This is a genomic window from Pseudomonas sp. C2.3V (assembly GCF_058536325.1).
On record NZ_JBZUBN010000001.1, the window covers coordinates 3,925,196 to 3,982,014 of the forward strand.

Sequence of the window (56,819 nt, forward strand, 5' to 3'; positions counted from 1 at the left end):
TCATGAGTATGTCAAAAGAATCTTTCTCAACGCTCTTAATGAGTAATTGGGGCTGGTATTACAAAAATAACGGTGTTTATCTGGTAAACAGCAAATAATAAAAAACGCCACGGTTCTCACCGTGGCGTTTTCATTACCTCACTGGAGGATCAGTCCTCAAGCAGCTCGTTTGCAACTGCCAGCACGTTATCCAGCGTGAAGCCGAAATGCTCCATCAGTGCCGGCGCCGGAGCCGACTCACCATACGTTGTCATGCCGATCACACGACCATCCAGGCCAACGTACTTGTACCAGTAGTCCGCAATACCCGCTTCAATGGCAATACGGGCACCAACCTCAACCGGCAATACCGATTGACGATACTCGGCGCTCTGACGCTCGAATGCGCTGGTGCAAGGCATGGATACCACGCGGACCTTGCGCCCTTCCGCGGTGAGCTTGTCGTACGCTTGAACAGCCAGCGACACTTCCGAGCCGGTAGCGATAAAGATCAGCTCTGGCTCACCTTCACAGCTCTTCAGCACGTAGCCACCGTGGGCAATGGCCGCTTCGGTTTCATTGTCACGCAGGTGATGAGGCAGATTCTGTCGAGAGAAGATCAGCGCTGACGGGCCATCCTTACGCTCCAGGGCCGTCTTCCAGGATACCGCAGCCTCGACCGCATCGGCAGGACGCCAAGTGTCCAGGTTGGGCGTATAACGCAGAGATGCAATCTGCTCGACCGGCTGGTGCGTCGGGCCATCCTCGCCCAGACCGATGGAGTCATGGGTGAAGACATAGATGATGCGCTGCTTCATCAGTGCCGACATACGCACGGCATTACGAGCGTATTCCATGAACATCAGGAAGGTGCCGCCGTAAGGAATCAGGCCACCATGCAAGGCCACACCGTTCATGATGGCGCTCATGCCGAACTCGCGTACGCCGTAATACATGTAGTTGCCGGAGGCGTCTTCCTCGACAACCGGCTTGCAGCCCTTCCACATCGTCAGGTTGGAGCCGGCCAGGTCGGCCGAGCCGCCCAACAATTCAGGCAGTAGCGGGCCAAAGAAGTGCAGGCAGTTCTGGCTGGCTTTGCGGCTGGCGATGGTTTCGCCCTTGGCAGCCACCTCACGGATGAACGCCGACGCCTTTTCATCAAAGTCAGCTGGCAGCTCACCGGCCATACGGCGGGTAAACTCGGCGGCCAGTTCAGGATAAGCCTCAGCGTAAGCGTTGAATCGTTTGTTCCACTCGCTTTCCGCTTTAGAGCCTGCGTCCTTGGCGTCCCATTCGGCGTAGATATCCTGCGGGATTTCGAAGGCAGCGTGTTTCCAGCCCAGCGCTTCACGGGTGGCCGCTACTTCGGCGTCACCCAAGGCTGCGCCATGGGATTCTTCCTTGCCCTGCTTGTTGGGCGAACCAAAACCAATGATGGTCTTGCAGCAGATCAGGGTCGGCTGGTCGCTTTTGCGAGCCGTCTCCAGTGCCGTCTTGATTTCTTCCGGGTCGTGACCGTCGACGTTACGGATCACTTGCCAGCCATAGGCTTCGAAGCGCTTGGGCGTATCGTCGGTAAACCAGCCGTGGACTTCGCCATCAATGGATATGCCGTTGTCATCATAGAAGGCGATCAGCTTGGACAGGCGCAGCGTGCCAGCCAGTGAACAGACTTCGTGAGAAATGCCTTCCATCATGCAGCCATCACCCATGAAAACATAGGTGTAATGATCAACGATGTTATGGCCTTCGCGGTTGAACTGCGCCGCCATAACCTTTTCAGCCAAGGCGAAACCCACAGCGTTGGCGATGCCCTGCCCCAGCGGGCCGGTCGTGGTCTCGACACCGGCGGTATAGCCATACTCGGGATGGCCTGGCGTGCGGCTGTGAAGCTGACGGAAATTTTTCAGATCGTCGATGGAGAGGTCGTAACCGGTCAGGTGCAGCAGGGAATAGATCAGCATGGAGCCGTGACCATTGGACAGCACGAAGCGGTCGCGGTCGGCCCACTTTGGGTTCACCGGGTTGTGCTTGAGGTAATCGCGCCAGAGCACTTCGGCAATATCGGCCATCCCCATAGGGGCGCCGGGGTGGCCGCTGTTGGCTTTTTGTACGGCATCCATGCTGAGCGCGCGGATGGCGTTGGCACGGTCACGACGACTGGGCATCGCTGATCTCCTGAAAGGGGGTCAAACGTTTAAAGGAAGTTTTATTGTGCCTAGCCGGGCACGCAGGAGCAATCCGAACGGTCATATCCAGCTTGGCTTCAGCCACGTTAATGGTTCGTCATGGCCTCGATTGCGTGATGGCCTCCGCCACCAGCTCCAGAAACCAGCGCAATGCAACAGAGGTGTCACTGCGCTCATGCCAGTGCAGCGTGACCTTAAAACTAGGCACGTCGAAAGGCAGGTTACATATGCGCAACGGGTGCTCTGCTGCAAACAACGTGGCGATCTGTGAGGGAAGGATGACGAGCAGGTCCGTTTGAGGAATGATTTTTGGAAGTACGGAAAAATGAGGAATGCGCAATGCAATACGCCGCGAGATACCCAATCTCTCTATTACATCCTCTGCCATCCCATGACCAGAGGCTCGAGTTACCAGCACATGACTTTCTCTCTGGAATTGCTCAAGAGTCAATTCGCGCTTTATCCGTGAGTGTTTACGACTGAGCAAACAGACATAACGCTCATCGATCAGAGCCTGCCGAACGATACCTGTACTCGAGAGAGGCCGGCTGCAAATGGCTGCATCAACCTTGCCTATGCTCAACCACTCATTTACCTGATCAATTTCCAAGGGCACGACTTCAAGCTCCGCCTGAGGTGCCAGCCTGTTGAGTCGATGCAGGATCAAAGGCAGCAAGGCCATTTCACCCAAATCTGATAACGCGATACGGAAACACCGCGCCGTCTTATGCGGATCGAACTCTCGAATCCCTTCAACCGTTCCCTCGATACGACTCAAGGCGTCTTTGAACGTGGCATAAAGCGTTCGGGCGACAGAGGTTGGCTGCATCCCATCACGGTTACGAACAAATAACGGATCGTCAAACAATTCCCGCAGCCGCGCAAGGGCATAACTGACAGAGGGCTGTGTTACGAACAGCCGCTCAGCAGCGACCGTTACACTGCCGGAATCGTAAAGCGTCACAAACGTCCTGATCAGATTAAGATCAATCTGGCCCATATCTTTATAAACCAGCTTTATTTTTAGAAGAAAAACTATCGATTTGATCAATTTACTGTGAAGCGACAGAGTGCCAGCGACAAGAACACTTATAACAGGCTCGCTGATGAAAACCGTTCACTCCGCTTCATACGATATTTTGCGCCGCTATGGCTTGACTACCATTTTTGGCAATCCCGGCTCCAATGAACTGCCTTTTCTCAAAGATTTTCCCAAAGACTTTCGCTACATCCTGGGATTACATGAGGGAGCGGTAGTTGGTATGGCGGATGGCTTTGCACTAGCCAGCGGTAAGCCAGCGTTCGTCAACTTGCATGCTGCTGCCGGTACCGGCAATGGCATGGGTGCTCTCACCAACGCCTGGTATTCGCATAGTCCGCTTGTCTTAACGGCAGGACAGCAGGTTCGCTCGATGATTGGTGTTGAAGCAATGCTCGCCAATGTTGATGCGCCTCAGCTACCCAAGCCCTTGGTAAAGTGGAGCTATGAGCCAGCAACGGCTGAAGATGTACCTCGTGCGCTGAGTCAGGCCATTCATACCGCCAGCTTGCCGCCCAGAGCGCCGGTATATCTGTCTATTCCTTACGATGACTGGGCGAAAGAAGCGCCACCAGGTGTAGAACATTTGACTGCACGGGAGGTTGCCCACGCAGGTCTCCCCTCTTCTGCTCAATTGCGTGAGCTGATCGAACGCCTTTGCGCTGCGCGTAATCCCGTATTGGTACTGGGCCCTGATGTAGACGGTTATCAGGCCAATGAATCTGCCGTTGCCCTCGCTGAAAAGCTACGCATGACGACTTGGATAGCGCCCTCTGCATCGCGCTGTCCTTTTCCAACACGTCACCCTTGCTTTCGAGGCGTATTGCCTGCAGCCATTGCCGAGATCAGTCGATTGCTGGCTACACATGATCTGATCTTGGTCGTTGGTGCCCCCGTGTTTCGCTATCATCAGTATGCACCGGGCGATTACCTTCCTGCCGGCACGCAGCTTTTTCATATCACCTGCGATCCACAAGAAGCCGCCCGTGCGCCCATGGGAAATGCACTGGTCGGGGACATTGCCCTAACCCTGAAGGCTTTGACCGATGAGGTTGCCCCGAGCAGTCGCCCAATGCCCGAGCCACTGCAGCATCCGGAGCACTATACGGATGAGCCTCACCTGCTCCGCCCGGAAACCGTTTTCGATGTGATCAACGAGTGCGCGCCGAAAGACGCCATTTACGTGAAAGAGTCCACTTCCACGGTATCTGCCTTCTGGCAGCGCATCGAGATGAAACAGCCTGGAAGCTACTTTTTCCCCGCAGCCGGAGGGTTGGGTTTTGGCTTACCGGCAGCAGTGGGCGTTCAATTGGCGCAACCACAGCGCAGGGTTATTGGAATCATAGGTGACGGCTCAGCCAATTACGGAATTACCGCGCTGTGGACGGCGGCCCAGTATCGCATCCCTGTCATTTTCATCATTCTCAAGAACGGCACCTATGGAGCGCTTCGCTGGTTTGCCGGCGTGCTTAAGGTTGACGATGCTCCCGGCCTGGATGTGCCCGGCCTTGATTTCTGTGCCATTGCTCAGGGCTATGGTGTGAAAGCCATACATACCGACAACCGAGAGACCTTCCGGCGCGCATTAACGGAAGCACTGGCTGGCAACGAACCTGTACTGATCGAGGTACCTACCGTGACTATCGAGCCGTAACCGCGGGTATAGCTATCCGATCGGACACCTATACCCCTGCGCTGCGACACCCACAACAAAAACAAAAGAGGTGGATATGCAACAGACATCAGTTGCCGAAGTCATTGGCAAAGCACGCTTGAACCGCACACACTTTACGATTTTGTGCTGGGGCTGTTTCATCATGTTGTTTGATGGCTATGACATGGTGATTTATGGATCGGTAGTCCCGCGATTGATGCAGGAGTGGTCCTTAACGCCTGTACAAGCCGGTACGCTGGGCAGCTGTGCCCTGTTCGGCATGATGTTTGGTGGAATGCTGCTTGCCCCACTGGCCGATAGGCTGGGTCGGCGAAAGCTGATCATCTCCTGCACATTATTGGCCAGTGCTGCGGCCTTCATGACAGGCCATGCCACGACACCGTGGATGCTAGGCACCTGCCGTTTTGTCACTGGGCTTGCCTTGGGCGCGCTAGTACCTAGCTCGATCAACCTGATCAGTGAGTTTGCGCCTGCCTCACGGCGCAGTACGGCTGTTACCGTCATGTCAAGCTTTTATTCCGTGGGCGCAGTACTGTCAGCCTTGATTGCTATCGTCCTTATTCCCCGCTGGGGCTGGCAATCGGTGTTTTACGTGGCGGTCCTTCCTGTTCTGGCCATTCCATTGATGCTGCGTTATCTGCCGGAGTCCGTAGCGTTCCTGGCGCTTAAAAATCGTCGTGATGAACTGGACGGGCTACTGCGAAAACTCGATCCAACTTACCAGCCCGGGATGCCACTGAATCTGAATACTCCAACCGCAGCCCAGCAGCGTGCTCGGTTACCGCAATTATTCGAGGGGCGTCAGGCGCTATGCACGCTGCTGTTATGGGTAGGCTTCGCAATGTGCATGCTGATGAGCTATGGACTTAATACTTGGCTGCCCAAGCTGATGGTGGCTGCAGGGTACCCGCTGGGGTCAAGCCTATCTTTTCTGGTAACCCTGAATATAGGGGCCACGCTTGGTGCACTATTTGGCGGCTGGCTGGCCGACCGTTGGGGTGCACGTGGCACACTCTGCCTATTTTTTGCCCTGGCTGCGGTCTCTTTGGCTTTACTTGGTTTGAAACCCGGCCCCATCTTACTCAACGCGCTTCTTCTTGTTGCAGGCGCAACCACTATTGGTGGTCTAGCGGTCATTCACGCCTTCGCTGCTTTACTGTACCCCACCCATATTCGCTCGACGGGCGTCGGCTGGGCGGCGGGAGTTGGTCGTCTGGGAGCCATTGCCGGCCCGCTGTTAGGGGGCAGCCTGTTCGCCTTGAACCTACCATTCCAGCAGAATTTTCTGGCATTTGCATTGCCAGGACTAATAGGGGCTATAGCTATTGGCTGCATTCACGGTCAGTCCCACAACCCTTACTCTGCAAACAAGCAGGCTCGCCCTACCGTAAAAAAACTCGTTTGAACGAAAGGAAACCGGAATGACCGATTCTACACCGAATGCCTTTACCGACTTTCACCTGCAGCCCCTTGGTGGGCAATGGCGCAAGGGTCGCGCAGACAAAACGCTAATGGTCAGTGATCCGTTCAACGGCGAAACTCTAGTCAACATTCCCCAGGCGAACCGGGATGATCTTGACGAGGCCTATCAAAAAGCAGCACAGGCACAACAGGAATGGGCCGCCCAAGGACCTTCTGTACGCGCAGCCGTTCTGCTCAAGGTGGTCGAGATTTTCGATCGCCGCCGCGAAGAGATTATCGACTGGATCATTCGGGAATCCGGCAGCACTCGCTTGAAGGCTCAGATTGAGTGGAGCTCAGCACGCAGTATTACCCTGGAAGCGGCTTCATTCCCCAAACGTGTACACGGACGTATCGTCGAGTCTGACGTGCCAGGCAAGGAAAGCCGCGTTTATCGCTCGCCTATTGGCGTCATCGGTGTGATAAGCCCATGGAATTTTCCGCTCCATCTGACTCAACGCAGCCTGGCACCTGCATTGGCGCTAGGCAATGCCGTGGTGATCAAACCGGCCAGCGATACGCCGATCTGCGGAGGCCTGTTGCTGGCTCGTATTTTCGAGGAAGCCGGCCTTCCCTCTGGTGTCCTCAGTGTTGTTGTAGGGGCGGGTAGTGAGATTGGTGACGCTTTTGTTGAACATCCGATTCCAGGGCTCATCACCTTTACAGGCTCCACACCCGTTGGCCAGAACATTGCGCGTCTAGCGGGAGGAGGCAAGTATCTCAAACATGTTGCCTTAGAACTGGGCGGGAACAGCCCCTTCGTCGTTATGGCAGACGCAGACCTGAATCAGGCCGTTAATGCAGCAGTCATGGGTAAATTTTTACATCAAGGTCAGATCTGCATGGCGGTCAACCGCATTATCGTTGAGGAAGATGTCTATGATGACTTTGCTGCACGTTTTGTAGAGCGCGTCAGACAACTCAAGGTAGGCGACCCTTCGCGTGCAGAAACGGTCATTGGTCCGATTATCAACAAGCGCCAGTTGGAAGGGCTTCAACAGAAAGTCGAACAGGCCCGCCAGGAAGGTGCCAAAGTGCTGCTTGAGGGCCATGTCGATGGACAGCTCTTGTCACCTTATGTGTTTGGCGAAGTGACACGCGACATGGATATTGCACGCAACGAAATTTTCGGCCCGCTCGTTGGACTTCTACGTGCCCGAGACGAAGCCCATGCCCTTGAGTTGGCAAACGACAGCGAATTCGGCCTTTCCAGCGCCGTCTTCAGCGGCAATACAGATCGAGCTGTACGGTTTGCCAGGCAAATCAAGGCTGGCATGACGCATGTAAATGATATCTCCGTCAGTGATGAGACCAATGCGCCCTTTGGAGGTGAAAAGAACTCCGGGATTGGTCGGTTCAATGGCGATTGGGCGATTGACGAATTCACGACTGACCACTGGATCACCATCCAGCACGCCCCGCGTCACTATCCCTTCTGATCAGTAGGCCGGTCATGCCACCATGACCGGCCTCTTTCAATATCAAAACTTTTTGATGCTTCTCTTGCAGCTGGTCTCGGCGGCCACTAGACTGCGCACCCATGAACCATTTGCGCGTGCCTACATTTCGCCATGATGACTGCGACGAACTGGCCGCGCTGTGCAAGGCGGGCGGTGATCCGCTGCGCCTGAATGTGTTACGTGCCTTGGCAAACGATTCGTTTGGTGTACTGGAGCTGGCTCATATCTTCGATACTGGGCAATCCGGAATGAGCCATCATCTGAAGGTACTGTCACAGGCGCGACTGGTGGCAACACGCCGGGAAGGCAACGCGATCTTTTACCGTCGCGCCCTGCCCCGGCTGGACACCCTGGGTGGCGCGCTGCACGCAGCGCTGCTGGCAGAGGTGGACGGGTTGCAGTTGCCAGCTGAAGCGCAGGCACGTATTGAGGCTGTACATGCTCAGCGGGCCGAGGCCAGCCGGGATTTTTTCGCCAGGATGGCAGACAAGTTTCAGGCGCAGCAGGATTTGATTGCCGGATTGCCTCAGTATCAGGAGAGCCTTCTGGCCCTGATGGACACGATGGCGTTTTCGCCAGAGGCAACAGCGATCGAGATCGGGCCTGGAGATGGAGGGTTTCTGCCCGAACTGGCAAGACGCTTCACGTCGATCACGGCGATTGATAACAGCCCAGCCATGCTGGAGCTGGCGTGTCAGCGATGTGAGCGCGAGCAATTGAACAATGTATCACTGGTATTGGCCGATGCCTTGGACAATGCCTTGCTGAGCGCCGATTGCGTGGTCTTGAACATGGTGCTGCATCATTTTGCGGCACCCGCTGAAGCCATGAAATATCTGGCGGACTGGGTCCGTCCCGGTGGCAGTTTATTGATTACAGAGTTGTGCAGCCACGACCAGAGTTGGGCCCGGACGGCCTGCGGCGATCTCTGGCTCGGGTTCGATCAGGAGGAATTGGCCCGTTGGGCCGTTGCCGCAGGGCTTGTGCCAGGCGAAAGCCTCTATATAGGTTTACGCAATGGCTTCCAGATCCAGATCAGGCATTTCGCCCGTCCTGGTTCGTAGACGATGCATAGGGTGGGCAGCTTGTCTGTCCAATCCGCAAGAGTGACTGTTTTAGACATGGCCTTCGGGCCGCCTCACCCACCGGTATATAGGAACCGTTAGATGAGCGAATACTCCCTGTTTACCTCCGAGTCCGTGTCTGAAGGACATCCGGATAAAATCGCCGACCAGATCTCCGATGCGGTGCTCGACGCCATCATCGCAGAAGACAAACACGCCCGTGTAGCCTGCGAAACACTGGTCAAGACCGGTGTAGCCATCGTTGCCGGTGAAGTGACCACCTCCGCCTGGGTAGACCTTGAGCAGCTGGTTCGCGATGTCATCGTCGATATCGGTTACAACAGCTCCGACGTCGGTTTTGATGGCGCTACCTGCGGTATTGTCAACATTATCGGCAAGCAGTCCGTGGACATCGCCCAAGGCGTTGACCGCAGCAAGCCGGAAGACCAGGGTGCAGGTGATCAGGGCCTGATGTTCGGTTATGCCTGTAACGAAACCGACGTGCTGATGCCTGCTCCGATCCGCTTCTCCCACGCACTGGTCGAGCGCCAGGCCGAAGCTCGCAAGTCAGGCCTGCTACCTTGGCTGCGTCCGGATGCCAAGTCCCAGGTGACCTGCCGTTACGATGGCAACAAGGTTGTAGGTATCGACGCAATCGTCCTGTCTACCCAGCACAACCCCGAGGTCAAGCACACAGACCTGCAGGAAGCTGTGATGGAGCTGATCATCAAGCACGTCATACCGGCTGAACTGCTGCACAAGGACACCAAGTTCCACATCAACCCGACTGGCCAGTTCATCATTGGCGGCCCAGTGGGTGACTGTGGCCTGACCGGCCGCAAGATCATCGTGGACACCTACGGCGGCATGGCCCGTCATGGCGGCGGCGCGTTCTCCGGCAAGGACCCGTCCAAGGTTGACCGTTCCGCAGCATACGCGGGTCGTTATGTTGCCAAGAACATCGTGGCCGCCGGCCTGGCTGACCGCTGCGAGATTCAGGTGTCCTACGCCATTGGCGTGGCTCAACCGACGTCCATCTCGATCAACACCTTTGGCACTGGCAAGGTGAGCGACGAGAAGATCATTCAGCTGGTTCGCGAGCATTTCGACCTGCGTCCCTACGCAATCACCAAAATGCTTGATCTGCTGCACCCGATGTATCGTGCTACAGCGGCTTACGGCCACTTCGGCCGTACTCCCTATGAGATGACTGTGGGTGAAGATACGTTCACTGCATTCACCTGGGAGAAGACAGACAAGGCTGAAGCGCTGCGCGCGGCGGCTGGCCTGTAAGGCTACAACCGACAAGAGAAACCCCGCCTGGTGTGGGGTTTCTCTTGTGCCTATTCGAGGCCGGACATCATCTGGATTGCACGGCGTAGATCATCGTTCGTACAGTCAGAACAGGCACCTTTGGGCGGCATGGCGTTTACACCTTTGATGGCGTTGCGCAGCAGGCCATCCATTCCCCCTTTCTGGCTCGCCAGAACCTCCCAGCTGGCTTTGTCACCTATTTTGGGCGCTCCCAGGAGCCCACTGGCGTGGCAACTTCTGCAACTGCGGTCGATGACCTGAGCGGGATCTTTTCCGGCAGGCTTTTGCTCATGGCTTCCCTTACCGGACTCTGCAAGGCAGTCCTGTCCTTGAATACAAACCTTGCCCATCGGCGCCAGCCGCTTCTCCAGGGCGTCTCTGTCTACCTGTTCGGCCTGTGCAGAGAACGTCCAGATCAACAGCATAAAGGCATATACCAGGATGTCTCGGGCGTTCATACCAGGTTTTTTAAGCACTGCTAGAAGTTGGCCGGAGTCGTGGCGCTGATCAAACGCGCCGGCTCATCAAATGGATTACGGAAGCGATGCGGGCGGCTGCTTTCAAAATAATAACTATCGCCTGATTCAAGCAGGTAGGTTTCTCCACCAACCGTAAGCTCCAGACGGCCTTCGATCAGCAGTCCTGCTTCCTCCCCCTCATGAGCCAGCATATCCATGCCAGTGTCGGAGCCTGGCGGGTAGGTCTCGTCGAGAAAGGCAATGGCGCGGCTGGGATGTGCCTTACCGATCAACCGCATACTGACGGTATTGGCGCCACTGGAAATGTCGATCAGCTCGCTGGCCTTGTATACCACTTGAGTAGCGGACTCGTCCGCCAGATCCATGGAAAAGAACTCCACCAGGGACATGGGAATGCCGCTCAGGACTTTTTTCAACGAGCTGATGGAAGGACTGACACTGTTCTTCTCGATCATCGAGATGGTGCTGTTCGTCACACCGGCCCGCTTGGCGAGTTCGCGTTGTGAGAGACCTTTGAGTTTGCGAATGGTTTGTAGACGAGCACCGACGTCCAAGGGGGGTGTCCTCCTTCTCATGACAGACAGGCAGAGGTGAACGGCAGGCGCCGCAGAGCGCCGGGCGCGCCGTATCATGGCAACAGCGTTCAGTATTTACAACAGAACGATGGAAAATCCTGCGCAACCCGACGAGCGCGGTGGTTTAACGGTTATTCACCCATGTATTGGCGTGGAACCCGTTTCAGGTTGCAAAACAGCTGATAAGGGATCGAGCCACAGAGACCGGCCAGCTGACTGGCGGATACTTGCCTACCCCAAAGCTCTACCTGACTTCCCACCCCCGCTTGCGGCAGGTCCGTGAGATCAACCGTCAGCATGTCCATCGATACGCGACCGACAAGACGAGAGGCATGGCCATCAATCATGACAGGAGCGCCATCAGGCGCGTGCCGTGGATAACCATCCGCGTAGCCCATGGCGACTACACCAATACGGGAGGGCTGGCGGGTAACAAAGCGTGCGCCATACCCAACCGGCTCGCCAGGCGATAGCTCACGCACACTGATGATACGTGACTCCAGCGTCATGACCGGCTGTAGCTGGTCGGCCACAGGCTGTTCGGTTTCGAACGGCGTAGCGCCGTACAGCATGATGCCAGGGCGAACCCAATCACTGGGCACTTCCGGCCAGCCGAGCACAGCAGGCGAGTTCCGTAGACTGGTTGCGCCTTCTAGGCCGGCCGTAGCCCGCTGAAAGGTCTTGAGCTGACCGATGGTGGCTGAGCAATCCAGCTCATCGGCACGGGCGAAATGCGTCATTTTCACAACTTCGTCAACCTTGCCTGTCGCCTTGATCCGCTTATAGGCTGCTGCGTAATCCTCAGGAAAGAACCCTACCCGGTGCATGCCGGAGTCCAGCTTCAGCCAGACACGGATAAGCCCTGATAGAGCAGTACGTTCAAGCGCCTCGATTTGCCAGGGCGAATGGATGACGCACCACAGATTGTGGCGAGCGATCAATTCCAGCTCGCTGGCTTCGAAAAATCCTTCCAGCAGAAGTATCGGTGCCTTGATACCGGCTTCGCGCAGCTCCAGCGCTTCTTCGATACAGGCAACCGCGAAACCATCCGCCTCATTCATCAGTGCCTGCGCACATCGAACAGCACCATGTCCGTAGGCATCCGCCTTGACAACAGCCAGCGCCCTTGCCCCGTTACTGAGTTCACGAGCAAGCCGATAGTTCTGGCGTAAGGCGTTAAGGTCGATCAAGGCACGGGCGGGGCGCATGGTTATCTCTCAGAAAACAGGCGGGTAATGAAAAGACAGGACGTATAAAAAACCCGGCAGGCGCCGGGCTCTTTGGTTCTTTATTTACGGTAGCGCAGCCACCACACTCATTTCGACCAGAATTTCCGGTTCACAGAGTTTGGCTTCCACAGTTGCCCGGGCAGGCGCTACACCTTCAGGCAGCCATTCGTCCCAGACACTGTTCATGCCGGCAAAGTGGGCGTCGATATCTTTCAGATAAACCGTAACGGACAGAATATGGTGAGTGTCCGTACCGGCTTCCTTGAGTAGACGCTCGATGTTGGCCAGGGTCTCACGAGTCTGTTGTTCCACACCGGAGTTCAGGTCTTCACCGACCTGACCGGCCAGATAAACAGTACCGTTGTGAACAACGATTTCACTCATGCGGCGATTAGTGTGCAGGCGCTGGATGGCCATTCTTACGGGTCTCCTTGGAGTCGCTGTAGCGAGAAATATCAAGGCCTTCGGCGCTGATCTGTGGACGTTTCCTACCGATGACATCCGCCAGGAAACGTCCGGAGCCGCAGGCCATGGTCCAGCCCAGTGTACCGTGACCGGTGTTCAGAAACAGGTTGCGATAACGGGTAGCGCCTACGATCGGAGTACCATCCGGTGTGGTGGGCCGTAGTCCAGTCCAGAAAGTTGCCGCCTGCAGATCCCCTCCCTGCGGGTACAGGTCGTTTACGATCATCTCCAGGGTCTCGCGGCGGCGGGGGTTAAGCGAAAGGTCATAACCCGATATTTCCGCCATGCCACCTACACGGATACGGTTATCGAAACGCGTCAGCGCCACTTTGTAGGTTTCATCAAGAATCGTGGACGTAGGGGCCATATCGCCATTGGTGATCGGCACGGTAAGCGAATACCCCTTGAGCGGGTATACCGGTGCCTTGATGCCAATGGGTGCCAACAGCTGAGGTGAGTAGCTACCCAATGCCAGGACATAGTGATCGGCTGTTACCAGCTGACCGTCAATCCAGACGCCATTGAGACGATCTCCTACCGCTTCGAGCCGTTCGATCTTCTGACCAAAGCGGAATTCCACACCCAACTGACGCGCCAGCTCGGCGAGGCGATTGGTAAAGAGGAAGCAGTCACCTGTCTGGTCATTCGGCAACCGCAGCGCACCAGCCAGCTTGTCCTTGACATGGGCGAGCGCAGGCTCGGCGCGGGCGATACCGTCGCGATCCAGCAGCTCATAGGGTACGCCGGAACGTTCCAGCACAGCGATATCCTTGGCAGCGGCATCGACCTGCTGCTGCGTTCGGAATACCTGAGTCGTCCCTAACTGGCGTCCTTCGTAGGCAATACCCGTTTCGGCACGCAGCTCATCCAGACAGTCGCGACTGTACTCGGACAACCGCACCATGCGTTCCTTGTTGATCGCATAGCGCTCGGCCGTGCAGTTGCGCAGCATCTGAGCCATCCAGAGGTACTGATGAATATCGCCGGTCGGCCTGATCGCCAGAGGCGCATGCTGAGTCACCAGCCATTTGATGGCCTTGAGGGGCACGCCAGGAGCCGCCCACGGCGAGGCATAGCCAGGAGATACCTGACCTGCGTTGGCAAAGCTGGTTTCCAGCGCAGGGCCTTCCTGGCGGTCCACCACCACCACTTCAAAACCGGCCCGCGCCAGGTAATAGGCACTGACGGTACCGATTACACCACTGCCAAGCACCAGTACTCGCATAACTGTGTCTCCTCGCCGCGAAGAATCGCCTACGTTTCATAAAATCTGAGGCAGATATGAAAAGTATAAAAAGCCTTAAGCAGTGGTATTCACTAAATGAAAGGCTATATTTGGTGTAATTCTTCGGTTAAGACACTATTTTTGGAGACGCCCAGGTATGCGAACCCAGCACCAAGCGAGACGCGAGCTCGACAAGATCGATCGTAACATCCTGCGTATCCTGCAGGAGGACGGCCGCATCTCGTTCACCGAGCTGGGCGAGCGAGTCGGCCTGTCCACGACACCCTGCACGGAGCGGGTACGCCGGCTGGAGCGGGAAGGCGTGATACTGGGCTACTCGGCGCGCCTGAATCCGCAGCATCTCAAGGCCAGCCTGCTGGTCTTCGTCGAGATCAGTCTAGATTATAAATCGGGTGATATCTTTGAGGAGTTCCGCCGCTCCGTCCTGAAGCTGCCTCACGTTCTAGAGTGTCATCTGGTTTCCGGCGCATTCGACTATCTGGTCAAGGCGCGCATTTCAGAGATGGCCTCCTATCGTAAGCTTTTGGGCGACATCCTGCTCAAACTGCCCCATGTGCGGGAGTCGAAGAGCTATATCGTGATGGAAGAGGTCAAGGAGTCCCTGACGCTTCCCGTACCGGACTGAGCCAGGTCTGCACTTCCCTGGCTTGGCGCAGGCGCCTACAAACGTTTATTGTCCGACCTCAACGCTTCGCCAGGATTGTCTTTCATGGATGCAACGACCCATTCATCCACTGACCCACACGCACATGCTTCGTCTTACTACGCGGCAACGGTTAACCGAGCGCTGCAGTTCGCCCCGCTCAAGGGTGAGATTCGGGCAGATGTCTGCGTAGTAGGTGGCGGGCTCTCCGGGCTCAATACGGCTATTGAGCTAGCAGAACGTGGGTACTCGGTTGTACTGCTAGAGGCCCACCGGATCGGCTGGGGTGCTAGCGGGCGTAACGGCGGACAGCTGATCCGAGGCGTTGGCCATGATGTCGAGCAGTTTCGCCCAGTCGTTGGGGATGAGGGCGTACAGGCATTCAAGCAGATGGGGTTTGAAGCGGTAAACCTGGTACGCCAACGTATCGAGCGCTACGGCATCGAATGCGACCTTACCTGGGGTTACTGCGACCTGGCCCTGAAACCGCGTCACCTGGAAGATTTCCAGGCCGAACTGGAGGAGTTGCATCAACTAGGCTATCCCCATGCGGTTCAGCTCGTTGCACGCGACAGAATCCGCTCCGTAGTGGGTTCGGAGCGGTACCTGGGTGCGCTCATAGACTCCGGCTCCGGTCACCTGCACCCGTTGAACCTTGCCTTGGGCGAGGCCGCCGCCGCCCAGTCACTGGGGGTGCGTCTGTATGAGCAATCTGCGGTCACTCACATCGAGTATGGGTCGGAAGTATGCGTTCACACTGCGCGAGGTCAGGTGCGAGCCGAAACGCTGGTCCTCTGTTGCAACGCCTATCTCAAGGATCTGGAACCGGCCCTCTCCGGGAAGGTGCTTCCGGCAGGCAGCTACATCATTGCAACTGAGCCACTTCCCGAAGCGTTGGCCGAGGAAATCCTGCCCCATAATCGAGCCGCGTGCGATCAGCAGATTACTGTCGATTATTTTCGACTCTCACGTGATCGCCGATTGTTGTTCGGAGGCGCCTGCCACTATTCAGGCCGTGACCCGAAGGACATAGCAGGCTACATGCGCCCCAAAATGCTGAAGGTGTTTCCTCAACTCGATCGGGTCACCATCGATTTTCAGTGGGGCGGCATGATTGGAATCGGGGCCAACCGGCTTCCACAAATCGGCCGTCTCAAGGATCATCCCAACGTTTTTTATGCCCAAGCTTATGCCGGCCATGGGCTGAACGCCACGCACCTGGCAGGCCATTTGCTCGCGGAAGCCATTGCTGCCCAGTCGAAAGGGTTCGACCTGTTCAACAGCGTTCCTCACGCCACGTTTCCAGGAGGGCAACGCTTCCGCTCTCCTCTGCTTGCCTTGGGTATGCTCTGGTATCGCCTGAAAGATGCCTTCCACTAAAAAGCCGCGGCAGTTACCCGGCGCGGCTTTTTGAACACAAAGCGTTTACAGACCAGTGTTCAGGCTGGTTGCTTCGTCTGCGCCAATGTGGATGTTCATGCATTGAACCGCTGCGCCTGCAGCCCCTTTGCCTAGATTATCCAGACGAGCCACCAGGGTCAGACGCTCCTCATTTCCGAACACGAACAGGTCGGCGCGGTTGGTATCGTTGCAGCCCTGTACATCGAAGAATCCCTCGTCAAGATTGCCGGCATCCTCAACCGGCATGACGCGAATGAACTGCTCGCCCGCGTAATGCCTGGCGTATGCCGCCTGGATCGCCTCGGCATTGGCGCCTTGGGCCAGGTGCTTGACATGCAGAGGAATCGTCACGGCAAGCCCCTTCAGGAAACTGCCCACAATTGGACTGAATACGGGCGCCTCATCAATACGACTCTGCACCTGCATCTCAGGGAGGTGCTTATGCCCCTGGGTCATGCCGTATGGCCGTGGACTGGCCAGCTTGGGCTCATTCCCAGCCTCGTAATCGGCAATCATCTTCTTGCCACCACCGCTGTACCCCGTGAGGGAAAAAGCCGACAGTGGATAATCAGGCGGTAGAAGACCAGCCTCCACCAGAGGGCGAACCAGCAGGATAAATGCCGTGGCGTGGCAGCCGGGATTGGCAATGCGCTTGCTGGTACGGATTTTTTCACGCTGTCCAGCGGCCAGCTCAGGCAGGCCATAGGTCCAGCTGCTATCGGTACGAAACGCCGTGCTTGCATCGATGATGCAGGTGTTGGGGTTATCTACCAGCGCCACGGCTTCGCGAGACGCAGCATCGGGCAGACACAGAAAGGCTACATCCGCTGCGTTGAGGAAACGAGCACGCTCGGCTGGATCCTTACGCTTGTCATCGGCGATACGTAGCAGCTCGATGTCATCGCGGCCGGACAGATAATCGAGCAGACGCAACCCTGTGGTGCCTTCCTGCCCGTCAACGAATACTTTGAACGTCATGACTTGCCCTCATGCAAAACGCGCCGGCCAGGCGTTGTATGAAACGGACCTAACAGCCGCAATGGAACATGCATTGTAGCCAGACCCTACTGTTTGACGCAGCCCTATTGCCAAACAGTTATCGGCCTGATGATCGGATCAGCACGCTTCATTGCCCTGCCGGGTGAGCTTTTTACCGGTACAGCAGGCTGCGTCACGAGGCTGTACCTCCTTCATTTCAACATGTTGTGTCTGGAGAACACTGGTGGTTGAAGCCACAGTAAAATGCCGTCCTGAACCTGGATATTGCCATGCGAGATCTATCTGCGCTGCCTTCTCTCAGATCAATCCATTTGTCTGTTCATGGTTGTCATTGGCTGGCACGCTGTGCCCTGGGTGTATTACGCGCCGTCTACTGTATGCTGCAGAAATAGCAGCAGAACGCCAAAACGCGAAGACAGCTGGCTTTTTTGAACGACCGTGAACTAGCGGACATCGGTCTGACCAAAACTGAGCAACAATGCGAGCTGAACAAGCCGTTCTGGCGCTAGTCTTGTAAGGACGGTACATACCGCGCCTTATTGTTCAGGAGAGATTCATGACCCGTTTGCACCTGCTGGGCGCTGCTGCCCTGCTCAGCCTGTCTACTGCTGCGTCAGCATCCAGTTTCTTTGTGACCACCGACATGATCGTCGACGCCATTGATGCGACGTCCGACGCCACATCCGGTATCACCCATTCCATTCGTGACGACAAGATCGTCCTGGCTGCACGTGACGATGCCGCCAGTTTTGTGGCTACCGAAGGCGGCATTCGCGGCGTACGCCTGGAAGCGGCCCTGGATCGTATCCGTGCCCTGCAACCGCAGCTCGAGGCAAGCGACGCTCAGCTGGCCCAGGCCATTCTCACGTTGTAAGTCCATCGGAACGGCACCGCTGGTGTCAGCGGTGCCGTTCCGTTAGCCTTGGCCTGTAGTTTTTCTTGAAAGAGTTACCCTACCTGCCTATGCGCCTGCGTTATCTATTCATTCTAGGCATTGCCGTTACGACCACGCCCGCCTTCGCGTTCGATCCCACTACAGGATTTATTGTTCGCAGCCTCTATGTCACCAGCAAGGTGACGTCCGCTCCGTTCGATAACAAAGTAGTACGTGATGCACGTGACGATGCGGCATTATTTGTTGCCAGCGGCGGGGCTCAGCGTAGCGTTGAGCTTGAATCCGCCTTACGTTGGCTGCGTTCACATAATCCAACGCTGACCGCCAGCGATGAGGAACTGGCTGAGGCCATCCTCGCTCAATAAGCTGCTTTACCGTTCCGTTCAGGAGATTTTCCATGCGTCGTTCCTTATTTCTTGCAGCCGCGCTAGTTCTGGGTACGTCCAGCGCCGCGCACGCTCATACCGTTGTGGCGACCAGCAACATCATCGTGCGTGCGCTGGATCGCAGTATCGATTTCACTTCCGATACCACGACCTCCATCCGTGACATGAAAGTGGTGCAGGAAGCCCGTGGCGATGCGGCCAGCTTCGTTGCATCCGATGGAGACATCCGAGGCGCTCAATTGGAAGCGGCCTTCATGACCCTGCGTGAGCGTCTGCCGGAAGCACGCCAGGCCAGTGATACCGAACTTGCCCAGGCGATCCTTGCACTGTGAAACCTGCCCTTCGCCGAGCGCTCCTGGGAAAGCTCGGCCGCCTCGCCAGACCAAGCCTTCTCTGCACCGCGTTTATCGCCTGGCTAGGGGCCGGTAACGCTCACGCGACGCTGAGCCTGCATCTGGACGACCACTCATTGTCGCCAGAGCAGGCCCAGGCCACCCAGCAGTTACTCAACGAGGCACTAGGCAAGCTGCCTCCCCGCTTCAAGCAAGCATTGGATGAGGATATCTCCGTCCGTTGGAGCCAAGATCTTGAGCCGCAGGCATACGGTCGCGCAGACCGTCGTACCCTGCTGCTCAATGAGCGCCTGCTACCGGCATTGACTGACGGCAGCGATGCTCATATTCAAACCGGTCGCCCCCATGGCACCCAGCGAGAAGAAATGCTGGCGACCGTTCTGCATGAGCTTACTCATTTTTATGACCGGGAGCGGGCCTGGACTCCAGCTGAGCGCAAGGAAATAATCGCCTGTAGTACCTTGGCCTCCTCAACCAAGTCCGCTGACCTACCTATCCATTGCCAAGGTCAGGCCGGTCGCCGCTACACCTTGTCCGATGATCCCCGCCTGCTGGATCTGGCTGGCTGGCAGGTCAAGGTCAAAAAGCATGGCGCCCGCGAAACTCGCAACAATTTCATTGCACGCAGCCCCGATATCTACGAGGTGACCAACCCTCGTGAGTTCGTAGCAGTGAACATGGAGTACTTCCTGCTGGATCCCAGCTACGCTTGCCGTCGCCCGGCCCTGGCGCGCTATTTCACCGAGCACTTTGGTTGGTCTCCACCTCAACAAGAGACATGCTCCAGTAAACTGCCCTACCTGAACGCGGGCAGTGACTTTGGCAAGACCCCGCTAGGCTGGCTTGATCCTGAGCGCGTCTACGAGGTGGACTATCTGTTCGCCGAGGGTAACGAGCATGTCATGAGCCGCTGGGGACACAGCATGCTGCGCCTTGTCGTGTGCGCCCCCGGACGTCCGCGTGGCTCCGACTGTCGCCTGGACTTGCAGGAGCATCTTGTGCTGTCGTTCCGAGCCTTCGTCAACGATGTACAGATCTCCAATTGGGATGGCTTGACCGGTTCCTATCCTTCCCGGTTGTTCGTGCTTCCGCTGGCCCAGGTAGTCGAGGAATACACCAAGATCGAGCTGCGCGGCTTGCAATCCGTTCCGCTCAAACTCAGCCGTCAGGAAATCGCCGATCTCCTGGAGCGGACCGCTCAAACCCACTGGGGTTATGACGGGCATTATTACTTTGTCTCTAATAACTGTGCCGTCGAGACCTTCAAGCTCCTGCATGACAGCGTACCGCGTCTGCAACAGACTCCGCTCGACAGCATTACGCCAATCGGCCTGCTGGACGCCCTGCGGATAGAGAGCGTTGCCGATACCTCCGTATTGAACGATCAACGTGAAGCCTTGCGCCTGGGTTATCGATTCGACTCCTTCCGGGACCGCTTCCAATCCATGTTCACGGTTGCTCGTGATCGGCTTAACCTACCTCAGCAGAAAGTCGAAGACTGGCTTGAGCTGGAGCCACGGCAGCGCCGCGAATGGTTCGACCGAGCCGACCTGCGTGCCAGTGCCGCGTTGCTGTTATTGGAACAGGCGGCGCTCAGACGCGAGCTGCTCCGCGCCCAGAATGAGCTCAAGGATCGCTACCTGGGCCAGAATGGCGTTCAGGAGAAGGCTCGCTTCAGCAAGGCGGGCGATGCGCTGCAGCAACTGCTGGCCGATAGCGGCTACCTCAGCCGTCCGTCAGAGCTGCTGGGAGCAGGCGGCTACGGCCTTCCTCAGCCGGGCGAGTGGGAAAAGCTGACTGCCGAGAGTCAGCGTCGCCAAGCGCATCTGCTCAGCCTGCGCGAAACCCTCAATACGGAAGTGCGTTCTCTACTGGACAGCAAGATCCAAAACGGCCTTGATGACACCGAAGCCAACCTCAAGCAGTTGGGTGATCACCTGAGAGCCTTGCACAAGGCTTCGGGAGGACTGGAGCTACCTTGAAAAATAGGGGTTGGCTTTACCAGAGGACAACCCCTATCTCTTTTTACAGCGTATCGATTTTGAAGTTCGTACGCTCTGCTAACCGGCCTAAGCGCTTGTTATGGTCGAGCCCTTGAATGACCTCGGTAAGACGAACCCGCTCTTTGGGCTCAAGCGAGACGCTAAGGCCTTTGTTTTGAGCGGTCAGAAGCCCTATGTACGCATCACATCCCTCTCGGGCTTGACTACCTGCGTCCCGGAACTCCTTTTGACACGTTCGAACCTGCTCTTCCATTGACTTTTTAAAGGCCGCCTCACGATCAGCCTCCCAGTCGCTGGATTGAGGATCTGGAACAAAATTATAGCGCTTGGTCAACATGGCACTTCGCTTGAAGTAGCCACTGTCCTTGAGCTCCAGATTCAGATGGCTAAGCTCTACTCGGCTGGCCCCCTTGTCACTTAACAAGGTAAGCAGCGCGAACATCACGCTTGAGGGAGAGGATAAAAAACTGCCCTTATGAGGCGCATCAGAGAAAGCATCAACAAAGTCTTCTGCCTGATTCAAACCAAGCGACATCTTGACGCTCAACATGTCTGGCAGATCGGCCTCCAGATCAGCCACTGCTGTTTGAGACTCCCGTTGGTAATCCCAGTGCAGTCTTCCGTCAAAAGGCTTGAGTTCATGCAGACCACTGCCGCTCAATAACTCGGCGATACCTGAGCGATAGATAAATCCTGTCTGCCTTTCCTCATCAACGCGTGAAACAACCTCACTGAAACGTATATCTGCGCTACTACGATCGCGCTGATCATACAGGTTGCTAACCTCAAGCTCACCGATAGTCACTCCAGCGTCTGCAAGTTCAACATCGTGCAGTGTGTAAGAGCTACCTAACGGAGAGGCAGAAATAGAGCGCCAGCTGACTTGATCCTGCATATCGTGATCAAAGAGCCAGTTACGAATAACCTCTTCGCCACGTTTGGCATTGTGCGATTTCAAACCCACGATGCCTGCTACAACGATAGCCAAGGCAACCGGCACGGCTATCTTTACGTTACGCATCCCTGACATCACTCATCTCCCTGCTGGCGTCCCGGCCACGCTTTATTAACCGTCTCCTGTGCTTTTTCTGGAGACCACTCTGGGTCGTTCAACTTCAAGCGCATCAGCTTGACGGGATCACGTAGATCACTGCAGCCCTTGCTTTCACATGCCATGAGCGTACTACCCTCGACATGAGTTAAGGGCAGACCCTGCTTATCCTGTTTTTCACTGCTCAAGCTTTCCTTTCCGCGAAGCAGATACCATCCCTCTGCCACCGTTGCCTCAGCCGGTACGCTCAGCTCAGCCTCGTAGGGATAATCGATACGCCACAAACCGCCGGACTGCTTGTCCAGATGGGCAATCAGACTGACCTCCTGAGCATGACCCTGCATCATGGAGTAGTAGCCACCATGACCGGTAGGCTGGTAGGACACATCCCGTACCTGTCGGGCCAACAACGCCTTAGGCTGCTCTTTAGCCTGAATACGCAGCGCCCTGTAATCTGCCAGCTGCCGCTGAGCTTCGTAGCCGTCCTGCTCCAACCGACGCTGCGTCTCGCGTTTGCGCTCAGCATCGATTTCTGCCTGTTTACGCGCTTGGCGTTCTTCCCAACGGAACAGGTAGTTAGTTGAGTTATTAGGATCAAACTGCCAGAACTGGCCGCGGCTGTTATAACCGAGAGTGGTCTTATACAGCCAATAGTCCTTCTGGTTGTCACTCGAACTGTATATCAGGGACTCGTCTGTCGCTTTCTTCAGGTCACGTACTGCCAATAGGTCAAAGGAGCCGCCCTTGATACCTAATTGCTCGACTCGCTGGGTAATACGATCAATGACCGCCTGAATGCTATTCAGCTGCCTGAACAACTCCTGGTTTTCGGTAACAATCAAAACACTAGGACTCTGGGCGCTCCAGACGCCTAAATAACTGTGATACGGAATTTGCCAAAGCGCATACAGCTTGTTCTGAGCATCACTGTCCAAAAGATAGAGAGCCGCCTGGTTACTATCAAACCCTATGAATGGCAAATCCTCCACAGCACGATTAAACAGCAGGCCTTCATGGAAGATACCGCTAAATTCCTTCTGCTTTTTGCCATCGCTACGCACTAGAAACAGCTTGCCCTTCCCTTCCGCAAAACCACTGGAGGAACAGCCTACGCCATTCGACTGCGCGCTCAGGTACTGAGTCTCCACCTCCCCCTTGACCGGCAAGCGGAACACACAGCCTTGCTGATCACGAAACTCCATCAAAAAGTCGGCCTTTACCGTCCCCTCAGAAACCACTTCAGGGTGCCAACCGGATACCTCAAAGGTAGGCGCAGGTGCCGACGTGGCTTTCTGGGGAGCCGGCTCCGGTACAAGCTGCTCTGTCGGTTGCGGTTGCGGTTGCGGTTGCGGTTGCGGTTGCGGTTGCGGTTGCGGTTGCGGTTGCGGTTGCGGTTGCGGTTGCGGTTGCGGTTGCGGTTGCGGTTGCGGTTGCGGTTGGATAGTGGAAGGCTCGGCCACCGAGGAGTCAAGTGCTACGGGAGCCGTTTCGGCAGGGGTCGCTACCGGCATGACAACAACCCAAGCGTTGGCCTTGTCGGCGTTACCCTGAGAATACACTTTGCCCTGTCCGTCCAACGCTTGCCAGTGAACATGCGCTGCGTCTGCGCACTGATTGGCAATGAGCCCGCCCAATTTGGGCATCAAACGCTCAACACTACCGGTCTGTGGTGTAGTGCCATAGACAAAGCGCATTGAAAGATTAGGTGCACACCATGCTTGATTTGAAGCATGATCAATAAATACCTCAACGTTTTCCGCTTTGGAATAGGCAAGGCGATGACTATCAGCATTGGCAGCCAAGCTGGCAGCCAATGCTATCATCAGAAAAACACTGCGTTTCATGACTTATCCTTGTCAGATCAATTCCCAAGCGCCATCCGCGGCCTGACAGGCCTTAACGCTCTGTTGATCATTTCCTGACTTACTGGAAATCGAATAGTTAACGGTACGACATGTAGTCTGTGCCGTCAGTTTTTCTTCGATTGGCGCGGCATCCAGGTCGATGGCATCCAGATCAACGCCCTTCTGTTTTGCGCTCGCTACATCCAGGGTATCCAGATCGACTGCGGGTGCGGCAGGTGTTTTGGCCTGAGTCGTTGCAACCTGGTTTTTCTGAGCTTTCATGGGCTCAACCAGAGGCGCATAAACATAGCCTACGCTCACGCCCTTGCGCCCCACCATGATCCAGTTATTGTCAGTTCGTCCGATGGCAGTAAATGTTGTGCCCGTAGCCAGCCCCCCAACCTTATCGGCAGCCTGATTAGGCGCATTCCGAATATTAGCGGACTTGATAGCTTGGTAAGGCTTGTTAAGGAGCGCCATATTAGGCACTGCCTTAACGCTAGCCGTGCGCTTGATGGAGACTTGCCGTTCCTGTTTTTCAGTGCTTACCGGTACAATTTTGGCCTGAGCGCCACTGTGACTGGAGCTCCAGGTAGTTATCTGTCCATCCTGAGTGTTATCCAGAACGCTTTGGGTCTGTGCAGCCAGGGCCTCACGGTCACGCTGGTCAAGTTTGGAGCCGATCGACTTGCCCAAAGCGCCCCCAGCCAGAGCACCCGCAATCATGGCGGCTGTTCTACCGCTTCCACTGCCAACCTGGCTACCGACAAGCACACCTGCTGCCGCGCCGAGGACCGTACCTACGTTTTCCTGATTGAGCCATTCGTTTTGCGACATGTTGGCGCAACCCGCTCCTATGCCCATCGTACAGGCCAAGCCAATAGCCGAAAATTTCTTGAGAGGCTTTTTCATGCCGGACTCCTTGTCTTAATGAATTCCCTATACGCATGCTTGAATGCATACGACTGGCAAGGTTATACCAAGCACAGACTAGGCTGACGTTATAGAAGATTGCTATTTTGCCTTGATTTTAAGAGCTATACATCTATTAGCTTACAATCGGTCTGGTGGTTATAGACTGAGCATTGGGAAAAGAAAAATAAGAAGTTATTTACCTTTACTGCTTCGGGCACCCTCGTGACTACGATTCTTCTTGCTCTCTGGCCGCTGTTCGCCCTCATCGTGGCAGGGTACTGGATGCGCCAAAAAGGCTTTCCTGGCGAGGCCTTTTGGCCAGCTGCGGATCGACTCAATTACTTCATTCTTTTTCCATCGCTTCTGTTCAACAATCTCGCTACAGCACCACTTGATGACCCCGCTCTGGCACATCTGGCGCTGGCGGCCCTGACGGGGCTGGGTGCTTTATGGATTGCCCTGTTGCTTGCTAGACGTTTTTACCACTGGCCTGCCGAGCGGTTCGGCGTCATTGCCCAGGGCACCCTGCGCTTCAATACCTACCTGGGGCTAGCAACCGTAGGCAGTCTGTTGGGCAAATCGGGCCTGGGACAGGCTGCGTTACTGCTGGCCCTAATGGTACCCACCGTAAATGTCATGTCGGTTTGGGCACTGAAAGCCGAGCGCGGCGCTCGCTTGGGTGAGTTGTTATTACCCGTCCTACGCAATCCCCTTATTCTGGCCTGCGCAGCAGGCGCGTTGGTGAATCTGCTGGGATGGGGGCTGCCCTTTGGCACGGATCGGCTACTGGGGCTTCTGGCAGCAACCAGCTTGCCTCTAGGACTTTTCTGCGTAGGCGCCGCCCTGAAACTTCAACAGATCGCTGGCGAATGGCGAGCCATTGGCACCATGACACTGTTCCGCCTGCTGGCATGCCCTCTCCTGGCAGGGTTGATCGCTTACCTTCTAGGCCTGCCACCTCATGAGAGGCTTCTGCTCGTTCTGTTTTTCTCGCTGCCTACCGCACCGACCGCTTATGCACTGACCCGCCAGCTAGGCGGGGACAGTGCACTCATGGCAGGTGTCATCACATTGCAGACACTTGTGGCTGCGTTCACATTACCACTGGTGATTTCGCTGCTGGGGGGCAGCCTCCCGCAAGGTTCATGAAAGCTTGCCCGGTTAGGATCAATTATCCAAAGGGTTAATGGCCCACTTATGGCAATGCCATGACGTGCACCTGCGGTACTAACAAAAACAAAGGATTAACTCCATGATTCGCTTGTCCCCAGCAGTGGCCCCCGCCGCTCCATGCCTCTCCATACGCTACTCGTGAGCCCTGAATCACGCTTCGGTCGTTTCTTTACCTTTCACGCGTAACCGTTGGAGTTTCCCATGCTGACATTCCTTGGCTTCGCCATGGTCGTGACCTTCATGTTTCTGATCATGACCAAGCGGCTCACCCCTCTCATTGCGCTTACTATGGTCCCGATTCTCTTTGCCGTACTGGCATGGGCGTTGGGTAATCACTTTGCCAGCCTTGGGCATATCCAGCTCAATTCGCTCGGCCCCATGATGCTGGATGGATTGCGCACACTGGCGCCTACTGGCGTGATGCTGCTGTTCGCCATCCTCTACTTCGCTATCATGATTGATACCGGCCTGTTCGATCCGGCAGTTCGCTGGATTCTGAAACTGGTAAAGGGCGACCCGCTCAAGGTTGCCATCGGTACGGTCTTCCTGACCCTGGTGGTATCGCTCGACGGTGACGGTTCGACGACTTACATGATCTGCGTGGCAGCCATGTTCCCGCTGTACAAGCGTCTGGGAATGAATCCGCTGATCATGACGTGCCTGATGCTGCTGTCCAGTGGCGTCATGAACCTTACGCCTTGGGGTGGCCCGACGGCACGCGCAGCCAGTGCGCTGCACGTAGACCCAGCGGATGTTTTTGTCCCGATGATCCCTGCCATGCTGGCTAGTATTGTCTGGCTGTTTGTCCTGGCCTATCTCTATGGACGCCGTGAACGGGCACGCCTGGGCATTCTGGAAATCCATGAAAGCGAAGGTGCCAAGGTTACCGTTTCTCAGTGCGAAGAAGCCCGCCGTCCTCATCTGCGCTGGTTCAACGGTCTTCTGACCCTGGCCCTAATGGCAGCGCTAGTCAAAGGCATTCTGCCCATGCCAGTGCTATTCATGATTGCCTTCGGCATCGCCATGACTATCAACTACCGCAATATCGATCTGCAAAAACAGCGTGTTGCCGCTCATGCGGAAAATGTTCTTGCGGTAGTTTCACTGATTTTCGCCGCCGGGATCTTCACAGGCATCCTGTCAGGCACCGGCATGGTGGACGCTATGTCCAAAAGCCTTTTGGCCGTTATTCCGGAAGCGCTTGGCCCGTATATGGCCGTCATCACTGCGCTGGTAAGCATGCCGTTTACCTTTTTCATCTCCAACGATGCGTTCTACTTTGGCGTACTGCCCGTATTGGCCGAAGCAGCTGGTCACTACGGTATCGCTCCAGTGGAAATTGCTCGTGCGTCCATCGTAGGCCAACCGGTGCATCTCCTGAGCCCATTGGTACCTTCGACCTACCTGCTGGTGGGTTTGGCTAAAGTAGAGTTTGGCGATCATCAACGCTTTACTCTCAAGTGGGCAGTCGTGACATGTCTGGCTATGCTGGTAACAGCTTTGTTACTAGGTGTGTTTCCGCTGTTCAGTGGTACCTGAACTAACGAAATTTTCACATTTACCTGATTAGTTTTGTCGGTTTGTTTTCGGTACTCGTCGTACCGACGTTAATGAAGAGGAATTGGAATGGAGTGGCTGACAAGCCCGGAAATCTGGGTGGCTTTCTTTACCCTGACGGCCCTGGAAATCGTATTGGGTATCGACAACATCATCATGATCTCGATCCTGGTGAGCCGTATGCCCAAGGCGATGCAACCACGCACACGTTTCTTCGGCCTGGCACTGGCCATGGTGACACGGATCCTGCTGTTGCTCTCGATCACTTGGGTGATGCGCCTGACGGCCGATCTGTTCCATGTGTTTGGCCAAGGCATCTCCGGGCGCGACCTCATTCTGTTCTTTGGTGGCCTGTTCCTCCTGTACAAGAGCAGTACCGAGATCTATCACGGCCTGGAAGGTGAAGAGGAAGAAAGCGACGAGCCCAAGGGCAAGGGCGGCAGCTTTATCTCTACCATCGTCCAGATCGCGATCATCGACATCGTGTTCTCGCTGGACTCGGTCATTACGGCAGTGGGTATGGTGCAACATGTACCGGTGATGGTTGCAGCGATCATTGTTGCAGTACTGGTAATGATGCTGGCAGCAGGTGGTATCAGCAGCTTCATCGACAAGCACCCTAGCCTGAAGATGCTCGCACTGTCCTTCCTGATCGTAGTGGGTACCGTGCTGATCGCCGAGAGTTTTGAGATTCACGTACCCAAGGGCTATGTCTACTTCGCCATGGCGTTCTCGCTGGCAGTGGAAGCCATCAATATCCGCATGCGTACCGCAGCCGCCCGCAAGAAGGCCCAGCAAGGGCATCCTGTGAAATTGCGTAAGAATACGCCGTAAGCCCTACGGCAGTGAAAGCCCCGGTTTACCGGGGCTTTTTTATGGCTTCCTTTCACCAGGCATAAAAAAAGCCCACCCGCCTTTCAGCGAGTGGGCTTTTCAGTCGCGCGGTCGGGTTATTACACCTTGCTGCGCTCGTAACGCTTACGATCGTTTTCGTTGAGCAGCTTCTTGCGCAGACGAATCGACTTAGGGGTTACTTCAACCAACTCATCTTCAGCGATGAATTCCAGGGCCTGCTCAAGGGTGAACTTGATTGGCGGAACCAGGGCGATAACCTCGTCCTTGCCGGAAGCACGCATGTTATCGAGCTTCTTGCCCTTGGTGGGGTTCAGCACGAGGTCATTGTCACGGCTGTTGATACCGCACAGCTGGCCTTCATAGATTTCATCGCCAGGCGCGAGGAACAGCTTGCCGCGGCTCTGCAGAGTTTCCAGCGAGTACGTCAGTGCAGTACCGGTAGCCATGGACACCAGCACACCGTTCTGACGGTTAGTCACTTCGCCAGCCTTGATCGGACCATAGTGGCTGAAGGTCGAGGTAAGGATGCCAGTACCCGAGGTCAGAGTCAGGAAGTTGTTACGGAAGCCGATCAGACCACGTGCCGGAATGGTGTACTCCAGACGAACACGGCCTTTTCCGTCAGGGATCATGTTGCTCAGATCGCCCTTACGCAGACCCATTTGCTCCATAACGGGGCCCTGATGCTGCTCTTCGATGTCGATGGTGACGTTCTCGTACGGCTCCTGCTTTTCGCCGTTTTCGTTCTCGATGATCACCACCTCTGGACGACCTACCGCCAGTTCGAAGCCTTCACGGCGCATGTTCTCGATCAATACGGACAGGTGCAGCTCACCACGGCCAGAGACCTTGAACTTCTCAGGAGATTCGCCCTGCTCAACACGCAGTGCCACGTTGTGCAGCAGCTCCTTATCCAGACGGTCTTTAATGTTACGGCTGGTCACGAACTTGCCTTCCTTGCCAGCGAACGGCGAGTCATTGACCTGGAAGGTCATCGAAACGGTCGGCTGGTCAACGGTCAGCGGAGGCAGCGCCTCGACGGTCTGCTGGTCGCACAGGGTATCGGAAATGAACAGCTCGTCCATGCCGCTGACGCAAACGATGTCACCGGCCTGCGCCTCAGGAACCTCGACACGCTGCAGACCGTGGTGACCCATGATCTTCAGAATGCGGCCGTTACGCTTCTTGCCATCGGCACCGATAGCGGTTACCGGAGTGTTGGCCTTGATGGTACCGCGTGCGATACGGCCAATGCCGATCACGCCAAGGAAGCTGCTGTAGTCCAGCTGGGAGATCTGCATCTGGAACGGGCCGTTCACGTCGACCTGAGGGGCCGGTACGTGGTCAATGATGGCCTGGAACACAGCATCCATGTTGTCGTCCATCTTCTCGTAGTCCATGCCGGCAATGCCGTTCAGGGCGCTGGCGTAGACGATCGGGAAATCCAGCTGCTCATCAGTGGCGCCCAGGTTGTCGAACAGGTCGAAGATCTGGTCGATAACCCAATCTGGACGCGCGCCCGGACGGTCGATCTTGTTCACGATCACGATCGGACGCAGGCCCGCCTTGAACGCCTTCTGGGTCACGAAACGGGTCTGAGGCATGGGGCCGTCTTGCGCGTCCACAACCAGCAGTACGGAGTCAACCATCGACATTACACGCTCTACTTCACCGCCGAAGTCAGCGTGACCGGGTGTATCCACGATATTGATGTTGTAGCCGTTCCACTTGATCGCCGTGTTCTTGGCCAGGATGGTAATACCACGCTCTCTTTCCTGGTCGTTGGAGTCCATGACGCGCTCGCCTTCAGCTTCCTTGCGGTCCAGCGTACCGGACAGCTTCAGCAGCTTGTCTACCAGCGTGGTCTTGCCATGGTCAACGTGGGCGATGATGGCGATATTACGAAGATTCTCGATCACTTTTTCAGTCTCGTTATCAAGTTGAGCCGGGCCGCAGCGGCTGATCACAGCAAGCCCGACACGACATTCAGCAAAATTCATTCAAGCCCAAAGGGCATTTAATCCAGAGAAACAAAGGCGCCAATGAGATCTGCGCCTACGAGCAGCCCGACAGGCCTGCCCTCAATCCCGGTCGGGAGGGCGATGGCGAATGCTGCCGCCAAACAGCCCGGGCTGTTTAGTCCGGGCGATAAACACGTACATTCGCATGCCCCTCATTGAGCAAATGATGAGCATGCAGGCGACTCATGACACCTTTGTCACAGTAGAGAAGGTACTGGCGATTCTCGTCCAGTTCCTTGAATCGATTATTCAGTGCAAAGAATGGCATAGCCTGCACTTCGACACCGTCCACGGCCAGAGGATCATCCTCCTGACTATCTGGGTGACGAATGTCGAGCACGATCTGACCAGGCAGCGCCTGGCTGACTTCCTCAACCTTCAAGTCCTTGCCAAGCTCGTCGATCACCTTGTCGACTGTCATCATCGTAGCGCGCTCAAGGGCTGCGTCCAGGATGGCCATGTCGAATTTGGTTTCTTCGTGCTCGATACGGTAGCCCTTGGCCTTGGTCGTCGGGTTCACCGAAATCACGCCGCAGTACTCCGGCATGTGCTTGGCAAATGCCGCCGTGCCGATCTGTTCGGCCGTGTCGATGATGTCCTGCTTGTGACTGGCCAGCAGTGGACGCAGCACCAGCGTATCGGTGACACGGTCGATTACGGCCAGGTTGGGCAGGGTCTGGCTGGAAACCTGCGAGATCGCCTCGCCCGTGACCAACGCATCGATGTCCAGGCGCTCGGCCATGCGGCTAGCTGCGCGCAGCATCATGCGCTTGAGGATGACGCCCATCTGGCTGTCATCTACCTTGGTCAGGATCTCGCCGACCACCTCTTCGAACGGCACGCTGATAAACAGCACGCGCTGGGAGCGGCCGAATTTCTCCCACAGATAATGGGCAACCTCCATAACGCCCAATTCATGAGCACGCCCACCCAGATTGAAGAAGCAGAAATGACTGACCAAGCCGCGACGCATCATCTGGTAGGCGGCAACGGTTGAGTCGTAACCACCGGACATGAGCACCAGCACCTGTTCGAGGGCACCCAGTGGATACCCTCCCAGACCGTCGTGCTGCCGATCAATCACGAACAGGCGGTCATGGCGGATCTCAATGCGTGCAAGCACCTCGGGATCCTTGAGGGAAATCCCTGCACCGCCACAGCGCTGGCGCAGTCCGCCCCCGACGTAGCGCTCTACGTCCATGGAGCTGAAATCATGTTTGCCGGCCCGCTTGCAGCGCAAGGAGAATACCTTGCCGCGAATGCGCTCACCGAAATGCTGGATGCATTTGTCGAGAATATCTTCGAAGTCGCCCAGCGGGTATTCATGGACCTCCAGGAAATGACCGATCCCTGGCGTGCAGGTCAGGCGCTCGATCATCTCGCGCAGAACCTTCGGCTCGGTTTGCTGTGTTTCGACTTCCAGATTATCCCACTCACCCTCCACCGTCAGGTTCGGGTCCAGATCTCTCAAGACCACCCGGATATTCTTCGCCAGCTGGCGAATGAAACGCTTGCGCACCGGACGACTTTTGATAGTGATTTCCGGAAAGACTTTGACGATGAGCTTCATGAAATTTTAAAGAAGAGCGGAAACGACGAGAAAAGGTCGACAAGTATAGCTCAAACTGAAAGTTCTGACTTCCATTGGTCTAAATACATAAAAGCACCAATTTGGTGCTATAAAAAATATAAAGCACGCTTTTGGTGCTCGGTGGTCTATTCCAGAGGCACCATTTACGGCCAAGGCCTAGTGTTAGTGCGGCCCTGTCCATTACAGGGCACTGGCACGCTACTTGCTCCCTTGTGAGGCAGTAGCCCTTAGGCGAGGATAGGGCTCTTCTGAAAGCGCAACCGTTTTCAGAAGTGCCCTTGCTACGGGTACACCTGATCCTGGGAGTTACGCCAACCGCTCCCAGCCTCAATCCCTCTGGAGGAAAACATGTCGAAGGCGGTTCAACTGATCAAAGAAAACGACGTGAAGTGGATAGACCTGCGCTTCACGGACACCAAGGGAAAGCAGCAGCACGTTACTATGCCCGCTCGCGACGCCCTCGATGAAGACTTCTTCGAACACGGCAAAATGTTCGACGGCTCCTCCATTGCTGGCTGGAAAGGTATCGAAGCTTCCGACATGATCCTGATGCCGGACGACAGCACCGCCGTGCTGGATCCGTTCACTGAAGAGCCGACCGTGATCCTGGTCTGCGACATCATCGAACCGTCCACCATGCAGCCTTATGAGCGTGATCCCCGTGCGATTGCCAAGGCCGCTGAAGAGTATCTGAAATCCACCGGTATCGGTGACACTGTATTCGTAGGTCCAGAGCCCGAGTTCTTCATCTTCGACGAAGTGAAGTTCAAGTCCGACATCTCCGGCTCCATGTTCAAGATCTTCTCCGAACAGGCCTCCTGGAACACTGACGCTGACTTCGAAAGCGGCAACAAGGGCCACCGTCCGGGCGTCAAGGGCGGCTACTTCCCGGTTCCGCCGGTCGACCATGACCACGAAATCCGTACAGCCATGTGTAATGCGCTGGAAGAGATGGGTCTGGTTGTTGAAGTTCACCACCATGAAGTGGCGACTGCCGGCCAGAACGAGATCGGCGTGAAGTTCAACACGCTGGTAGCCAAGGCGGACGAAGTCCAGACGCTGAAGTACTGCGTACACAACGTCGCTGATGCCTACGGCAAGACCGTAACCTTCATGCCGAAGCCGCTGTATGGCGATAACGGCTCGGGCATGCACGTTCATATGTCTATCTCCAAGGAAGGCAAGAACACGTTCGCAGGCGAAGGCTATGCCGGCCTTTCCGATACTGCCCTGTACTTCATCGGCGGCATCATCAAGCATGGCAAGGCTCTGAACGGCTTTACCAACCCGTCCACCAACTCTTATAAGCGTCTGGTTCCCGGCTTTGAAGCACCGGTCATGTTGGCCTACTCGGCTCGCAACCGTTCCGCCTCGATCCGTATCCCCTACGTTTCCAGCCCGAAAGCCCGCCGTATCGAAGCGCGCTTCCCGGACCCGGCGGCCAACCCTTACCTGTGCTTCGCTGCACTGCTGATGGCGGGTCTGGATGGTATCCAGAACAAGATTCACCCTGGCGATGCTGCCGACAAGAACCTGTACGACCTGCCGCCAGAAGAGGCCAAGCAGATCCCGCAGGTATGTGGCAGCCTGAAGGAAGCACTGGAGTCCCTGGACGCTGACCGCGCGTTCCTGACCAAGGGTGGCGTCTTCACTGATGAGTTCATCGATACCTATATCGAGCTCAAGAGCGAAGAAGAGATCAAGGTTCGCACCTTCGTTCACCCGCTGGAATACGACCTGTACTACAGCGTCTAAGCCACCGGCTGTACAGCAGAGGCCTCCTTCGGGAGGCCTTTTGCTTATGGGCGCTTGTCATAAGGGCCTGTCAGTGCAACGCTTATGACTTACCTCTTTCTCTATGTGACGCCAGTGTCACCCTAGGAACAGATATGCGCCTGCTGTTCGCCAGCCTAGTGTTTGCCATGACCTTGCCTGTTCACGCCGAAATCTATCGCTCGGTAGGCCCGAACGGCCAAACAGTCTTCAGCGACCAGCCGCCAGCGAACGCGCCTGCCGAACGGGTCGAACTGCAGCGCCCCAACACCGTGAAAGCCGAGACGCCGGCGTCGACCGCGCCCTCTCCGTCCCCGCCCGACACGGGCGCAGCCACGAGTCAGCCCTATCAAACCCTGCGCCTGGATGCGCCTGACGATGAAGCGCTACGAGCGAACAATGGCACTTTTTCCATTAGCGCGACCATAACGCCTGCCCTATCGCCCGGCCATGAACTTCGCCTGCTGGTGGATGGGCAACCTTATGGTGAGCCGACCCGAGCACCTTTTTTTCATCTGACTAACATAGACCGTGGCACACACAGCCTGGCCATAGAGGTGGTCGAAGGTACACGTGTCGTACAACAGAGCGAGCCCGTTGAGATCACGGTGCAACGCATCAGCCTCAACAGTCCGAGTCGTTGATCCTTACCGATGCGCTTCATTTATCTGCTTGTACTACTCTTCCTGACGCAGCCGACCTTTGCAGCCGTGTACACCTACACCGATGCCGAAGGTAACCGCATCTTCACAGATAGCCCTCCAAAGGGCATCAAGGCCAACCCTGTTACGATTCAGCCTTCCAACAGCATGCCGTCGCCTGCTGCACCACGTACGATCAAGCTGTCACCCTCTAATCCGGATATTCGTAAACCGGTGCAGCCATCCGCCCCACCGCCACCGGCTCAGATCGCGTCCTACCAGATGCTGCGCATTCTTGTACCGGAGCCGGACGCTACGATTCGGAGCAATGCCGGTGAGCTGATCGTAACAGCCACCAGCGATCCAGAACTGATGCCTACTCATTTCTACCGGCTGATTCTGGATGGCCAACCCGCAGGAGCCCCTGGGCGCAGTCCGGTATTTCCACTTGAAAACCTGGATCGGGGCACGCATCAGATCGCGGTGGAGATCGTTACGGAAGGCGGCGTCGTGGTCGAGCGTACGCCTAGCCAACCTTTCCATATGAAGCGCATGTCGCTGTCTCAGCGGCGTCTGGCCAACCCCTGCAAGGACGGTGAGTGGGGTATTCGTCCCGAATGTCCGCTTTCTGAAAAACCCGAAGAAGAATAAAGCGCCAGCCCCTTATGCACCATATCAGTGCAATACTGTAGGTCGCACCAAAACGAGACATCCTGATTAGCTAGAAAACAGCTTAAGGCTACGTGCAGTGCACAGGTTATGGGCTTGCCCTAACACAGGGCAGCCTATTTACGTAGCTTGGTTTGTTTCTTGCATTTTCATGGGTCGTCACATCAAAGCTGATTCGCCATGCCTACGGAAATGATGCATCGTCTGCTGCTGGATAACCTTACGACGGCAGTCATTCTGCTCAACGCCGAGCTGCGCCTTGAGTACATGAATCCGGCAGCTGAAATGCTGTTGGCCGTCAGCGGTCAGCGTAGCCACGGTCAATTCATCAGTGAATTGTTCACCGAGTCGCCGGAAGCGCTCCAAGCCCTTCGTCAGGCAGTGGAGCACTCGCACCCGTTTACCAAGCGTGAAGCACTGCTGGTGTCCACTACAGGCAACAACCTGACGGTGGATTATGCTGTTACGCCTGTGCTCAGCCCTTCTACGACCTACCTGTTGCTGGAGGTGCATCCCAGGGATCGTCTCCTGCGAATTACCAAAGAGGAAGCCCAGCTTTCCAAACAGGAAACGACCAAACTGCTGGTTCGCGGGCTTGCCCATGAGATCAAGAATCCCCTTGGAGGTATCCGTGGCGCTGCGCAACTCCTCTCTCGAGAGTTACCGGACGAGTCCCTGAAGGATTACACGAACGTCATCATTGAGGAGTCTGACCGCCTGCGCAACCTAGTGGATCGCATGCTCGGCTCCAACAAGCTGCCCAAACTGGCACGTACCAATATTCATGAGGTGCTAGAGCGTGTTTGCAGTCTGGTGGATGCCGAAAGCCAGGGTGGTATCTCTCTGGTACGCGATTACGATCCGAGCATTCCGGACCTCCTTATCGACAAGGAGCAGTTGATCCAGGCAGTCCTCAATATTGTGCGAAACGCCATGCAGGCCATTTCCGAACACAATGAGCTGCGCCTGGGACGTATCACGCTGCGGACGCGTGCGCTCCGCCAGTTCACTATTGCCCATATTCGCCATCGGTTGGTGTGCAAGGTCGAAATCATCGATAACGGCCCGGGTATTCCTGCCGACATGCAGGAAACCATCTTCTATCCGATGGTCAGCGGTCGCCCAGACGGGACCGGTCTGGGCTTGGCCATCACGCAAAACATCATTTCTCAGCACCAAGGCCTTATCGAGTGCCTGAGTCAACCTGGACACACTGCCTTCAGTATTTTCCTGCCGTTGGATAAGGAGCCTTTATGAGCCGTTCGGAGACCGTCTGGATCGTCGACGACGACCGTTCCATTCGCTGGGTACTAGAAAAGGCCCTTCAGCAGGAAGGCATGACGACCGTTGCCTTTGAGAATGCGGACAGCGTCATGAATCGGCTCGGCCGCCAGCAGCCGGATGTCATCATTTCCGATATTCGCATGCCTGGCGCCAGTGGCCTGGACTTGTTGTCACGCATTCGGGAGGTTCACCCTCGTCTGCCTGTGATCATCATGACGGCACATTCGGATCTCGACAGCGCTGTCGCCTCCTATCAAGGGGGCGCGTTTGAATACCTGCCCAAGCCGTTCGACGTCGATGAGGCCGTCGCGTTGGTCAAGCGCGCCGGCCAGCATGCCCAGGAACAGCAGGGATTCGAGGAGCCCGCTCACCTGACGCGAACACCGGAAATCATTGGTGAAGCGCCGGCAATGCAGGAGGTGTTTCGCGCCATCGGCCGGCTCTCCCATTCCAACATTACGGTTCTGATCAATGGCGAGTCGGGCACAGGTAAAGAGCTGGTTGCCCATGCCCTGCACCGCCACAGCCCGCGTGCGGCTGCGCCTTTCATTGCGCTGAACATGGCCGCCATTCCCAAGGACTTGATGGAGTCCGAGCTGTTCGGCCACGAAAAAGGGGCCTTCACAGGCGCGGCCAACCAGCGTCGAGGCCGTTTCGAGCAGGCCGATGGTGGAACCTTGTTTCTTGATGAGATCGGAGACATGCCAGCCGATACCCAGACGCGCCTGCTGCGGGTCTTGGCTGATGGTGAGTTCTATCGCGTAGGGGGCCATACCCCAGTCAAGGTGGATGTCCGCATCATTGCCGCAACCCACCAGAACCTGGAGGGTCTGGTCCGGGATGGCAAGTTTCGCGAGGACCTGTTTCATCGCCTCAACGTGATTCGTATCCACATTCCTCGTCTGGCTGATCGCCGGGAGGATATTCCGGCGCTGGCCCGGCATTTCCTGGCACGAGCAGCGCAGGAGCTGGCGGTAGAACCCAAGACGCTAAGACCGGAAACCGAGGAGTACATGAAGGGCCTGTCCTGGCAAGGTAACGTCCGGCAACTGGAAAATACCTGTCGCTGGATCACGGTGATGGCGTCCAGCCGGGAGGTACTGATCGATGACCTGCCGCCGGAACTCCTCAGTCAGCCGCAGGATGCACAACCCGCCGCCAACTGGGAACAAGCCTTGCGTCATTGGGCGGATCAGGCACTGACCCGTGGACAGTCAAGCCTTCTGGACAGCGCCGTGCCTGCTTTTGAGCGAATCATGATCGAGACCGCGCTCAAGCATACCGCTGGCCGCCGTCGTGATGCCGCGGTTCTCCTGGGCTGGGGACGCAACACGCTGACCCGGAAGATCAAAGAGCTGGGCATGAAAGTCGATGGCCCCGATGAAGAGGGTGAAGACTAAGCCCTATAGGCTAAAAGGCGCCTTAAACAGCGCTTTTTTATGCCTGAACTTTTTGTTCAGAAAATCATGAAAAGTTGGCACGCCGCCTGCTATGTACTTGGTAACCAACCTTTTGGGGACCTCGGTACAGGCAGGCTGGGGAATCCCCTTTTTATTTCAAGACCACCTTCGGGTGGTCTTTTTTTGTTCTGAGATAAAAGGCTACTTCTCAGGCCTTTAAAATCAATAGGTTACAGATACAAAGCTGAAACCCTTCAATTGCACTGGCTTTACAAGAAACACAGCATCATAAAAGAAGAATAATGTTTAGCATTCAAGGCTTGCACCAAAAATGTGCAGCACTTGAAACTTGCCTCAATTGTGCGCACGTTTACTGGCCAGCTGAGATCAGTGGAACGTCAATGACCAGTTCCCAGTGGTCGTCTTCCTTTTTGTCCAAGTGGTCCTGAGTAGCCAGGGCTCCTCCTAGTCCAACTACAAGCACGTTGACGTCCTTGCCCTGCTGAGTGACTGACCAGGAAAAACTGCGTGACTCTTTTGTTTTTACCTGAGCACTTTGATTGCCGCCTACCAAACTTATGTTGGGCAAACGCAGATTCAACGCACCGTCTGGGCGATAGCGCTCATACTGAAGGGCCTTGTTCAGGGACAGCACCAGACGATACATAGGCCTCCCAGAGCCTTCGTCAACGTATTCTGCAGCCTGAGCCACGCGTACCTGAGGAACGATCGGCCGTCGGGGCCCTACATCGCCATGATAGATCCGGCCGACCATCAGCCCGAACAGCAGCCCGCCCAGTGACATGGCGCCCAACCACACCAGGAGGCGGCGATTGCGAGTCTGTAGCTCACGGCGTAGCTCTTCAGGATCATCCACCCGTTGGAGTTCTCTTTCACGAGCAGCCTTGGCTTCGCGTACCTCGAGAAACAGACGGCGTACAGCATGAAACAGACGACTCAACATGCCACCGTTCCGCAACCAGCCCATATCCACCGTACGAAGCAGCAGCCATTGTCGCCGGGTGGCGTTACCATACCGCTCTTTATTCCTGTGTTAGCTACCATGTTTGACGTCATTCTGTTCGAGCCGGAAATTCCGCCCAATACGGGCAATATTATTCGCTTGTGTGCCGTTACCGGCTGCCGCCTGCATCTGATCGAGCCACTTGGCTTTGCGCTTGACGACAAAAAGCTGCGTCGCGCCGGGTTGGACTACCATGAGTGGTCGACCGTGCGGTGTCACGCATCGCTGTCAGCTTGTATAGCAGATTTACAACCCCGTCGGCTGATGGCCTTTTCTACCAAGGCTACACAGTCCTATGCCGATGTCCGCTATGAAGTAGGCGATGCCCTGCTGTTTGGTCCCGAGAGCCGCGGGCTGCCAGCCGAGGTGCGTGATGCCCTTCCCCACGAGCACCTGCTACGCCTGCCCATGCTACCGGATCGTCGCAGCCTCAATCTCTCCAACGCGGTAGCCATTACCGTTTACGAAGGCTGGCGCCAGCTGGGCTTTTTCATGCCGGAATAAATCACTGCGGCATAAAAAAACGCCCCGAAGGGCGTTTTTTCTACAGCGTAGATCAGGCCTGACCTGCAGTCTGCATGCGCGACAGCTCTTGAGCGTACAGCGCATCGAAGTTCACCGGCGACAGCATCAGCGCCGGGAAGGAACCACGCACGACCATGCTGTCCAGTGTTTCACGTGCATAAGGGAACAGGATGTTCGGGCAGAAGGCGCCCAGCGCATGACTCATGGAAGAGGCATCCAGACCCTTGATCAGGAAGATACCGGCCTGTTGTACTTCAGCAACAAAAGCGGTGTCTTCACCGTTCTTCACCGTTACGGTCAGCGTGAGGACGACTTCGTAGAAATCTTCGTTCAGCGCCTTCTGGCGGGTGGATAGATCCAGGTTAACGTTTGGCTGCCAGTCCTGACGGAAGATGTCCGGGCTCTTGGGCGCCTCGAAAGACAGGTCGCGAATATAGATACGTTGCAGGGAGAACTGAGCGCCTTCTTCAGTCTGCTGCGCTCCGTTTAGGTTATCAGTCATGACAGAACCTTATTGTTTATCGGTTAATTCAGGCAGAGAGGAGCGGGTCGAGACGGCCTGAGCGCTCGAGCGCATACAGATCGTCGCAGCCACCCACATGGGTTTCGCCAATCCAGATCTGCGGAACACTGGTCCGGCCGGCCTTGCGTGTCATTTCACTGCGCACTGCAGGCTGGCCATCGACGGCAATTTCTTGGTACTTCACACCTTTACTGTCGAGCAGGTGCTTGGCTCGATGGCAGTAAGGACACCAGGCACTGGTGTAGATGATGACTTCAGGCATGAGAGTACCTCCTGTCCGACAATTAGTTTTTCACGAGCGGCAGGTTTTCCCCACGCCAGGTAGAGAGACCTCCCGTCAGCCGGGCCGTAGTGAATCCGGCCTGTTGTAGCGGCGTACAGGCAGCGCCGGCCTGCTGACCATTGCTGTCGACAACGATAAGGGTCTTATCCTTGTGCTTCTCCAGTTGGGACAGGCTGCTGGCCAGTTTGTCCTGAGGAATGTTCACTGCCCCGACGATATGACCGGTAGCGAACTCCTTCTTCGGACGAATGTCCAGCACAATGCCCTGCTCTGTATTGAGAAGCTTGGTCAGCTCCGCCGTTGACAGGCTGCGCCCGCTACGACGTGTCTCGTGTATCAGCAGAAGGATCAAGAGCACCAACAAGGCGCCAACAAGCAAGTAATGGTGAGTGGCGAACTCGATCAGCCGGGAAACGAATTGCATGGCACGAAGTATCCGGAGTCAAAAAATGCTGGCCAGTATACACACGCGACCTCATGCACCATACCCTGCATGCGTGGCGTCGCTAGGCGTTTGGCAGTTACACTTCAGATAACCGTTGCCTTTCGAAACAGCGCTAACAAGAGTCCGAAATCATGGCATTCACACCCAAACCTCTGGTCCTGATCATCCTCGACGGCTTTGGCCACAGCGAGGAAACCAAGCACAATGCCATTTACGCGGCAAAAAAGCCGGTCTGGGATCGCCTGCTGGCGACACAGCCCCATGGTCTGATCTCCGGCTCCGGCATGGATGTGGGCCTGCCTGACGGCCAGATGGGCAACTCCGAGGTAGGTCACATGAACCTGGGAGCCGGCCGTGTGGTGTATCAGGATTTCACCCGTATCACCAAGGCCATCCGCGATGGCGAGTTCTTCGAGAATCCGGTCATTGGCGAAGCCGTCGACAAGGCAGTCGGCGCAGGCAAGGCCGTCCATATCCTGGGCCTGATGTCCGACGGCGGCGTCCATAGCCACCAGGACCATCTGGTTGCCATGGCAGAGCTGGCAGCCAAGCGTGGCGCCGAGAAGATCTACCTGCACGCCTTCCTCGACGGTCGCGATACACCGCCCAGAAGCGCCCAGAGCTCGATCGACCTGCTCGACGCCACCTTTGCCCGCCTGGGCAAAGGCCGTATCGTGTCGCTGATTGGCCGCTATTTCTCCATGGACCGCGACAATCGCTGGGACCGCGTATCCGCTGCGTACAACCTCATTACGGACGGCACCGCGGAATACCATGCGGCAACGGCCATCGAAGGCCTCAACGCAGCGTACGAGCGCGGCGAGAGCGATGAATTCGTCAAGGCAACAACCGTCGGGACTCCCGTCAAAGTGGAAGACGGTGACGCCGTGGTATTCATGAACTTCCGCGCTGACCGCGCCCGTGAACTGTCCCGTGCGTTTGTCGAGCCGGACTTCAAGGAATTCCCCCGTACCCGGACGCTAAACCTGGCAGGCTATGTCATGCTGACCCAATATGCTGCCAGCATTCCTGCACCCAGTGCCTTTGCCCCGGAAAGCCTGAACAATGTCCTGGGTGAATACCTGGCCAAGAACGGCAAGACTCAGCTGCGGATTGCCGAAACCGAGAAATATGCGCACGTCACGTTCTTTTTCTCGGGCGGTCGGGAAGAACCCTTCGAGGGCGAGGAACGTATCCTGATCCCCTCCCCCAAGGTTGCCACCTATGACATGCAGCCTGAAATGAGCGCCCCGGAAGTTACCGACAAGATTGTCGATGCGATTGAAAACCAGCGCTACGACGTCATCATCGCCAACTATGCCAATGGCGACATGGTGGGCCATACCGGTGTATTCGAGGCGGCAGTCAAAGCAGTGGAATGCCTGGACGCCTGCATGGGACGCATTGTGGAAGCGCTGGACAAGGTCGGCGGCGAGGCCATCATTACGGCAGACCACGGCAATGTCGAGCAGATGGAAGATGAGTCCACGGGTCAGGCGCATACTGCGCATACCACCGAGCCGGTTCCGTTCGTCTATGTAGGCAAGCGCTCCGTTCACATTCGTGAAGGCGGTGTACTGGCCGATGTAGCGCCCACTTTGCTAACGCTTATGGGTATGGAGCAACCCAAGGAGATGACCGGTCGTACGATCATTACCATGAATTAAATATCACAGCCTGCTCATTTGCCCGATTGGGAGTATCGTTGCGTCCCTGAGGACTCAGCGGTACTTCTGATCATCAACCAATAAAAGAGCACCTAGTCATCTACGGCTCGTCTCGCCGTTTTTTTTGCTAGCCGCCCCGTGCATACTAGGGCGCTTCCTCATGGGATATTTGTTACTCGATGCTTCGCGCCCTTACCCTCGTTCTTCTTGCATGTCTGCTTACTCCGGCCGTGGCCGATCAGCGCGAGGATACCCAGCGCCAGCTGGAAGCCACCAAGCGTGACATCGCCGAACTGCAGAAGCTCTTGCAAGGCATCCAGACCGAAAAGTCCGGCGTGCAAAAGCAGCTCAAATCGACCGAAACGGAGATGGGCGACCTGGAAAAGCAGGTCAAGGATCTCCAGGATCAGTTGGATCAAGGTCAGGAGAAGCTGAAGAAGCTGGATGACCAGAAAAAAAAACTCGATCAGTCACGCCTTGAGCAACAAAAACTGATCGCTATTCAGATTCGTGCCGCTTATCAAAGCGGCCGTCAGGAATACCTGAAGTTGCTCCTCAATCAGGAACAACCGGAAAAGGTCAGTCGCACCCTGACCTACTATAACTATGTCAATCAGGCCCGCCTCGACCAACTCGCGACATTCAACGACACCCTGAAACAGCTAGCCGGGGTAGAGAGTGACATTCGTAACGAGCAATCGCAGCTGACCGCTCAGCAAGCCGCTCTGCAGGAGCGGCAGGACAAACTGGCCGAAGTCCGCAAGGCACGCCAGGAGACCCTGGCCAAGCTGAACAGCGACTACTCCGACCGCAACCGTGCGCTGAAATCGCGCGAGCAGGATCAGGCAGAACTCGGCAAGGTCCTGAAAACCATTGAAGAGACACTGGCCCGCCAGGCTCGTGAGGCTGAGCAGGCTCGCCAGCGTGCACTGGCACAGGCGCGGGAAGCGGAAGAGCGTAGTCGCGCAAGCAGCAAAACGACACGGCCAACGAACACACCGGGCCTTGCGGTGTCTAGTTCTGCACCAGGCTTTGGCGGTCCGTTTGCCAGCGCACAAGGCAAGCTGCCTTGGCCTGTGAACGGTCGCCTGCTGGCACGCTTTGGCAGTCCGCGTGGCGATGACCCGCGCGCCAAATGGGATGGTGTACTGATTTCAGCCAGCGCAGGCACCCAGGTACACGCTATTCATGCGGGCCGGGTAGTGTTTGCCGACTGGTTACGAGGGGCCGGACAGCTGGTGATCATTGATCACGGCAACGGCTATCTCAGTTTATACGGGCATAATCAAAGCTTGTTAAAGAGTGCAGGTGATCAGGTCAAGGCGGGCGATGCGATTGCAACCGTCGGGACCAGCGGAGGCCAGGACACCCCTGCCCTCTATTTCGCCATACGTCAGAAGGGTCGTCCGTCGGATCCGCTTACCTGGTGCCGTGCCCAGGGTTAGTGCCGGACACATTAGGAGCTACGCATGCCGCATTGCTTTCGTCTCACCGCCTTGGCTTTCTCGCTGATAGGGCTGAGTGGCGTTTCAACCGCCTGGGCCCAGCAACAGACGCCAGGAGAAGTGCCCGCCGCGGTGACCCCGGTCGAAGGGGCAGCAGCGCCCATCAACAACGCGCCGCTTCCACTCGAAGAGCTGCGTACGTTCGCTGAGGTGATGGACCGCATCAAGGCAGCCTATGTTGAGCCGGTGGACGACAAGACTCTGCTCGAAAACGCCATCAAGGGCATGCTGAGCAACCTGGACCCGCATTCGGCATACCTTGAACCCAAGGATTTTGCTGAGCTTCAGGAAACCACCAGCGGCGAATTTGGTGGTCTGGGGATCGAAGTGGGTCAGGAGGACGGTTTCGTAAAAGTGGTCTCCCCTATTGATGACACGCCGGCTGCCAAGGCCGGTATCCAGCCGGGAGACCTGATCGTCAAGATCGATGGCCAGCCCACCAAGGGTCAGTCCATCAGCCAGTCCGTAGACAAGATGCGCGGCAAGATCGGCAGTCCGATTACCCTGACTATCGTACGCGGCGGTGGCCGCCCCTTCGATGTCAAACTCAACCGGGCCGTCATCAAGGTCAAGAGCGTCAAGGCGCAACTGCTGGAGCCTAACTACGGCCTGCTGCGCATTTCGCAGTTCCAGGTAAACACGGGCGATGAAGTAACAAAGGCCTTCCAGCAGCTTCGCAAAGAGAACAAGGGCAATAAGCTCAACGGCCTGGTGCTCGACCTGCGAAACAACCCCGGCGGCGTTTTGCAGGCCGCTGTCGAGGTTGCAGATGCCTTTATGACCAAGGGGCTGATCGTCTATACAAAGGGTCGCATCCAGAACTCCGAGCTGAGCTTCTCGGCCGACGCGGCTGACCCCAGCGAAGGTGTTCCGCTGGTCGTCCTCATCAATGGTGGCAGCGCGTCGGCGGCGGAAATCGTGGCGGGCGCTCTGCAGGATTCCAAGCGCGGAATCCTGATGGGTACGGATACGTTCGGTAAAGGCTCGGTGCAAACAGTTCTGCCGCTTAACAACGACCGCGCACTCAAATTGACCACAGCGCTGTACTTCACACCCAAGGGTCGATCCATTCAAGCGCAGGGCATCACCCCTGATGTGGCGGTCGCACCCGCCAAAGTCACCCCGGAAGACAATCCTGAGTTCTTCAAAGAAGCTGATCTGGCCGGTCACCTGGGTAATGCCAACGGCGGCCCGGATCGTCCTACCGGAAGCAAGGCGCCTAACCAGACGCCCCGCCCGCAAGATGATGACTTCCAGCTGTCCCAAGCCCTCAGCCTCCTGAAAGGGCTGAGCATCACGCGCAATCAGTGATCAGGCGTTGGATTGGCTCGCTCCTGCTGCTCGCTCTGGCAGCTGGAGCCGCTGCGGCTGAGCCACCACGCCTGAGCATCGTAATCGATGACCTGGGACAGAACCTCTCCCAGGATCGTCGCGTTCTTGGTCTGCCCGGGCCGGTGACCCTGGCCATCATGCCGGGCACATCCTTCGGCGCGACATTGGCTCGCGAAGCCCATAAGGCAGGCCGTACGGTCATTCTGCATCTGCCTATGGACCCTGCGGGCGGCCCCTTCGCCTGGCATCCCGAGCTTTCAGGTGAGGAGCGCCTCAAGCGTCTCGAAAACGCCCTGGCGACTGTCCCCTATGTCAGCGGCGTCAACAACCATGAAGGTAGTCGGATGACGGCTGATCGCCCGGCCATGAGTCAGCTCATGCAAACCCTGCAGGCCAAATCGCTGTTTTTCCTCGATAGCCGTACCAGTGCAGCCACGGTTGCAGCCGCCGAAGCTCAAAAGATTGGGCTGGCGAGCCTTTCCCGCGATGTGTTCCTGGACAATGTAAACCAGGCTGATGCAATCGCAGCGCAATTGCAGGAAGGCGTCAGGCTGGCACGCAAGCAAGGCACGGCCGTTCTGATTGGTCATCCTCGTCCAGCCACGCTAAGCGTTCTGGAGCGAGAGCTGCCCGCTTTGATCGCTAATGGCATCGAGATTATCGATGTCGAGCAGATGATTGCTCTACGCAGCAATAAAGCCATGGCCGGTCATGGCAAGAATGGTGTGTACCGCTGAAACAAAAACCGGAGCCCAGGCTCCGGTTTTGCTACAGGGCCCCTGAAGGGTCACAGGTAGTTATTGGTAATCTGATCGACTACGCCTTCCTTGCGCATCTCATCCAGCGTCTTCTGCAGCTTGGCAACTACATCATCCGGCGTATCCTTGTTGATCGCCAGGTATAGGTCTGCCTCATCGATGACCAACGCGGTTTGCAGATTGGACACCCCTTCCTGTTTGGCCAGATACCGAGCCACAACATCGGTCGTTGCCCAGAAGTCGATTTCGCCCCTCTCCAGCTTGCCGACGTTTTCCTGGTCGCGAAGGGACTCGGTAAACGGAATCTTCTTGTCAGCCAGGATCTGGCTGACCGCCGAGCTTTTGTAAGTACCGATCTTGTACTTGTTCGCGCCTTCCAGGTTGGTCAACTTGATATTGCTGGCGTTAGTCGACATTAACACCTTACGCGTCTTGCCCAGGGGCCCTACCCATTTGAACTGCGACTCGCGGGCAGGTGTGCGGGACGTGGAGAACAGCGCGTAATTAGGGTTTTCCAGCGCCAGGTTATAAAGCCTGTCCCAGGGGAAACGCAGAGAAAGGGAATAGTTGACTCCGGCACGCTTGAACATTTCACGGACAATATCCGTGCTGATGCCGTCAATCCCGTCATCCTTGGCGAAATTCTTTTCGTCGACAGCCATATTGAATGGCGGGAAATTCTCAGTCAGCAGGACCATCGAGTAATTGTCGGAGACCGCAGCCTTTGCTGCGCCTGCTCCCAATAACAACCCCAACATCACCACACGCAATATCGACTTGGACATCACTTCAGCTCCTTGTTTCTTATAACTGCTGTGCCACCGGCAAAGGCACAATCGAATGCTTATTTAAAGGTAATGCTCCAGGATGCGCTGGACTTCACCATCCTTGCGCATCTGCTCCAGTGCGTTTTGCAGTTTTTGCACCACATTGTCAGGTGTCTGCTTGTTCAAGGCTAAAAAGAGCTGGCTTTCGTTAAACCGCAGAACGGTCTTGAAGTCAGTAACCCCTTGTTGACGCGCCAGATAACGGCCCGCCGGATCGCCGGTGGCCCAGACGTCAATCTGCCCTGCCTGAAGTTTTTGAACGTTTTCCTGATCCCGCAGTGAGAGGTCTGGGTTTATGCCTTGCTTCACTAAACTTTCGGCGATCGCGTCACCTTTATAGGCGCCAATGCGCAAACCCTGACGCTTTACGTCATCCAGGCTGCCAATTTTTAGCGATGAGTCCGCACGGGCAAGCAGAATCCAGTCATCAGGTCCTATCGGCCCCACCCACTTAAAAGAATCTTCCCGCTCGGGGAGACGAGCCGTCACGAAAACGCCGTAGCCAGGCTGCTCCAGTGCGGTCTTGTAGATACGCTCCCAGGGAAAGCGGAGCGTCATCGAGTAAGCAACTCCGGCCCGCTTACAGGCCTCCCGGACGATATCCACGGCTATTCCGCTCAGGCTTTCCTCCTGTGCGAAGTTCTTGCCATCGACCGACATGTTGTAAGGGGGAAAATTTTCTGTCAGCAGATCAATACGATTGTTGGCACTGGCTGCCTGGGCGGCCCCAGCACTCACCATCAACACACTGACCCAAAACGCCATGACAACGTTGAACATGGACACGCCTCCTGCTTTGTTTTGGGCAATTTCTTTAACAGGAAGCGTGCCAAGTGTGACGCAAATCTCTATTTATCGGACCACAATACCCCGTTCAGCCATATAGGCCTTGGCTTGAGGCACGCTGTATTCTCCAAAATGGAAAATGCTGGCAGCCAATACCGCCGAGGCCCTGCCTTCCAGAATACCTGCAGCCAGGTGCTCAAGATTACCGACACCACCTGATGCGATAACAGGAATATTGATGGCCTCACTGATGGCACGTGTCACGCCGAGGTCGAACCCGCTCTTGGTGCCGTCCTGATCCATGCTGGTCAGCAGGATTTCACCCGCTCCCAAGTCCTCCATCTTGCGTGCCCAGGCAACGGCATCCAGCCCGGTCGGCTTACGTCCACCGTGGGTAAAGATCTCCCAGCGCGGCGTTTCGCCCGGTGCCGAGACCTTCTTGGCATCGATGGCGACAACAATGCATTGCGAGCCAAAACGGTCTGCGGCTTCTCCGACGAACTCGGGCGTAAAGACTGCTGCAGTATTGATCGAGACCTTGTCTGCACCCGCGTTGAGCAGGTTACGAATATCCTGCACGGTACGAACGCCACCGCCCACGGTCAGCGGAATGAACACCTGACTCGCCATACGTTCGACCGTATGCAGGGTGGTATCGCGGCCCTGGTGGCTGGCGGTGATATCCAGAAAGGTGATTTCATCCGCGCCCTGTTCGTTGTAACGACGGGCAATCTCTACCGGATCTCCGGCGTCACGGATATTTTCGAATTTGACGCCCTTCACCACGCGGCCATTGTCCACGTCGAGGCAGGGAATGATTCTCTTGGCAAGTGCCATACGGTATCCCTCGTCTGTCGGCTGTCTTATGCCTGATAACGATCGCACAGGGCCTGAGCCTCTGCGACGTCCAACGTGCCTTCGTAGATCGCGCGACCGGTAATGGCGCCGATGATACCGGGTGCCTTGGCATCCAGCAGGTTCTGGATATCGCTCAGGTTATGGATACCGCCCGACGCGATGACAGGAATTCGGGTAGCGTTTGCCAGCGCGGCAGTAAACGGTACGTTGCATCCCTGCATCATGCCGTCACGGGCAATATCGGTGTAAACAATCGCCGAAACGCCATCTGCCTCGAAGCGCTTGGCCAGATCGATTACCTGCACCTGACTGACTTCCGCCCAGCCATCAGTCGCCACGAAGCCGTCTTTGGCATCCAGCCCAACGATGACCTTGCCTGGAAAGGCTCGGCAGGCTTCAGCCACGAATGCTGGCTCTTTTACGGCTTTGGTGCCGATGATCACGTAGCTCACGCCAGCCTTTACATAGTGCTCGATGGTTTCCAATGAGCGGATACCGCCACCGATCTGGATAGGCAGAGAGGGATAGCGCTTGGCGATCGCGGTAACCACTTCGCCATTGACCGGCTGGCCTTCGAACGCTCCATTAAGATCAACCAGGTGCAAACGACGGCAGCCGCCTTCGACCCACTTGGCCGCCATGCTTACAGGATCGTCGGAGAAAACCGTGGAATCTTCCATACGGCCCTGGCGCAGACGCACGCAGGCGCCATCTTTCAAATCAATCGCAGGAATAATCAGCATAGATCTCTACCCAAGGCATTCGGGGCGGCCTGCATGGCACAGGTTCAGCGCCAGGAATGCGTTCGCTAATGGTGATAAAACGCCACGGGTTGGTTTTGTGCTTGCACTCAAGCCTTGCCATGGCGACTAGTACAGTCAGCCAGGCTTACCAGCGGCCATCCCAGGCAACGAAGTTCTGGTAGAGCTGCAAACCGCAGGTTGCGCTCTTTTCGGGATGGAATTGCGTGGCAAAGCGCGGACCGTCAGCCAAGGCGGCGGTAAAGTCCACGCCATAATGGCCTCGGCCGGCTACCTGGCGAGCGTTGGCGGCCTCGATGTAGTAGCTGTGCACAAAGTAGAAGCGGCTCTGGTCTGGAATACCATGCCAAAGCGGATGATCGAGGGTATGCGCCACCTCGTTCCATCCCATGTGCGGGACTTTAAGCTTTTCACCATTCTCTACCATATCGGCAGGGAAGCGGCGCACCCGACCGGGAAACAGGCCGATACAGTCAACACCGTTGTTTTCCTCGCTGGTTTCCATCAAGGCCTGCATGCCCACACAGACGCCCAGGAAAGGACGATCCTGGCTGACTTCGCGAACCAGCACATCGATGCCCAGGCGGCGAATCTCAGCCATACAGTCGCGGATAGCACCTACGCCCGGCAGGACGATGCGGTCTGCCTCCCGAATGATCTGCGGATCACCCGTGACCAGCACGCGTGCGCCGCCTGAATATTCAAGCGCCTTGGCAACCGAGTGCAGGTTGCCCATGCCATAGTCGATGACTGCTACCGTCTGCATCAGAGGCACCCCTTGGTAGACGGCATCTGTCCAGCCATGCGCTCGTCCTGGCTGACTGCCATGCGCAGCGCGCGTCCAAACGCCTTGAAGACCGTCTCGATCTGGTGGTGAGTGTTGATGCCACGCAGGTTATCCACATGCAGCGTTACCTGCGCATGGTTGACGAAGCCCTGGAAAAACTCGATGAACAGATCGACGTCGAAGCCTCCGACCGTAGCCCGGGTAAACGGTACATGCCAGTGCAGACCGGGACGCCCGGAAAAATCGATGACGACCCGGGACAGGGCTTCGTCCAGTGGCACATAGGCATGTCCGTAACGGTAGATGCCTTTCTTGTCACCAACGGCCTGGGCAAAGGCCTGACCCAGCGTGATGCCCACGTCCTCAACGGTATGGTGATCGTCGATATGCAGGTCGCCCTTGCAATGGATGTCCAGGTCGATCAACCCGTGGCGGGCGATCTGATCCAGCATGTGCTCAAGAAAGGGAACCCCGATGTCGAATCGGGCTTGCCCGGTGCCATCCAGATTGATGGATACCTTGACCTGGGTTTCCAGGGTATTGCGCTCGACGGCTGCCTTGCGTTCGGCCATTACCTGCTCCGCGAAATGAGAGGGCAAAAAAGGGTAAACAGTATAGAAGCCATAGCCAGGAAGCAGAAGCCGTGAAAGGCACCTAAACGCAAACGAGAGGAAGGATGGGACGAGTGGCGGGAAACGCGGCAGGCATTGCACCTGCCGCGAGCGGTATCGCTTAGCCGAACAGCACAGCCGTTTTGCCCAGGGTAATGAGAACACCCCATGCCAACGGAATGACGACCACAGCCCAGGCCAGAATGACCCAGGTCTTGCTGGACGGGTCAGCCGACCATTCGATTACCAGATTGTCGAAGTTGTTGTCGTTGCTCTTGGAACGCTCAACAGCCAGCTCGGCCTCGGTCATAAAGTGCTTGTCTGCCACTGGGCGTACCAGCAGGTTACAGATAAAGCCGAGGATCAGCAGGCCCGACAGGATATACAGCGTAGTGTCATAGACAGCTGCACGCGGAACCCCCAGGCCCAGCTGGTATTCACGCAGGTAGTTCACCAGCACCGGACCGAAAATACCGGCAGCGGCCCAGGCCGTCAGCAGACGACCATGGATCGCCCCCACCATCTGCGTACCGAAGAGATCCGCCAGATAAGCCGGCACGGTAGCGAAGCAGCCGCCGTACATGGACAGAATCAGGCAGAACGTGAACACGAACAGCGCTACGCTGCCCATGTGGCTGGTCCACGGAATGATCGCGTACAAGGCAAAACCCAGCGCAAAGAACACGAAAAACGTGATCTTGCGACCGATAAAGTCCGAGAACGATGCCCAGAAGAAACGACCGCCGATGTTGAACAGACTGAGCAGGCCAGTAAAGCCGGCAGCGATCGTGGCGATCTGCGCCAGCTGATCCTTGTTCAGGTCATTGAAGCGGATACCAACGCTGATCAGGCGACCACCGAATACTTCCTGCAGCATGGGCGATGCCATACCCAGGATACCGATACCAGCGGAAACGTTCAGACAGAGTACCGCCCACACCAGCCAGAACTGGGGCGTGCGCCAGGCCTTGCTGACATGCACGTGGCGACTGGTGATCATGTCATTACCGGTCTTCTTCAGCGAAGGCGACCATCCTTCCGGACGCCAGCCAGGCGGCGGTACGCGGTACGCAAGCGCGCCACCTATCATGAAGACAAAATAGACGCCGGCCAGGACCAGGAAGCACTGCCAGACACCAACATCTTCAGCCGTTGCAAAATGGCGCATCAGCATGTCGGCCAGGGGCGCACCGACCATCGCACCGCCGCCGAAGCCCATGATCGCCATGCCGGCAGCCATGCCCCGCTTGTCAGGGAACCACTTCATGAGTGTCGAAACTGGCGAAATATAGCCAAGCCCCAGCCCGATCCCCCCGATCACACCAGCCCCCAGCCAGAGCAGCCAGATGTGGTGGGTATACACGCCCATGGCCGAGATCACCAGACCGCCGCACCACAGGAATGCCGACACGACGCCTGCCTTGCGAGGACCGGCGTGCTCCAGCCAGCTACCGAAAAAGGCAGCCGAGCAGCCCAGGAACAGGAAGAACAGGGTATACATCCAGCCTAACTGGGAGATTTTCCAGTCGCAGCCCGTGGCGAAAAGCTGATCGAAAAAGCCCATGGTGGGCGCGCAGGCAATGGGTGCATCAATGCCAACGGCACGAGACAGCGGCAACCAGAATACGGAGAAACCGTAGGCCATGCCGATACACATATGAATGGCCAGTGCTGCTGGCGGTACCAGCCAGCGGTTGAAGCCATGGGTGGCAACGATCCGTTCCTTGGATAGGAAAGCGGGACGAGCGGAAGTGCCGCTCTGTGTGAGCGTAATGCTCATGAGAAATCCCCTATATGAAGTGTTGACGACTCGCTGAAGTGTTCGCAGAAAAGACCGGGCATTCCCCAACGCACCGTTTTTTTCAAAAACGCGAACGAATTCTCCTTTAGTCGGGGCGCGACAATAGAGCGCATGGCGTGTAAATACCAGAGCACAGCACTCAATTTTTCGTGCCTACACGCCAAACGGCATTTACAGCGCGACAGAGAGTCTGAGGCCGATATCGCGCTTCTGACGTTCATCCAGCCAAAACGACCACTTGGCAGCGTTATACTCGGCCATTACTTAAGTTTTAGATAAGGACCCGTCAATGAAAGCGTTCGGAAAAGTGCTCGGCCTTGTCTTTCTTGGGCTGCTGCTGATCATCGTGGCGCTGGGCTTTGCCTTGACCCACTTGTTCGACCCCAACGATTACAAAGACGAAATCCGCCAACTTGCCCGGGACAAGGCCAACATCGAGCTGACCCTTAACGGCGATATAGGCTGGAGCCTCTTTCCATGGCTTGGCCTGCAACTTCATGATGCGACCATCGCCAGTGCCACCACACCACAAAAGCCGCTTGCCAACGTACAGCGGTTGGGCTTCTCGGTGCGCGTATTGCCGCTGCTTCGCCATGATGTCGAGATGAGTGATATTCGCGTGGACGGCCTCAACCTGACGCTGGCACGCGACGAACAAGGCCAGGCCAACTGGGAAAACATTGGCCGCCCCGCACCCGATAAAACCCCCGGTACGCCAAACGACCAACCGGCGGAGCAGCCAGCTGGCCAGGATGACACGCCACGCCGTCCACTCAAGCTGGATATCGATAGCCTGACGGTCAAGGACTCACGCCTCGATTACAGCGATGCCCGCAGCGGCGCGCATTATGCGTTCGAAGGCCTTGACCTGAGCACTGGCAGCATCCGCGAAGGTACCAATATTCCGCTGAAACTGCTGGGCACCCTCACGACCAATCAACCGCCCATCAATGCCTCGGTGGTCTTGACTGGCGAGCTGCGCTTTGACAATGCCTTGCAACGTTACCAGCTGGACAATGCCAACCTGTCCGGCGATGCCACAGGCGAACCCTTCGGCGGACAGCTGCTGAAATATTCAGCGGAAGGTCAACTTCTTCTGGACCGGGCCGCTCAGGTTGCTGAGTGGAACGGCCTCAAGCTGACTTTCAACCAGCTCAAGGCGCTGGGTGAACTCAAAGTGCATGACCTTGAAAAGGCACCCAAGCTTGAAGGCGGCCTGTCCATTGCACAGACCGATCTGCGCGCCTTTCTGACCGGCATTGGTGTCGCCCTGCCGGAAATGGCTGACGCCAACACCCTCAAGCAGGTTGAGTTCAATACACGCCTGTCCGGCAGCCAGAACAGCCTGGCGCTGGAAGACCTGAACCTTGTACTGGATGGCGGCACCTTCTCGGGTCGTATTGCCGTAGAAGACTTCGCCCGTAAAGCCTTGAGTATTGACCTCAAAGGTGATCGCCTCGACCTGGATCGCTACCTGCCCGCCAAGACGGCTGCCGCTCAGCACGAGAGCAATACAGCTCGCCAGAACGAAGTGACTGCAGCCGATGCGGTTGCCAGCCAGGGCAATTCACCGCTTCCCTCCTCCCCCACTCAGCATGCCTGGAGCAGTGAGGACATTCTTCCTGTAGAGCGGCTCAAAGCACTGGATCTGAACGCTTCGCTCAACCTGGATCACTTCGTGGTCACCAAGCTGCCTATTGATAACGCCAGCCTCAAGCTCAACGGTAAAGACGGCCTCGTCACACTGAGCGAATTGCGTGGCGACTTGTTCAGCGGTCGCTTTCAGGCCAATGGTGCCCTTGATGTTCGAGGAATCACACCCAAACTCAATGTGACCGAACGTATTGCTCAGGTACCGGTTGAAAAAATTCTCCAGGCCCAGGGCCAAAAGCCACCCGTACGGGGGGCGCTAGATCTGGATGCCAACCTGACCGCGCAAGGCAATAGCCAGAAGGCATGGATGGATAGCCTGGATGGAACGGCGCGCTTTCGTCTGAGCAATGGTGTCCTGGCCAATGCCAACCTAGAGGGCCAGCTCTGCCAGGGCATCGCGCTGCTCAACAAAAAGACACTTGCCAGTGCGCATGATGGCCAGGACACTCCGTTCCGCGAGCTGAGCGGTAGTCTGACCATCAATAATGGAGTCGCCAGCAACCAGGACCTGATTGCCCGCATTCCCGGCCTGACGGCCAAGGGCAACGGTGACATCGACTTACGCGTGCTGGGCTTGGACTACCGCATTGGCGTAACCGTCGAAGGCGACAAGAGCGACATGCCCGACCCGGCCTGTCAGGTCAATGAGCGCTATACCGGCATCGAGTGGCCGTTGCATTGCCGGGGTCCGCTGGAGCTGGGCGCCAAAGCCTGCCGCCTGGATCGCGACGGCATGAGCAAGATCGTCGCCCGACTGGCGGGTGATCGACTTAATGAGAAACTGGATGAAAAGCTCGGAGACAAGGTCAGTCCCGAACTCAAAGATGCCATCAAGGGGTTATTCCACAAACGATGAATCCGGAACGCTTTTCCAGCGCAGTCCTGAATTGGTACGACATTCATGGCCGCAAGGACCTGCCCTGGCAGCAGAACATCACCCCTTATCGGGTCTGGGTCTCGGAGATCATGCTCCAGCAGACCCAGGTCAGTACAGTGCTGGGCTATTTTGACCGTTTCATGCAGGCGTTACCCGATGTCCAGGCGCTTGCCGCTGCCTCTGAAGACGAAGTACTGCACCTCTGGACGGGACTGGGGTATTACAGTCGCGCCCGAAATCTGCACAAGACGGCAAAGATTGTCGTCACCGAGCACAACGGTGAGTTTCCACGCAGTGTCGAAGCCCTCGTGGACCTGCCAGGCATAGGCCGCTCGACGGCAGGTGCCATTGCCAGCCTGTCCATGAACATTCGCGCACCGATTCTGGACGGCAACGTCAAGCGGGTTCTGGCGCGCTATTCGGCACAGTCCGGCTATCCCGGCGAGCCCGCCGTCGCCCGAGCGCTATGGGACGTGGCGGAGCGCTATACACCTCACATTCGTGTGGGCAACTACACTCAGGCCATGATGGACCTGGGCGCTACACTGTGCACACGCAGCAAGCCCACCTGCCTGCTCTGTCCATTGAAAGAAGGCTGCCAGGCCCATCGGCTGGGACGTGAAACGGATTTTCCCGAACCCAAGCCACGGAAGACCTTGCCGCAAAAGCGGACCCTGATGCCACTGATCATCAATGATGACAATGCCATCCTGCTCCACCGGCGCCCTTCTTCCGGGCTCTGGGGTGGTCTCTGGAGTCCACCTGAGCTCGATACGGTCGATCAGCTGGGGGCCCTGACTGAGCGCCACAGCCTGATCATGGAACAGCGTCAGGCCTTGCCTGGCCTTACACATACCTTCAGCCATTTCCAGCTCAACATCGAGCCCTGGCTGATTCATGTGGACAGCCGTAATCAATCCATGACCGAACCGGACTGGCTTTGGTATAACCTCGCCAATCCGCCACGCCTGGGGCTGGCAGCCCCGGTCAAGAAATTGCTCAAGCGCGCCGAAGAGGCGTTGAAAGGAGAAACCGTATGACCCGCACTGTCATGTGCCGCAAGCTCAAGCAAGAACTGCCTGGCCTGGATCGCCCGCCTTATCCGGGCGCCAAGGGCGAGGACATTTACCTGAATGTATCCAAGCAGGCCTGGGATGACTGGCAGAAACATCAGACCATGCTGATCAACGAGCGCCGTCTGAACATGATGAATGCCGACGACCGTAAATTTCTTCAGCAGGAAATGGATAAATTCCTTTCTGGCGAAGAGTACGCGCAAGCCGAAGGATACGTACCGCCAAGCGAATGATTTGGGGCTAGCCCTTCTGATTTTGGGCTAAACACTTAAGTCACGGTAAAAATTGAATTTTTTTTCAACTCGCGCTTGACACAAATCGTTTATAACGGTTTAATGCGCCCCGTTGCCCAGGTAGCTCAGTTGGTAGAGCAGGGGATTGAAAATCCCCGTGTCGGCGGTTCGATTCCGTCCCTGGGCACCATGATTCTAAAAGCCCGATCACTGATCGGGCTTTTTTTTGCCTGCATGTTTGTCCCGCCTCGTATCACTGCCCTGAAAGGCTTCAGCACGATTTTCTCCCGCTCGCCCAATTGCTCGTCTTGGGTCTTTTATTTGACAACTTGCGGTTAAACAGCTGTAAAGCTTATACAGACCTGTAGATGGAGGAGTGAATGAAGCGGCTCAAGCGATGGGTTATTTCTTTGATGACGGGTTTAAGCCTGTGCGGCACAGCTCTGGCGGCCGACGTTCTCAAAGTGGGCGTTCAAGGCTCGCTCCCCCCGTTCAGTAGCGTTAGTGGTAACGGCAAGCTGACCGGCTTCGATGTAGATATTGCCCAGGCACTGTGTGCAGAACTCAAGGTGCAATGCCAGTTCGTGATTACCAGCTGGGATCGCATGCTGCCTTCACTGAACGCACGCAAGTTCGACGCCATCATTTCCTCGATGTCGATCACACCGGAGCGCGAGCAGCTCGTCTCCTTCACTATCCCCTACTACATGAACAGCATTCAGTTCATTGCCCCCAGGGATAAACCGTTCAGCACAGACCCCCGCGGACTCAAAGGCAAGGTTATCGGTGCCGGCCGCGCGACGCTTTCGGCAGATTGGCTCTCCAACCATCTGGGCGGTCAGGTCAACATGCGCTTCT

General features: G+C 56.4%; 52 protein-coding genes, 1 tRNA gene and 1 pseudogene (1 of these 54 cut by a window edge). 30 read left to right on the forward strand and 24 right to left on the reverse strand.

The genetic code is table 11. The features are described 5' to 3' along the window. Positions 1–149: 149 nt before the first annotated feature. Both tkt and AC4LF3_RS18575 read right to left on the reverse strand, forming a co-directional pair. A complete protein-coding gene (tkt, locus tag AC4LF3_RS18570) occupies positions 150–2,147 on the reverse strand; it encodes a transketolase (RefSeq protein ID WP_074827097.1) in 1,998 nt (665 codons plus the stop codon). A gap of 118 nt (positions 2,148–2,265) precedes the next feature. Continuing rightward, complete coding sequence (locus tag AC4LF3_RS18575; protein ID WP_010796104.1) at positions 2,266–3,168, reverse strand: LysR family transcriptional regulator; 903 nt, start codon at positions 3,166–3,168, stop codon at positions 2,266–2,268. Between the two features lie 106 nt (positions 3,169–3,274). On the opposite strand from AC4LF3_RS18575, the gene mdlC reads away from it, so the two are divergent. The 5 genes from mdlC (at position 3,275) to metK (ending at position 10,160) form a co-directional block, all read left to right on the forward strand. Next, a complete protein-coding gene (mdlC, locus tag AC4LF3_RS18580) occupies positions 3,275–4,861 on the forward strand; it encodes a benzoylformate decarboxylase (RefSeq protein ID WP_491836142.1) in 1,587 nt (528 codons plus the stop codon). Positions 4,862–4,937: 76 nt separating this feature from the next. Then, positions 4,938–6,287 (forward strand): MFS transporter, encoded by a 1,350-nt coding sequence (locus AC4LF3_RS18585; protein ID WP_491836143.1) that lies wholly within the window; start codon positions 4,938–4,940, stop codon positions 6,285–6,287. 16 nt (positions 6,288–6,303) lie between these two features. Continuing rightward, positions 6,304–7,782: an aldehyde dehydrogenase family protein gene (locus AC4LF3_RS18590; protein ID WP_491836144.1), complete on the forward strand. Its 1,479-nt coding sequence runs from the start codon at positions 6,304–6,306 to the stop codon at positions 7,780–7,782. 101 nt (positions 7,783–7,883) lie between these two features. Continuing rightward, positions 7,884–8,867 carry an ArsR/SmtB family transcription factor gene (locus AC4LF3_RS18595; RefSeq protein ID WP_491836145.1) on the forward strand — a complete coding sequence of 328 codons (984 nt, stop codon included), beginning with the start codon at positions 7,884–7,886 and terminating at the stop codon, positions 8,865–8,867. Positions 8,868–8,969: 102 nt separating this feature from the next. Next, positions 8,970–10,160 carry a methionine adenosyltransferase gene (metK, locus tag AC4LF3_RS18600; RefSeq protein WP_010796109.1) on the forward strand — a complete coding sequence of 397 codons (1,191 nt, stop codon included), beginning with the start codon at positions 8,970–8,972 and terminating at the stop codon, positions 10,158–10,160. Positions 10,161–10,210: 50 nt separating this feature from the next. Here the strand turns inward: metK and AC4LF3_RS18605 are convergent, their stop codons facing one another. From AC4LF3_RS18605 to dadA, 5 genes are all read right to left on the reverse strand, one after another. Beyond that, complete coding sequence (locus tag AC4LF3_RS18605; RefSeq protein ID WP_491836146.1) at positions 10,211–10,639, reverse strand: c-type cytochrome; 429 nt, start codon at positions 10,637–10,639, stop codon at positions 10,211–10,213. 20 nt (positions 10,640–10,659) lie between these two features. Then, positions 10,660–11,214 carry a cupin domain-containing protein gene (locus tag AC4LF3_RS18610; protein ID WP_010796111.1) on the reverse strand — a complete coding sequence of 185 codons (555 nt, stop codon included), beginning with the start codon at positions 11,212–11,214 and terminating at the stop codon, positions 10,660–10,662. Between the two features lie 152 nt (positions 11,215–11,366). Further along, positions 11,367–12,443 carry an alanine racemase gene (alr, locus tag AC4LF3_RS18615; protein WP_434154172.1) on the reverse strand — a complete coding sequence of 359 codons (1,077 nt, stop codon included), beginning with the start codon at positions 12,441–12,443 and terminating at the stop codon, positions 11,367–11,369. Positions 12,444–12,527: 84 nt separating this feature from the next. After that, on the reverse strand, positions 12,528–12,881 hold the full coding sequence (locus tag AC4LF3_RS18620; RefSeq protein WP_010796113.1) for a RidA family protein: 354 nt from the start codon (positions 12,879–12,881) through the stop codon (positions 12,528–12,530). Then, positions 12,856–14,154 (reverse strand): D-amino acid dehydrogenase, encoded by a 1,299-nt coding sequence (dadA, locus tag AC4LF3_RS18625; protein WP_239383419.1) that lies wholly within the window; start codon positions 14,152–14,154, stop codon positions 12,856–12,858. Before dadA ends, AC4LF3_RS18620 begins: the two co-directional genes overlap by 26 nt. Positions 14,155–14,311: 157 nt before the next feature. Between dadA and AC4LF3_RS18630 the strand changes: the two genes are divergently transcribed. Together AC4LF3_RS18630 and AC4LF3_RS18635 are read left to right on the forward strand one after the other, a co-directional pair. Continuing rightward, positions 14,312–14,800, forward strand: coding sequence for an Lrp/AsnC ligand binding domain-containing protein (locus AC4LF3_RS18630; protein ID WP_010796115.1), 489 nt, complete (start codon positions 14,312–14,314; stop codon positions 14,798–14,800). A gap of 84 nt (positions 14,801–14,884) precedes the next feature. Further along, on the forward strand, positions 14,885–16,198 hold the full coding sequence (locus AC4LF3_RS18635; RefSeq protein WP_312271199.1) for an NAD(P)/FAD-dependent oxidoreductase: 1,314 nt from the start codon (positions 14,885–14,887) through the stop codon (positions 16,196–16,198). 45 nt (positions 16,199–16,243) lie between these two features. Here AC4LF3_RS18635 and argC read toward each other — a convergent pair whose 3' ends face one another. Next, complete coding sequence (gene argC / locus AC4LF3_RS18640; protein ID WP_074827114.1) at positions 16,244–17,197, reverse strand: N-acetyl-gamma-glutamyl-phosphate reductase; 954 nt, start codon at positions 17,195–17,197, stop codon at positions 16,244–16,246. Positions 17,198–17,619: 422 nt separating this feature from the next. Here argC and AC4LF3_RS18645 point away from each other — a divergent pair. From AC4LF3_RS18645 to AC4LF3_RS18665, 5 genes and pseudogenes are all read left to right on the forward strand, one after another. Beyond that, a pseudogene (locus AC4LF3_RS18645) lies at positions 17,620–17,727 on the forward strand (DUF1127 domain-containing protein); the annotation flags it as partial. Positions 17,728–17,774: 47 nt separating this feature from the next. After that, complete coding sequence (locus AC4LF3_RS18650) at positions 17,775–18,092, forward strand: DUF2388 domain-containing protein (protein ID WP_010796119.1); 318 nt, start codon at positions 17,775–17,777, stop codon at positions 18,090–18,092. Positions 18,093–18,187: 95 nt separating this feature from the next. Then, positions 18,188–18,478, forward strand: a complete 291-nt coding sequence (locus AC4LF3_RS18655) for a DUF2388 domain-containing protein (protein WP_372238900.1) — start codon at positions 18,188–18,190, stop codon at positions 18,476–18,478. Positions 18,479–18,510: 32 nt separating this feature from the next. Next, complete coding sequence (locus tag AC4LF3_RS18660) at positions 18,511–18,831, forward strand: DUF2388 domain-containing protein (RefSeq protein WP_010796121.1); 321 nt, start codon at positions 18,511–18,513, stop codon at positions 18,829–18,831. Between the two features lie 23 nt (positions 18,832–18,854). Continuing rightward, positions 18,855–20,834, forward strand: coding sequence for a DUF7844 domain-containing protein (locus tag AC4LF3_RS18665; RefSeq protein WP_491836337.1), 1,980 nt, complete (start codon positions 18,855–18,857; stop codon positions 20,832–20,834). A gap of 43 nt (positions 20,835–20,877) precedes the next feature. Here AC4LF3_RS18665 and AC4LF3_RS18670 read toward each other — a convergent pair whose 3' ends face one another. Genes AC4LF3_RS18670 through AC4LF3_RS18680 form a run of 3 tightly spaced genes read right to left on the reverse strand, consistent with a single transcriptional unit; the run spans position 20,878 to position 24,662 of the window. After that, positions 20,878–21,885, reverse strand: coding sequence for a hypothetical protein (locus AC4LF3_RS18670; protein WP_150348493.1), 1,008 nt, complete (start codon positions 21,883–21,885; stop codon positions 20,878–20,880). Continuing rightward, entirely contained in the window at positions 21,885–23,750 is a 1,866-nt protein-coding gene (locus AC4LF3_RS18675; RefSeq protein WP_491836147.1) for a hypothetical protein, read from the reverse strand. The genes AC4LF3_RS18670 and AC4LF3_RS18675 overlap by 1 nt, the downstream gene beginning before the upstream one ends. A gap of 12 nt (positions 23,751–23,762) precedes the next feature. Beyond that, a complete protein-coding gene (locus AC4LF3_RS18680) occupies positions 23,763–24,662 on the reverse strand; it encodes an SH3 domain-containing protein (protein ID WP_434135154.1) in 900 nt (299 codons plus the stop codon). Positions 24,663–24,887: 225 nt separating this feature from the next. Here AC4LF3_RS18680 and AC4LF3_RS18685 point away from each other — a divergent pair, with 225 nt between their 5' ends. From AC4LF3_RS18685 to AC4LF3_RS18695, 3 genes are all read left to right on the forward strand, one after another. After that, a complete protein-coding gene (locus AC4LF3_RS18685) occupies positions 24,888–25,814 on the forward strand; it encodes an AEC family transporter (RefSeq protein WP_312271198.1) in 927 nt (308 codons plus the stop codon). Positions 25,815–26,039: 225 nt separating this feature from the next. Beyond that, positions 26,040–27,377 (forward strand): CitMHS family transporter, encoded by a 1,338-nt coding sequence (locus tag AC4LF3_RS18690; RefSeq protein ID WP_312271197.1) that lies wholly within the window; start codon positions 26,040–26,042, stop codon positions 27,375–27,377. Positions 27,378–27,464: 87 nt separating this feature from the next. Continuing rightward, positions 27,465–28,229 carry a TerC family protein gene (locus tag AC4LF3_RS18695; protein ID WP_010796125.1) on the forward strand — a complete coding sequence of 255 codons (765 nt, stop codon included), beginning with the start codon at positions 27,465–27,467 and terminating at the stop codon, positions 28,227–28,229. A gap of 119 nt (positions 28,230–28,348) precedes the next feature. Here AC4LF3_RS18695 and typA read toward each other — a convergent pair whose 3' ends face one another. Further along, positions 28,349–30,169, reverse strand: coding sequence for a translational GTPase TypA (gene typA / locus AC4LF3_RS18700; RefSeq protein WP_026004159.1), 1,821 nt, complete (start codon positions 30,167–30,169; stop codon positions 28,349–28,351). A gap of 217 nt (positions 30,170–30,386) precedes the next feature. Further along, positions 30,387–31,841, reverse strand: coding sequence for a tRNA uracil 4-sulfurtransferase ThiI (gene thiI, locus AC4LF3_RS18705; protein ID WP_019367301.1), 1,455 nt, complete (start codon positions 31,839–31,841; stop codon positions 30,387–30,389). 369 nt (positions 31,842–32,210) lie between these two features. Here thiI and glnA point away from each other — a divergent pair, with 369 nt between their 5' ends. The 5 genes from glnA to ntrC all read left to right on the forward strand — a co-directional run bounded on the left by glnA (position 32,211) and on the right by ntrC (position 37,629). Then, on the forward strand, positions 32,211–33,617 hold the full coding sequence (glnA, locus tag AC4LF3_RS18710; RefSeq protein ID WP_010796128.1) for a glutamate--ammonia ligase: 1,407 nt from the start codon (positions 32,211–32,213) through the stop codon (positions 33,615–33,617). Positions 33,618–33,751: 134 nt separating this feature from the next. Beyond that, positions 33,752–34,279: a DUF4124 domain-containing protein gene (locus tag AC4LF3_RS18715; protein WP_010796129.1), complete on the forward strand. Its 528-nt coding sequence runs from the start codon at positions 33,752–33,754 to the stop codon at positions 34,277–34,279. Between the two features lie 9 nt (positions 34,280–34,288). Then, positions 34,289–34,927 carry a DUF4124 domain-containing protein gene (locus tag AC4LF3_RS18720; protein WP_010796130.1) on the forward strand — a complete coding sequence of 213 codons (639 nt, stop codon included), beginning with the start codon at positions 34,289–34,291 and terminating at the stop codon, positions 34,925–34,927. A 198-nt stretch (positions 34,928–35,125) separates the two neighbouring features. Beyond that, positions 35,126–36,202, forward strand: coding sequence for a nitrogen regulation protein NR(II) (gene glnL / locus AC4LF3_RS18725; protein WP_074827128.1), 1,077 nt, complete (start codon positions 35,126–35,128; stop codon positions 36,200–36,202). Continuing rightward, on the forward strand, positions 36,199–37,629 hold the full coding sequence (gene ntrC, locus AC4LF3_RS18730) for a nitrogen regulation protein NR(I) (protein ID WP_019367298.1): 1,431 nt from the start codon (positions 36,199–36,201) through the stop codon (positions 37,627–37,629). Before glnL ends, ntrC begins: the two co-directional genes overlap by 4 nt. Positions 37,630–37,999: 370 nt before the next feature. On the opposite strand, the gene AC4LF3_RS18735 is transcribed toward ntrC, so the two are convergent. Beyond that, entirely contained in the window at positions 38,000–38,593 is a 594-nt protein-coding gene (locus AC4LF3_RS18735) for a hypothetical protein (protein ID WP_491836148.1), read from the reverse strand. A gap of 99 nt (positions 38,594–38,692) precedes the next feature. On the opposite strand from AC4LF3_RS18735, the gene AC4LF3_RS18740 reads away from it, so the two are divergent. After that, on the forward strand, positions 38,693–39,157 hold the full coding sequence (locus AC4LF3_RS18740) for a tRNA (cytidine(34)-2'-O)-methyltransferase (protein ID WP_010796134.1): 465 nt from the start codon (positions 38,693–38,695) through the stop codon (positions 39,155–39,157). A gap of 52 nt (positions 39,158–39,209) precedes the next feature. Here the strand turns inward: AC4LF3_RS18740 and secB are convergent, their stop codons facing one another. Genes secB through AC4LF3_RS18755 form a run of 3 tightly spaced genes read right to left on the reverse strand, consistent with a single transcriptional unit; the run spans position 39,210 to position 40,408 of the window. Then, positions 39,210–39,680 carry a protein-export chaperone SecB gene (gene secB / locus AC4LF3_RS18745; RefSeq protein WP_010796135.1) on the reverse strand — a complete coding sequence of 157 codons (471 nt, stop codon included), beginning with the start codon at positions 39,678–39,680 and terminating at the stop codon, positions 39,210–39,212. Positions 39,681–39,708: 28 nt separating this feature from the next. Continuing rightward, positions 39,709–39,963 (reverse strand): glutaredoxin 3, encoded by a 255-nt coding sequence (gene grxC / locus AC4LF3_RS18750; protein WP_010796136.1) that lies wholly within the window; start codon positions 39,961–39,963, stop codon positions 39,709–39,711. A 22-nt stretch (positions 39,964–39,985) separates the two neighbouring features. Continuing rightward, complete coding sequence (locus AC4LF3_RS18755) at positions 39,986–40,408, reverse strand: rhodanese-like domain-containing protein (RefSeq protein ID WP_010796137.1); 423 nt, start codon at positions 40,406–40,408, stop codon at positions 39,986–39,988. A gap of 152 nt (positions 40,409–40,560) precedes the next feature. Between AC4LF3_RS18755 and gpmI the strand changes: the two genes are divergently transcribed. The 4 genes from gpmI (at position 40,561) to AC4LF3_RS18775 (ending at position 45,670) form a co-directional block, all read left to right on the forward strand. Beyond that, positions 40,561–42,096 carry a 2,3-bisphosphoglycerate-independent phosphoglycerate mutase gene (gpmI, locus tag AC4LF3_RS18760; protein ID WP_491836149.1) on the forward strand — a complete coding sequence of 512 codons (1,536 nt, stop codon included), beginning with the start codon at positions 40,561–40,563 and terminating at the stop codon, positions 42,094–42,096. Between the two features lie 179 nt (positions 42,097–42,275). Next, positions 42,276–43,541, forward strand: a complete 1,266-nt coding sequence (locus tag AC4LF3_RS18765) for a murein hydrolase activator EnvC family protein (RefSeq protein WP_150348484.1) — start codon at positions 42,276–42,278, stop codon at positions 43,539–43,541. Between the two features lie 24 nt (positions 43,542–43,565). Beyond that, complete coding sequence (locus tag AC4LF3_RS18770) at positions 43,566–44,912, forward strand: S41 family peptidase (protein WP_010796140.1); 1,347 nt, start codon at positions 43,566–43,568, stop codon at positions 44,910–44,912. Continuing rightward, the gene (locus tag AC4LF3_RS18775) at positions 44,909–45,670 is read left to right on the forward strand and encodes a divergent polysaccharide deacetylase family protein (RefSeq protein WP_491836150.1); all 762 of its coding nucleotides are present in this window, start codon (positions 44,909–44,911) and stop codon (positions 45,668–45,670) included. The genes AC4LF3_RS18770 and AC4LF3_RS18775 overlap by 4 nt, the downstream gene beginning before the upstream one ends. 50 nt (positions 45,671–45,720) lie before the next feature. Here the strand turns inward: AC4LF3_RS18775 and AC4LF3_RS18780 are convergent, their stop codons facing one another. The 7 genes from AC4LF3_RS18780 to AC4LF3_RS18810 all read right to left on the reverse strand — a co-directional run bounded on the left by AC4LF3_RS18780 (position 45,721) and on the right by AC4LF3_RS18810 (position 52,101). Next, positions 45,721–46,476, reverse strand: coding sequence for a substrate-binding periplasmic protein (locus AC4LF3_RS18780; RefSeq protein ID WP_491836151.1), 756 nt, complete (start codon positions 46,474–46,476; stop codon positions 45,721–45,723). Positions 46,477–46,539: 63 nt separating this feature from the next. Beyond that, positions 46,540–47,259, reverse strand: a complete 720-nt coding sequence (locus tag AC4LF3_RS18785) for a substrate-binding periplasmic protein (protein ID WP_239383492.1) — start codon at positions 47,257–47,259, stop codon at positions 46,540–46,542. A 111-nt stretch (positions 47,260–47,370) separates the two neighbouring features. Beyond that, positions 47,371–48,141, reverse strand: coding sequence for an imidazole glycerol phosphate synthase subunit HisF (gene hisF / locus AC4LF3_RS18790; RefSeq protein ID WP_181123647.1), 771 nt, complete (start codon positions 48,139–48,141; stop codon positions 47,371–47,373). A 26-nt stretch (positions 48,142–48,167) separates the two neighbouring features. Beyond that, positions 48,168–48,905 carry a 1-(5-phosphoribosyl)-5-[(5-phosphoribosylamino)methylideneamino]imidazole-4-carboxamide isomerase gene (gene hisA, locus AC4LF3_RS18795; RefSeq protein WP_019367289.1) on the reverse strand — a complete coding sequence of 246 codons (738 nt, stop codon included), beginning with the start codon at positions 48,903–48,905 and terminating at the stop codon, positions 48,168–48,170. 145 nt (positions 48,906–49,050) lie between these two features. Then, a complete protein-coding gene (gene hisH / locus AC4LF3_RS18800; RefSeq protein ID WP_150348478.1) occupies positions 49,051–49,689 on the reverse strand; it encodes an imidazole glycerol phosphate synthase subunit HisH in 639 nt (212 codons plus the stop codon). Continuing rightward, on the reverse strand, positions 49,689–50,282 hold the full coding sequence (gene hisB / locus AC4LF3_RS18805) for an imidazoleglycerol-phosphate dehydratase HisB (protein ID WP_019367287.1): 594 nt from the start codon (positions 50,280–50,282) through the stop codon (positions 49,689–49,691). Before hisB ends, hisH begins: the two co-directional genes overlap by 1 nt. A gap of 160 nt (positions 50,283–50,442) precedes the next feature. Beyond that, complete coding sequence (locus tag AC4LF3_RS18810; RefSeq protein WP_010796148.1) at positions 50,443–52,101, reverse strand: OFA family MFS transporter; 1,659 nt, start codon at positions 52,099–52,101, stop codon at positions 50,443–50,445. A 310-nt stretch (positions 52,102–52,411) separates the two neighbouring features. Here AC4LF3_RS18810 and AC4LF3_RS18815 point away from each other — a divergent pair, with 310 nt between their 5' ends. The 5 genes from AC4LF3_RS18815 to AC4LF3_RS18835 all read left to right on the forward strand — a co-directional run. Further along, the gene (locus tag AC4LF3_RS18815; RefSeq protein WP_491836152.1) at positions 52,412–54,631 is read left to right on the forward strand and encodes an AsmA family protein; all 2,220 of its coding nucleotides are present in this window, start codon (positions 52,412–52,414) and stop codon (positions 54,629–54,631) included. Further along, positions 54,628–55,692 (forward strand): A/G-specific adenine glycosylase, encoded by a 1,065-nt coding sequence (gene mutY / locus AC4LF3_RS18820; RefSeq protein WP_434154168.1) that lies wholly within the window; start codon positions 54,628–54,630, stop codon positions 55,690–55,692. The genes AC4LF3_RS18815 and mutY overlap by 4 nt, the downstream gene beginning before the upstream one ends. After that, positions 55,689–55,961 carry an oxidative damage protection protein gene (locus tag AC4LF3_RS18825; RefSeq protein WP_010796151.1) on the forward strand — a complete coding sequence of 91 codons (273 nt, stop codon included), beginning with the start codon at positions 55,689–55,691 and terminating at the stop codon, positions 55,959–55,961. The genes mutY and AC4LF3_RS18825 overlap by 4 nt, the downstream gene beginning before the upstream one ends. Before the next feature lie 114 nt (positions 55,962–56,075). Next, positions 56,076–56,151: transfer RNA gene (locus AC4LF3_RS18830), tRNA-Phe, on the forward strand. Positions 56,152–56,341: 190 nt separating this feature from the next. Beyond that, positions 56,342–56,819, forward strand: the 5' portion of a protein-coding gene (locus AC4LF3_RS18835; RefSeq protein WP_010796152.1) for a transporter substrate-binding domain-containing protein. The gene runs 275 nt beyond the window's last position; the window shows 478 of its 753 coding nt (coding positions 1–478); it begins with the start codon at positions 56,342–56,344; its stop codon lies off the right edge, out of view.

Excerpts from the sequence above, each read along its gene's own strand:
- AC4LF3_RS18660 (WP_010796121.1), top strand. The coding sequence starts at position 18,511 with ATGCGTCGTTCCTTATTTCTTGCAGCCGCGCTAGTTCTGGGTACGTCC.
- AC4LF3_RS18670 (WP_150348493.1), bottom strand. The coding sequence starts at position 21,885 with ATGTCAGGGATGCGTAACGTAAAGATAGCCGTGCCGGTTGCCTTGGCT.
- AC4LF3_RS18720 (WP_010796130.1), top strand. The coding sequence starts at position 34,289 with ATGCGCTTCATTTATCTGCTTGTACTACTCTTCCTGACGCAGCCGACC.
- glnA (WP_010796128.1), top strand. The coding sequence starts at position 32,211 with ATGTCGAAGGCGGTTCAACTGATCAAAGAAAACGACGTGAAGTGGATA.
- AC4LF3_RS18770 (WP_010796140.1), top strand. The coding sequence starts at position 43,566 with ATGCCGCATTGCTTTCGTCTCACCGCCTTGGCTTTCTCGCTGATAGGG.
- dadA (WP_239383419.1), bottom strand. The coding sequence starts at position 14,154 with ATGCGAGTACTGGTGCTTGGCAGTGGTGTAATCGGTACCGTCAGTGCC.
- argC (WP_074827114.1), bottom strand. The coding sequence starts at position 17,197 with ATGACGTTCAAAGTATTCGTTGACGGGCAGGAAGGCACCACAGGGTTG.
- AC4LF3_RS18825 (WP_010796151.1), top strand. The coding sequence starts at position 55,689 with ATGACCCGCACTGTCATGTGCCGCAAGCTCAAGCAAGAACTGCCTGGC.
- hisB (WP_019367287.1), bottom strand. The coding sequence starts at position 50,282 with ATGGCCGAACGCAAGGCAGCCGTCGAGCGCAATACCCTGGAAACCCAG.
- mdlC (WP_491836142.1), top strand. The coding sequence starts at position 3,275 with ATGAAAACCGTTCACTCCGCTTCATACGATATTTTGCGCCGCTATGGC.
- hisA (WP_019367289.1), bottom strand. The coding sequence starts at position 48,905 with ATGCTGATTATTCCTGCGATTGATTTGAAAGATGGCGCCTGCGTGCGT.
- AC4LF3_RS18590 (WP_491836144.1), top strand. The coding sequence starts at position 6,304 with ATGACCGATTCTACACCGAATGCCTTTACCGACTTTCACCTGCAGCCC.
- AC4LF3_RS18765 (WP_150348484.1), top strand. The coding sequence starts at position 42,276 with ATGCTTCGCGCCCTTACCCTCGTTCTTCTTGCATGTCTGCTTACTCCG.
- hisH (WP_150348478.1), bottom strand. The coding sequence starts at position 49,689 with ATGCAGACGGTAGCAGTCATCGACTATGGCATGGGCAACCTGCACTCG.
- AC4LF3_RS18620 (WP_010796113.1), bottom strand. The coding sequence starts at position 12,881 with ATGGCCATCCAGCGCCTGCACACTAATCGCCGCATGAGTGAAATCGTT.
- AC4LF3_RS18780 (WP_491836151.1), bottom strand. The coding sequence starts at position 46,476 with ATGTCCAAGTCGATATTGCGTGTGGTGATGTTGGGGTTGTTATTGGGA.
- AC4LF3_RS18595 (WP_491836145.1), top strand. The coding sequence starts at position 7,884 with ATGAACCATTTGCGCGTGCCTACATTTCGCCATGATGACTGCGACGAA.
- AC4LF3_RS18575 (WP_010796104.1), bottom strand. The coding sequence starts at position 3,168 with ATGGGCCAGATTGATCTTAATCTGATCAGGACGTTTGTGACGCTTTAC.
- metK (WP_010796109.1), top strand. The coding sequence starts at position 8,970 with ATGAGCGAATACTCCCTGTTTACCTCCGAGTCCGTGTCTGAAGGACAT.
- AC4LF3_RS18635 (WP_312271199.1), top strand. The coding sequence starts at position 14,885 with ATGGATGCAACGACCCATTCATCCACTGACCCACACGCACATGCTTCG.
- AC4LF3_RS18680 (WP_434135154.1), bottom strand. The coding sequence starts at position 24,662 with ATGAAAAAGCCTCTCAAGAAATTTTCGGCTATTGGCTTGGCCTGTACG.
- AC4LF3_RS18815 (WP_491836152.1), top strand. The coding sequence starts at position 52,412 with ATGAAAGCGTTCGGAAAAGTGCTCGGCCTTGTCTTTCTTGGGCTGCTG.
- AC4LF3_RS18690 (WP_312271197.1), top strand. The coding sequence starts at position 26,040 with ATGCTGACATTCCTTGGCTTCGCCATGGTCGTGACCTTCATGTTTCTG.
- AC4LF3_RS18585 (WP_491836143.1), top strand. The coding sequence starts at position 4,938 with ATGCAACAGACATCAGTTGCCGAAGTCATTGGCAAAGCACGCTTGAAC.
- AC4LF3_RS18755 (WP_010796137.1), bottom strand. The coding sequence starts at position 40,408 with ATGCAATTCGTTTCCCGGCTGATCGAGTTCGCCACTCACCATTACTTG.
- AC4LF3_RS18605 (WP_491836146.1), bottom strand. The coding sequence starts at position 10,639 with ATGAACGCCCGAGACATCCTGGTATATGCCTTTATGCTGTTGATCTGG.
- AC4LF3_RS18735 (WP_491836148.1), bottom strand. The coding sequence starts at position 38,593 with ATGTTGAGTCGTCTGTTTCATGCTGTACGCCGTCTGTTTCTCGAGGTA.
- hisF (WP_181123647.1), bottom strand. The coding sequence starts at position 48,141 with ATGGCACTTGCCAAGAGAATCATTCCCTGCCTCGACGTGGACAATGGC.
- AC4LF3_RS18650 (WP_010796119.1), top strand. The coding sequence starts at position 17,775 with ATGACCCGTTTGCACCTGCTGGGCGCTGCTGCCCTGCTCAGCCTGTCT.
- AC4LF3_RS18785 (WP_239383492.1), bottom strand. The coding sequence starts at position 47,259 with ATGGTGAGTGCTGGGGCCGCCCAGGCAGCCAGTGCCAACAATCGTATT.
- AC4LF3_RS18695 (WP_010796125.1), top strand. The coding sequence starts at position 27,465 with ATGGAGTGGCTGACAAGCCCGGAAATCTGGGTGGCTTTCTTTACCCTG.
- mutY (WP_434154168.1), top strand. The coding sequence starts at position 54,628 with ATGAATCCGGAACGCTTTTCCAGCGCAGTCCTGAATTGGTACGACATT.
- tkt (WP_074827097.1), bottom strand. The coding sequence starts at position 2,147 with ATGCCCAGTCGTCGTGACCGTGCCAACGCCATCCGCGCGCTCAGCATG.
- grxC (WP_010796136.1), bottom strand. The coding sequence starts at position 39,963 with ATGCCTGAAGTCATCATCTACACCAGTGCCTGGTGTCCTTACTGCCAT.
- secB (WP_010796135.1), bottom strand. The coding sequence starts at position 39,680 with ATGACTGATAACCTAAACGGAGCGCAGCAGACTGAAGAAGGCGCTCAG.
- AC4LF3_RS18715 (WP_010796129.1), top strand. The coding sequence starts at position 33,752 with ATGCGCCTGCTGTTCGCCAGCCTAGTGTTTGCCATGACCTTGCCTGTT.
- gpmI (WP_491836149.1), top strand. The coding sequence starts at position 40,561 with ATGGCATTCACACCCAAACCTCTGGTCCTGATCATCCTCGACGGCTTT.
- AC4LF3_RS18740 (WP_010796134.1), top strand. The coding sequence starts at position 38,693 with ATGTTTGACGTCATTCTGTTCGAGCCGGAAATTCCGCCCAATACGGGC.
- thiI (WP_019367301.1), bottom strand. The coding sequence starts at position 31,841 with ATGAAGCTCATCGTCAAAGTCTTTCCGGAAATCACTATCAAAAGTCGT.
- glnL (WP_074827128.1), top strand. The coding sequence starts at position 35,126 with ATGCCTACGGAAATGATGCATCGTCTGCTGCTGGATAACCTTACGACG.
- alr (WP_434154172.1), bottom strand. The coding sequence starts at position 12,443 with ATGCGCCCCGCCCGTGCCTTGATCGACCTTAACGCCTTACGCCAGAAC.
- AC4LF3_RS18630 (WP_010796115.1), top strand. The coding sequence starts at position 14,312 with ATGCGAACCCAGCACCAAGCGAGACGCGAGCTCGACAAGATCGATCGT.
- AC4LF3_RS18675 (WP_491836147.1), bottom strand. The coding sequence starts at position 23,750 with ATGAAACGCAGTGTTTTTCTGATGATAGCATTGGCTGCCAGCTTGGCT.
- AC4LF3_RS18810 (WP_010796148.1), bottom strand. The coding sequence starts at position 52,101 with ATGAGCATTACGCTCACACAGAGCGGCACTTCCGCTCGTCCCGCTTTC.
- ntrC (WP_019367298.1), top strand. The coding sequence starts at position 36,199 with ATGAGCCGTTCGGAGACCGTCTGGATCGTCGACGACGACCGTTCCATT.